The organism is Anabaena lutea FACHB-196 (assembly GCF_014698305.1).
In the GTDB taxonomy this organism is placed as follows: domain Bacteria; phylum Cyanobacteriota; class Cyanobacteriia; order Cyanobacteriales; family Nostocaceae; genus Anabaena; species Anabaena lutea.
Window position 1 is genome coordinate 115,344 of sequence record NZ_JACJST010000006.1, and the last position, 57,671, is coordinate 173,014.

Sequence of the window (57,671 nt, forward strand, 5' to 3'; positions counted from 1 at the left end):
CGAGATTTAGTCATTAAATTGTTTGTACTATCAACTTGGGAACACCCCAATACACCCAACAACACAACACTAGCTGCGGCTAAAACGTAGCGTCTACCTAGACTAACACCGTAACGTCTTTGTAAGAAATTTTCTTGTACATCTCTAAACTTCTGCCCGGTCATCTGCTACCTCATTTGTGGTTTCATCTGTCTATCAAGTTAGACGTTCATCATATGTCAGATGTTCACTATCGCATTTGTCGGCAGATAAACAGTTCCTGGTTACAGTTTTGGTAACAGCTAAAAAACGCCCAATACATCTGTCTGAAATGGCTTACGTCTCCCGTCAGGGATACAGGATTGACAGGATTTAAGGATTTGCAGGATGAAAATTCTATCAACAAAATTCATATCCCCGACTTCTTCAGTAAATCGGGGATTTTATTGTTGCTAATTTATTACAAGATAGTTCTTCCTTATCGATTTTAGCATAACACATCTAAAACTCAATGTCAACACTTCTCTTCCTCTTTAAGCGTCAAGTTAACATTCAAATCAGTTGTCTGAATCAGGATGAACAGGATTTAAGGATGAACAGGATGAAAATAATTCGTAGTAGGTGTAGGGTGGGTATAGCCCTGCGGGCATGGCTAAGTGCAAAGCACACGCTGTGCGAACGCTAAAGCGAAAGCGTAACCCACCAAAATTATCAACCACCTATTAACTAAACAAGAAATTACCACCAAACAGGTTGACATTCACGCTCGCACTATTAAAGCCAGATGTACCTGATAAAAAGGTAATAAATTTCTAATCTTCATCCTGCAAATCCTTAAATCCTGTAAATCCTGATTCAGACAATTTCCTAAATTTCTAATCTTCATCCTGTAAATCTTGTAAATCCTGATTCAGACAACAAATAATTCAGATAAAAGCTGCTGTATTAATTTGCGGGTACAGTCCACCAAGCTAAAGCATAGGGTTGACTGGCTTCATTTACTTGTTGCCGAAACTGCACCCGAATTTTATAATTCCCAGTAGCAGGAACTGGGCAAAAAATATGTTCTGTACTATCAATTTCGCTAATTGATGAACAAATAGTACCAGAGTCTGAATTTTTAGCATCAGCTTTTACTAAGTAGAGATCAAGATTATTTAATCCCCTATCTTGAAAATTTTCATCGACATCATATTGTTGATTATTATTTTTATCTTCTAATTCAACTAACCGATCCCAAGTTAAGGTAATAGCGACAAAACTATTCTGTTTTAAAGGTTTTGCTAACTCATATTCTTTAGATGAATTAGCATTAATTGTGCTATAATTCCAACCAATGGCGGGGATAGATTCTGAAGATTGCCATTGACCAGGACTAAACTGTTGATAAGCACGAAAAGCATTTAGATGACCTGCTCCCATTTGAGCATCCAACGGAATTTTGATATCTTTGTTAGCATCTGAAGCTAACCAATCTTGATTTTGTTTATCAATCAATGTCCGGGTCATTCCTAAGCGCAAACCATCACCGTTATCTTGGATTTTGTCTGCGGAATTCATTAATACAGCTTTCATGACTTGATGATGCCGGGAATCAATGCTCCAATGAGGTTGTTTTGTTCTTAACTGGCGGTCAGCAAATTCCTGTAATAAAGCAACAGTCGCTGTAACATGAGGTGCGGCAAAACTTGTACCAGTAGATTTATTCAACTTGCCATCAGGATTAAGTAAAGGAATATTACTACCAGGTGCAACCAAACCTATAGCCGTGCGTCCATCAATATTAAACTCCTTCCCTACTAGACGGCCGGCCACTCCTTGGTTTTTACCTGCCAGATTAGAAACATCGACTTTATTAAAAATTCCCCCTTTCCGGGATGAAAAAGCGACGTTGACTCCGTTAAAATTATCTGTAGGAATGGGAATCCCGCCTTTGCCTTGATTGCCTGCGATCGCATACAGCACATTATGAACACGGCTAGACCAGTCAATACATAAAGTGAGTAAAGCTTTACCATCCAAAATAGCTTCTGGTCTGGGGTCACGATTGAGAGGTTCGCCAAAACTGAAGTTAATAGCGCGAACATCCCCACCGTTTTGTAATGCTATATGTTGCGCTGATAAACACTCTTCTGGTTGACCCATATTTTTTGTAGAACCGACAGCAGAAGAATATAATCGCGCTTCTGGAGACACTCCCGGCCAGGCTTTATCTTTACTCACCATCACAGCAGCAACATTATAAGCATGGGGGTCAACACCGCTATTTGACTTAGCTGGTGCATTACGTAAAAATACAGCCACTGGAGTTAAAGCCCGGTTTTTAGATACTGCTTTATCCCAACCAAACATTCCTGGCCGCCCAATTTCAACTTGACCAATGGCAATTTTTCGACCAGCTAAATTGTAGGGAGATTGATGTAGTTTCAGCGCATCAATACCATTAATTCCCAAAGAACTACCAAACTTGATAGCAGCCAATACCGGCAAACTCAAACAGGAAACACCCAAACCCCAAATTACCCAAGTTAGTTTTTTGTTCATAGTCACCTCTTCCCCAATTACCAATTACCAAAAAGTCCATATTTTGTTACAATGCTTACAGACGAGGACGCTTAAAAACCCACCAGCCATGACCCAAAACTCATCTCAAAAGCCTATAGTTATCGCTCCATCTATCCTATCAGCCGATTTTAGTCGGTTAGGTGACGACATTCGCGCCGTAGACAAAGCCGGAGCAGATTGGATTCACGTTGATGTAATGGACGGTCGTTTTGTACCTAATATTACGATAGGTCCCCTGATTGTAGAGGCGATTCGTCCAGTCACAACCAAGCCTCTGGATGTCCACTTGATGATTGTGGAACCAGAAAAGTATGTAGAAGGTTTTGCTAAGGCTGGTGCTGATATTATTTCCGTACACGCAGAACACAACGCTTCCCCTCACCTGCACCGCACCCTCGGACAAATCAGAGAACTCGGTAAGAAAGCTGGAGTTGTACTCAATCCGGGTACACCTTTAGAGTTAATTGAATATGTCCTAGAATTGTGCGATTTAGTGCTAATTATGAGCGTTAACCCCGGTTTTGGTGGTCAAAGCTTCATTCCTAGCGTAATTCCTAAAATCCGCAAGTTGCGTCAAATGTGCGATGAACGCGGTTTAGATCCTTGGATTGAAGTTGACGGAGGACTCAAAGCTAATAATACTTGGCAAGTTTTGGAAGCAGGAGCTAATGCTATTGTAGCGGGTTCTGCTGTATTCAATGCTCCTGATTATGCTGAGGCGATTCACAATATCCGTAACAGCAAGCGTCCGACTCCAGAATTAGCTGCTGTTTAATTTAAAACTGCTAATTAAGTAAAACTTAAATCCTCGATTTCTTTGGGAAGTCGGGGATTTATTTTACAGCACTTCCTGCTGCTATGAAGTACAGATATAGAATTAATATTTGATTTTTGAAATATACGTAGAGTGGGCATTGCCCACCCTACACTACTTAACATTTTTCAAAAATCAAATATTATTCCTATACTAGGGATGCTATTAGCACAGACAAAGCGATCGCTAACCGTTCCATAGCTAATCTTAATTAAGGAAATTTTCTTTTATTTTTTAATCATTGGTGTAGCAATTGCCCAGGTGGTTAGGACATAAACTAATGATAAGACTGAGATCCAAATATGCTTTCAACCCTGTCAAGAGTCACCTGCTATATCTTTGCTATCTTCTACAGCTTGCTCCAAAATTTCCGCAGGAAATAGACCTACGCGATGAGCATCAGCAGCAATTTTATGAGGATCTAAACTACCTTTAGGTAAATAAACTAATTCTCTTAAAGGTGTCACCATTGGATCATCAGTGACTTTGTAAGGTAATCTTCCCATTGCCACATTATCAAGGTTTAATTGGTGGCGTTCATAAACAGAAAGTTCATATTCTTCAGTAAAGGAAATGCAGTTGGTTGGGCAAAATTCTACACAGTTACCACAGAAAATACAAACTCCAAAATCAATACTGTAATGATTGAGTTTTTTCTTCTTGGCTGCTTGGTCAAATTCCCAATCTACTACTGGTAAGTTGATCGGACAAACGCGAACACAAACTTCACAAGCAATACATTTATCAAATTCAAAATGAATCCGTCCTCGAAAGCGTTCCGAGGGAATGAGTTTTTCATAAGGATATTGAACAGTTATGGGACGACGGCTCATGTGGTCGAAAGTTACTGATAGTCCTTGTCCAATGTATCGACCGGCTTGGACGCTATTTTGGACGTAATCACCAATTTGTTTGAGAAAGTTAAACATGAGAAATCTAAGTTTCACCAAAAATACAATACCTGCACGGTAATAGCTGCTGTTAGTTGTAACTTCTACCAATTGGCGGAATTGATAGTTATCTAAGGTTAATTTTTTTGGCGGCAATGATTTGTAAATTAAATCTATCTTCAGAATGATGTAGTAATTAGCAAAGGTTTGGACTATGTGGACTATGGCAATATAAAGCCAACCCAAAAAGCAGACAATATTGAGTTAATTGGGCAACAAAAGTAACCGAATATAGTGAGAAAACCGTATTCATTACAGAAGCTGAAGGTGTACAACAGAAGACGTAGAAATCACGGATTCATGAGAGTTTAATATAGTTTCTGCATCAGTCCTTAAGAAAAACTACTTCTATGAATCAAAAACACGAAAATCATAAGGTGATCACTGATAAAAACCGACAATCTCCCTTAGTCCGTAATGGTTTTATCTTCATTTTTTCGGTTATTTTGTTTGTGGCTGCAATTTATTACGGAATTATTAATCCGTAGTGTTATAGGAACAGATTTTCTTTCAACTGTGTCAAAATTCACCTGTCCCCTATCACCTGCTATATCTTATGAAAAATATTTTTAATCTTTATTTATTCCCCTGGTGTGATGGAAGTATCAGTAGTTAAATTCTTAATTACTCCTATAAACCAGAATTGCATTGATATTTGAAAAGGATGTGATGACAATACATGGCAAAAAGATATCCAAAATTTAGCCAAGATCTCGCACAAGATCCAACGACAAGGCGGCTCTGGTATGCGATGGCTCAAGGTAATGATTTTGAAGTCCATGATGACATAACTGAAGAAAATCTTTACCAAAAGATTTTTGCTACTCATTTCGGTCATGTGGCAATCATTTTTCTCTGGGCTTCTAGTCTTTTGTTTCACGTTGCTTGGCAAGGGAATTTTGAACAGTGGATTAAAGATCCTCTGCATATTCGCCCTATTGCCCATGCAATTTGGGACCCTCACTTCGGGAAACCAGCTATAGAATCTTTTAGTCAAGCTGGTGCAAACAATCCAGTTAACATTGCTTATTCTGGTGTCTACCACTGGTGGTACACAATTGGGATGCGAACAAACAGTGAACTTTATATAGGTTCAGTGTTTCTATTATTGTTAGCAGCATTGTTTTTGTTTGCTGGTTGGTTACATCTGCAACCTAAATTCCGCCCTAGTTTGGCTTGGTTTAAAAGTGCTGAACCTCGACTCAACCACCATTTAGCAGGTTTATTTGGTGTCAGTGCTTTGGCTTGGACTGGCCATTTGATTCACGTTGCTATTCCCGAATCTCGTGGTATTCATGTTGGCTGGGATAACTTTCTGACTACTTTGCCTCACCCAGCTGGGTTGACTCCTTTCTGGATGGGTAACTGGGGTGTCTATGCCCAAAATCCAGATACATTAAATCATGTGTTTGGGACTTCTCAAGGTTCTGGAACGGCAATTTTGACTTTTGTGGGTGGTTTCCATCCGCAAACAGAGTCGCTGTGGTTGACGGATATGGCGCATCACCATTTAGCGATCGCTGTTATTTTCATTATTGCCGGTCATATGTACCGCACTAACTTCGGGATTGGTCATAGTATCAAGGAAATGCTCAATGCCAAAAATTTCTTTGGTATCCAAACCGAAGGTCAATTTAACCTCCCCCACCAAGGACTGTACGACACCTATAACAACTCTCTCCACTTCCAGTTGAGTCTGCACCTAGCGGCTTTGGGAACTGCTGCTTCTCTGGTGGCACAGCATATGTATTCGTTGCCGCCTTATGCTTTTATCGCCAAGGATTACACAACCCAAGCGGCGCTATATACTCACCATCAGTACATTGCTGGGTTTTTGATGATTGGCGCATTTGCCCATGCGGGGATTTTCTGGGTGCGGGATTATGACCCAGAGACAAACAAAGGTAATGTCCTGGAACGGGTTCTTCAGCATAAAGAAGCGATAATCTCTCACCTAAGTTGGGTGTCGCTCTTTTTGGGATTCCATACACTGGGGTTATACGTCCACAATGACGTTGTAGTTGCCTTTGGTACGCCTGAAAAGCAAATTTTGATTGAGCCGGTGTTTGCTCAATTTATCCAAGCTGCTCACGGTAAATTGCTCTATGGTATGGATACATTGTTATCTAATCCAGATAGTATTGCCTATACAGCTTGGCCAAACCACGGTAACGTCTGGCTACCAGGTTGGTTAGATGCGATTAACTCCGGTACTAATTCGCTGTTTTTGACCATTGGCCCTGGGGACTTTTTGGTGCATCATGCGATCGCTCTCGGCCTGCACACCACTACACTAATTTGTGTGAAAGGTGCATTAGATGCCCGTGGTACTAAGTTGATGCCCGATAAAAAAGACTTCGGCTACAACTTCCCCTGTGATGGTCCAGGTCGTGGTGGCACTTGTCAAACTTCTTCTTGGCAACAGACCTTTTACCTCGCCTTTTTCTGGATGTTAAATCTTCTCGGTTGGGTAACATTCTACTGGCACTGGAAGCATTTAGGCATTTGGCAAGGTAACGTTGCCCAATTCAACGAAAATTCCACATACCTGATGGGCTGGTTCCGTGATTATCTGTGGGCTAACTCTGCACAATTAATCAATGGTTATAACCCCTACGGTACAAGTAACCTCTCTGTTTGGGCTTGGATGTTCTTGTTTGGACACCTAGTTTGGGCAACAGGTTTCATGTTCTTAATTAGCTGGCGTGGTTACTGGCAAGAGTTGATTGAAACTCTGGTATGGGCGCACGAACGCACTCCCTTGGCAAACTTAGTTTACTGGAAGGATAAACCAGTAGCTATGTCTATCGTCCAAGGTTGGTTAGTGGGTTTAATTCACTTCACAGTTGGTTATGTCCTCACCTATGCCGCATTCCTCATAGCCGCAACCGCCGGTAAATTCGGATGAAATTTTTAAGAGTTCCTCTGACCTTTTTGTAATATTCCTCCTCTAACTGCAAAGGATTGAGGGGGAATTTTTTTGAACAAAAAATAAATTTTTCTTCTTTCTGTCTGCTTTGGTAATTTTTGAATTTCTTTAACTGAATACTGACGATAAAACTTTAAATCTTGAATAAATATAAGTAAGTACCCACGCAAAATTAATTGTACAACATATTGATTGAAAATAAAAATGTCTGTAAGAATTCAGGAGTCAGGAGTCAGAATGCTTATGAAATGAAGAATAGATAGAAGTGAGATTTTATCAAAATCATCAAAGTTGACTAAAAAAGCCTTTATTCTCATGACTTGGAGTATTCTCTATCCTGAATACTTACAAATGTCTGTATTCCTTACCTGTTCCCTATTCCCTGTTACCTCTCCTAACTAAGGAGTCAGGAGACGCTTCGCAGACCTATGGCTTACGCCACGCTGCGCTATCGGTTCAGGAGTAAAACCCTCTTGTAGTGGGAGTTTCATTATCAATTGATGTCCTAACCACCCTGTCCACGGCTATAACTATAAGATATATTTTGCACGACTACTTATTTGTAAGATGGGTAAGCTGATATAATTTAGTATAAATTGTATTTAAATATAATACCGCTTAAGGAAATGCCAACTTAATTATTTAATGCTAGTACCGCTTTCTCGGAATTAAAAATTAACAAATAAAAATTAAAAAAGTAGATTAAACAGACTTTTTCAGTATTTTTAATGGTTGCTTAACTTACGCCGTGTTGTACTAGACATTCTCGGAAATTAGTATTTGCAAACAGCGATCACTCTTAGTCCTGTAATAAAAACTGAAAATTATTGTTATGAGTTCCATTAATAAAATAGATTAAAAAGTATTCAAGCATGGCGAAGAAAAGATAAAAAGAATCGGTATCTAAGCAATTCACAAAAAATTTTACTATATCAAATTTTGAAAAAACTTATGCAGTATCTAAAGAAAGTTCGTATAAGTATTATAACGAATTTAAAGAAAATATTGAGATGTTATAAAAGTAAAATGTGAAAATAATACCAATATTAGGAGAGTGAAAAATCAAGAACCACTTTTCTGCCCTAAGTAACGATAATTTCGAGATCAGAGTTTAGGGTGAGCAATACCCACCCTACAACCCTACATTATTACTTCCGACTACCCAACCATTTAGCAGCTGCAATACCGATAATTCCTGCCACAACAGGATTACTGAAGAACTTGAGAATACCAGGTTGCTCCGCTAACACTTCACGGAAAATATCGGGGTGATTGTGATAAGCAAAGGATGCAAGTTTACTTACATCATCAGCAGTCATGCGATTAGAGTTATGAGTAGAGAGAGACAACTGTTGTTCTAAACGTTTTTCGTCGAACCCTCTGGTTTTTAATTGTTTGAAAAAGGCGCGTGCTACATCATCCCGTTCATTGGGTTTAATTTGAGAAATTGCCTTTTGTAATTCTGGCTCCATTTGGCTCGTAGGGATGCGTTCTGGATGTAAAGATTGGTCAAATAATTGCCGACGTTGATCTGTTGTTGTCCGTTGGGCAAAATCATCAAAAGTTTGATATTCGTTGGTTGTATCGGCGGAAATATTATCTAAAGATTCGACATCACCCTGAGCCAAATCTTTCATTATTTCCCGTTTATATTGTTCACTACTTGTCACTTTATTAATCTCCTATATTACAATTAACTGTACTTAACTTGATTAGTTTGCCGATCATAATCAGCAGTCAAAATCAGTTTTTTGTCAGCAGCATAAACTAAAACTTTTAAGTCTTGATTGGGGAAGTTTTTCCGAAAACCCTGAACTAAAGATGTTGCTAATGGTTTGACATCACTAGGACGAACTTGAGGAGAAATCACAACAGCTAGTTTATTATTATCCCGGACGTATGCATCCTGAACTAATCCTTGAGAAGTTTGGATAACCCAATTACCAAAACTCTGTCCCCCTGGAGTATTACCACGCTGTAATTCTGCATAAGTAACATCTCTACCAATGGCTGTTGGGGCATTTGCGCGGTCAGATGTCGTTGTTCCACCGCCGCAAGCAGTAGTTAAAGTCACTACTAAAATCAAGACAAAAGCAATCAATATTTGACGACTCTGCTGAAGCCGATTCATATTTTTATCTCCTCATAAATAAAGCACATTACATTTAACAATCCCTAAATTAAGGAATCTGTAATTTAGATAAATATCTCCGCAGCCCTTTATGGTTCGTAATTGCTTTGCGACTGCAACTACGAACTATATTATTTATCTAATCAATGTTTTTCTTAACACTATCTTTCACATCTTCAACAGCGTGTCTTACTTGACTTTCTGCCTGTTTTGCTTGACCCTCAGCTTGATCTTTTGGATCGCCAGTGACATTTCCTACGGCTTCTTGGGCTTTCCCTTCAATATTTTTAGCTGTGGCTTTTGCGCGTTCTTCTAAACTCATTGGAATGTTCCTCTGTGACTTAACTTACTCCTATAAGTTAGCTTAACCATTGGTTTAATTCTTCCGTCATAAGGTACATAAAGTAGATTTATTATCTATATAAAAAGATAGATATATAACTACTATTTAATTTTCAAATTATAATATGTAGGGTGGGCATTGCCCACCATATCTAGGATTCCTAGATATTCTATTTGATGAACTAAAAATCATTTTTTTAGAGGTTGCTTAAGCCATAAAATTATCATTACAATCCTACTAAGCGTGACGTAAATGATTTAGGAATTACGCAAAAAATCTCTCAAACTTTTATTTTCCTGTATCCTCTGTGGTTAGTTTTGACCTTACTTGTGGGTAAGTCCTGTAATTTATAATCGCCCTAGTTATGCTGCAAAATGTAAATTAACCTATCTGTATCCTTGCCACAAAGCCTCCTAACCTGATAATGAGAGTTAGGACAATTGCAGAAAGGTAGGTTACGATTCATGGCTTATTCATGGTTTAAAGCGTTTCACATTATTGGCTTTGTGGTTTGGTTTGCGGGTTTATTCTACCTAGTGAGGCTGTTTATCTACCACGTTGAAGCCAACCAGGAACCAGAACCAGCAAAAACGATACTGAAAAATCAGTATCAAATTATGGAAAAGCGTCTTTATGACATTATTACTACTCCAGGGATGTTTGTGACGATAGCAATGGCTATTGGTATCCTCTCTACCAACCCAGATTTGTTAAAAGAACCCTGGTTACATTTTAAATTAGGGTTTGTTGCCATTTTAATAGGCTATCATCATTATTGCGGTAGGTTGATGAAGCAATTAGCAACAGATGAATGTAAGTGGAGTGGTCAACATTTACGGGCTTTAAATGAAGCACCAACTCTTTTGTTAGTTGTGATTGTGATGTTGGCTATATTTAAGAATAATTTGCCTACAGACCTCACTGCTTGGTTAATTTTTGGTTTAGTGATTTTCATGGCTGCGAGTATTCAGATGTACGCCAAAATCCGCAGACGCAATAAGGAAAAGTTGATGGCTGAATTAAGTCAAGTCAATCAAGTTCCCCAAGCACAAAATTAAGATAAGTGGTGGGTAATTCCCACCCTACTTTTGAGGATAAAGGAGTTAAAAATAAAGATGATCAAGCAATTATTTAATAATCGTGTGGCTGTATTAGCAACAATGCACCATAAAGAAAAAGTAATTGCCCCTATTTTACAGCAAGCATTAGGAATTCAAGTCATTGTACCCCAAGATTTTAATACTGATGCTTTTGGTACTTTTACCAGAGATATAAAACGCCCAGGAACGCAAATTGCAGCGGCTAAATTAAAAGCTGAGAAAGCTATTGAAATTACAGGAAAAACTTTGGGGATAGCTAGTGAAGGTAGTTTTGCACCTCATCCTAGTTTTCCTTATATTTATGCTAACAGAGAAGTTATTGTTTTTTTAGATAAAGAGAATGATTTAGAAATTATTGGTGAGGTATTTTCAACAGACACTAATTTTAATTATCAGGTTGTTAAAAACTTACAAGAAGCAGAAGAATTTGCGCTAAAGGTTGGTTTTCCTGAACATGGTTTAGTAATTAGTTTTAAAAAATCAGATCATGAGACTCCTGAAATTCTTAAAGGTATTAATACTGGGGATAAATTGAGAGAGTCTGTAAATTTCGCTTTGAGTAATTCAGCTAATGGCAAGTTGCATATAGAAACAGATATGAGGGCGCTTTATAATCCTCAGCGGATGAAAAATATAGAAAAAGCTACTCAAGATTTACTAAATAAAATTAATAGCTGCTGTTCAAAATGTTCTACACCTGGATTTACTATAACTGAAACTCTCAAAGGATTGCCTTGTGCAAGTTGTCATCAACCTACTGCGTTGATTCGTGCGGTAGTTTACCAATGCAAAAAATGTAATTTCATGGAACAAAAGTTATTTCCTGATGGGATAAGTTTTGCTGATCCTGGTTTGTGTAATTATTGCAATCCTTAGATATAGCAATTTCCATTGTCATGAGGTACAAGCAGTAATAATTAAACGCAGCGCAGATAATTTTGTACTTCATTAGACTGGGAAATGCTATAAATACCTGCACTAAGATATAGCATGATGATCAAAAATAGGGAACAATAATAAATAAATCTGATCGGGGCTTTAATAAAGCCTCCTCCTGAACGGTTAATAACAAGAGGAGGTTTGAAGCTAAAGTCCGGTAGGGTAATCGGGCTACTTAATATTTAATATTTAATCTCTCCATATCCAGTCTTCCTTTAGACAGATAAATTTATTATTAATATGGCGATTTGGTATAATTTAAAAAAAATTCCCCCGTTGTCAGATATCAACAGGGGAAATGGGTTAAACTTCGTCAGGTGATCGGAATAGTTAATTATTTAGTATTTATGCTATGTATCTTCATTCCTCCATTAGATAGAGAAATTATTGATCAAGAAGAAGATGATTGTATAAAAATACTTATACAATTATGAAAATATAGCAGGTGACAGGAAGTGACAGATAAAAGTCTGAAAATTATCTTGGTGTCTAAGTTTTATCGTCAGTTTATGTCCTAACCACGAAAGTGGTTGCTATATTTGGAAAATCATAAAATTAACTCAAAAACCTCTCTCTTATCAAGAAAGAGGCTTTGAAAACCTCATGATAGTCGAGGAGTGAACATTAACTACCTTGGGTGGTGGTATTTTCGGGACCAGCAGTGACAATGATCAGGTTTTCTGGTTTGATTAATTCTGCAATTGCTTTCTGCACTTGAGTCATGGTTACTGCTTGAAGACGCTGGGGAAATTCGCGGAGTTCTGCGGTGGATAATCCCAAAATTGCATTTTCTAAAATGATGCTGGCCACTTGACTAGGACTAGCTAAATCTACAGGATAACTGTTGACAAGAGAACGTTTAGCTGTCTTAAATTCCGCTTCAGTTATACCTTGTTCCCGAAATTGTTTCAGTAAAGCTAGGGTGCTGGAAATTGCTTTTTGAGTGTCTTGGGGTGCTGTCTGCATGGAAATCACGAATGGGCCAGGATTAATACCCGCAGCAAAGCCACTGTAAATACCATAAGTCAAACCCAAGCGATCGCGCACTTCTGTTCCTAACCGACTCGATAAGGTATCACCACCCAAAATCTGATTAAGGATAAGTGCAGCATAAAAACGCGGATCTTTGCGAGAAATGCCGTTGTATCCTAGATATGTAACAGACTCTGTTTTCCCAGGAATTACTGTATTTAATTGTTGTGAATTGGATGGAAATGTTACAAATGGGAGGTTCAGCACTGGTGGTTTACCCTCAGCAATCCATTGACCAAAAGCTTTATTTAGCAAGGATTTAACTTGTGTTGGTTCAAAATCACCGACCAAAGTAATTGTTGTAGCATCAGGTCGATAGTGTTGTTGATAGAAACTCACCACATCTTCACGAGTGATATTCTGTAAACTCTCAATTGTGGGGAAACTATGGAAAGGATGATTTTTTGGGTAAATTGCTTGCTGAAATACTCTTCTTCCCATTCCTCTGGGGTCATCTAGTTGTACTTGAAGACTGGTTAATTCTCGTTGACGACTGAGTTCTAATTGGTCAGCAGGGAAGTTGGCATTTTGCAGCACATCTGCTATGGTTTGAATCAGTAGTGGTAAATTAGTCGATAATCCTTGACCGCTAATACTCACACCTTCACGACTAGAACTAAAATCTAACTCAGTTCCTTTGTCTTCTAATGTCTGCGCTAAAGTGAGAGCATCTTGAGTTTTAGTACCATTCATTAAGTTGGTAGCAGTCAAATTCGCTAAACCTGCTTTTTGATTATTATCAAACTCATTACCAGCGTTAATTTGTCCACTGATATTAATGGTGGGAAGGCTACGATCTTGTAAAAGCAGTACTTTCAAGCCATTGGCTAAGGTAAACTGTTCTGGTAAGGATTGTTGATTAGAATTGGTAGCTGATGTTGTCGGTGGCAGATATTTCGCTAATTCTGCGGGGTCTACCGGTTGACCTGGACTAAAGTTTTCCGTAGTCCGACCACCACCACTAGAAGTTCCTGGTTGACCATCTGCTTGAGTGGGTTCAAAGAAACCGATAGTTTGTTTTGCTGGGTTGAGGTAGGTTTTGGCTACTCGTTGGACATCTTGGGGAGTAACTTGAGCGATCGCACTCAAATACTTTTCTATATAATGATAATCTCCAGCAATAACTTGGTTATATGCCAATTGACTAGCTTGACTGCTAATATCCTGATTATTCAAAATAAAACTAGCTTGCAATTGGGTTTTAGCTCGGTTTAATTCTTCTGAAGTAACAGGTTGTTGTTGTAATTTTGTCAAAGATTGCTGAATCACATCCGCAATTTTCCTGATTTCTTGTTCGGGTGCAGCTGTGGCACTAATGTCATACCAACCCGGTTCTATCAGTTCCGCAGCGCTACCACTGACTGAACTAGCCAAGCCAGATTCTATCACGGCTTGATACAGACGAGAACTACGTCCACCTGTGAGAATCGCATCCATGACATCAATTGCGGGAACATCAGGATGTTTGATATCTGGTAACGGATAGACTGCTTGTAGTAATGCTGCGCTTCCCGGTTGTTTGAGAACAATTGGCGCTTTTTGAGGACTACTCACCGCAGTCACAGCAGGAGAAACTTTCACAGTCGTTTTTTTCCCTTTTGGTAGTTTGCCAAAAGTCGCTTGGATAGATTTCAGTGTCGGTTCGGTGGTAAAATCGCCTGTAACTACTAAAGTTGCATTATCAGGACTGTAGTAAGTTTGGTAATAATTGCGTACTTGTTCAACTGTGAATTTTTCAACATCTGCTTTTGTGCCTCCCACGGGTAAACCGTAAGCACGGTTAGGAAAAGCGGCTTTTCTGACTTCTCGATCTAAACGATATTCTGGTGAGTTTTCATATCCTTGTAACTCAGAAATGACTACACGCTTTTCACTGGTGAGTTCCTCTGAGCCTATTAAAGCATTTTTCATGCGATCGCTTTCCAGAGTCAACAGTGCTTCTAACTTATCTCGCTGCACCGTCCCAAAATAAGCAGTTTCATCAAAACTAGTAAAAGCATTAAACTGACTACCCAAAGCACTAAATAACCTGCCAAATTGCACCGGACGGTCAGAAGTACCTTTAAACATTAAATGTTCGAGTTGGTGAGAAATACCACTTTCTCCAGTTCCTTCATTGCGAGAACCAACTTTATACCAAACCTGCACACTTACCACAGGTGCAGTATGCACTTCTTTGGTGAGTACAGTTAAGCCATTTTCTAACACCGTTTTTTGTACCCCTTGGGTAAAAGAGAGTACTGCTGGTGTAGCAGCATTAGTGACGTTCCCGGAAAATGGCAAAATACTCAGGAAAAGGCTGAGAAACAAGCCTAAAAACATATATGAACGTAGTTTCATAAGCGGTGAATTGGAGACAACAAAACCCTGAAATATGGAGTAATACCGTTTCACATTAAAATTGATACAAATGGACAGACGCTATTAGGGAACACCAAAAAATAAATTACCCAAAAATCGTAGGGTGGGTTAGGACGGTAGTCCGTAACCCACCATCAATTTAGGGGATATGGGTTACGCTGGGCTTTACCCACCCTACTAAGCAAGTTTTCCCATTCCTCTAGTGTAGTCATGGAATTCTGATGTGAAGAGGAATAAACTAGTTACAATAAGTGATATCCATATTTGGTTGCAAGCAATGTTATGGAACGCGAAGCTTTAACAATCCGTTTTCCCTCTGAATTACTTGCCAAAGCCAGGAAACTCAAGAAAGATAAGGAATCTTTTAATGATTTAATCGTTGAGGCTGTAGAACGTGAGGTAAGACGTAGAAGAGGATGGGCTGCACATCAACGAATTATTGCCCGTAGCGAAACCATTAAAGCGAAAACCGGCATCCAACCAACTTCTACAGATATGATTCGCAGTCTCAGAGAGGGTGAAGACCGACGTGAATAGAGTTTTGTGCATAGATACCAGTGTTTGGATTCCTTACCTTGTCCCAGAAGTTTATCAAATTCAAGCCAGAACTCTAGTAACAGAAGCATTGAGCTTAAATATACGCTTAGTAACTCCCGCCTTTGCTTGGGTAGAAGTTGGCTTTGTACTACGTAAGAAAACCCGCATAGGAGTCATAACTAAGGAGGAAGCACAAGATTTTTTTGAGGACTTCTGTGAACTTCCCATTGATTACATTGAAGATGAAGTAATCAGGGTAAAAAGTTGGGAAATTGCCGAAAAATACAGTTTATCTACCCTTGATGATGCCGCATTTCTCGCGTGTGCTGAAATGAAATCTGCTGAGTTTTGGACAGCGGACGCTGCACTGGTTAGACAACTCACACCTAAACCTGATTATTTGCGAGAAATAGAGGAGATATAGCAATATTTTTACATAGATAAATGAACGGGAATATTATCTTAGAAACACCAAGGTTACTACTGCGTAATTTTGAAGATAAAGACATCAACAGCTTTATTGCTTATCGCAATGATCCTGAAGTCGCTAAATATCAAAGTTGGGATATACCTTACCCAGAAACAGCGGCCAGAGAGTTTCTAGAATATATGCAACAGGCAAAACCAGGGACTTTAGGTGAATGGTATCAATTAGGAATTGCACTCAAAAGCACAAATGAAATAATTGGAGATTGTGCTTTTTGTATCTTAGCTGAAGATGGACAACAGGCAGAAATTGGTTTTACCCTGTCACGTCAGTATCAAGGAAAAGGTTATGCAACAGAAGCCGTAACCTGTTTATTGGCATATTTATTTACAGAGTATAAATTGCATCGTGTCCGGGCAAATTGCGACTCGGCAAATATTGCATCTGTTCGACTCTTAGAACGTTTAGGAATGCGACAGGAAGGGCATTTTGTCAAGAGTTTGTGGTTTAAGGGTGAGTGGGTAGATGAGTTGTGGTTTGCTATTTTGCGTGAAGAATGGTAAAGATAATAAATCTGTTTATAAAATTACCGGAATAAGGTGCTACTCTGAGTATTTAGTACAAATACTAGTTATCGAAAGAAAGATATGTACTTAAATAAAATTCAACTTGAAAATGTTGGTCCTATAGACCGCTTAGAGATTGAGTTACCATTCAATAAAAATTCTCAGCCAAAACCTGTAATTATTGTAGGTGAAAATGGTTCAGGAAAAAGTATTTTTCTTTCCTATATTGTTAATGCCCTTCTATCTACTCAACAGGAACTTTTTGATAATTGTGAGGTTGAAAAAGGTAAAGTCTATAAAATACGTAGTCCAAGTTATATCAAAATTGGCTCAACATATTCTTTCGGAAAAATAGAATTTGAAGAAGAGTTCACTTGTTTTGAATGGCAACTTAATCGAACAAGAAAAGAACTTGAAGAGATTTATGGAATAACTCCAATTCATAAAGAATGGAATCAGATACCTGAAAACGAAAGTAGTTTTTTATATGCTAATTTTAACAGAGAAATCAAAAAATTAGAAGACCTTTATAATAGAAACTGCTTGCTTTACTTTCCAGCGAATAGATTTGAGGAGCCTGCATGGCTAAATTGGGATCATTTAAATTCTAAGGCTAGTTTTTCAGATATTATACATATACAAGGATTCTTAAATCGAAAAATCATCAATTACTCGCCACTAAACATCAATAAAAATTGGTTACTTGATATTCTTTATGATAGAAATGTATTAGAAATTAATGTTCAAAATATATTACTTCCGGTCTTACCTATTCAACAAACGTTTCCAATTTTTATGGGTTATGTTGGAGAAGGTACAAATATATACAATTCTGTTTTGCTAGTTTTAAAAAAGCTTTTTCAAAAAGAAGGTAATCTCAGATTTGGTATGGGAAAGAGAAATTTCCGAAATGTTGAATTGATATATGATGAAAAACAATTAGTACCAAACATATTCCAGCTTTCTACTGGAGAAACAGCACTTCTAAATCTCTTTCTAACAATATTGCGTGATTATGACTTATGCCCTTTAACTAAATTTGAGAGTCTTGATAAAATTCGTGGATTAGTTGTTATTGATGAAATTGACATACATCTTCATTCATTGCATCAAAGAAATATTCTTCCAGAACTTATAAGCCTATTCCCAGGTATTCAGTTCGTTATTACTTCACACTCTCCTTTATTCATACTTGGACTTGAAGAAAAATTAGGAACTGATGGCTTTAAGATTATTCAACTACCACAAGGTATTGAAATTACCTCAGAACAATTTAGTGAATTTGAAAAAGCTTATTCGTTTTTCAAAGCCACAAAAAAATATGATGAAGATATAAAGACAGAAGTTGAGAAATCAAATAAACCAGTTTTATTTGTAGAAGGTGATTACGATATTAGATATTTGAAAAAAGCGGCTGATTTATGTGGCAAAAAAGATACTTTAGAAAAATTAAATCTACAAGATTCTGGTGGATTTGGAAGTATTGACAAAGTGTGGAAACATTTTGATAGCAAGCTTGCTGAAATTACCCCACAGAAAATCCTTTTACTTTATGATTGTGACATTCAGAAAAAAACAGATAATAGAGGGAATGTATTTCGTAGAACTATGCGTAGTTTAGATGTCAATCCCATCAAAAAAGGTATTGAAAATCTTTTTAAGAGAGAATCTTTAGAAAAAGCCTTAAAAGAAAAACCAGCTTTCATTGACATAACCGAAGAATATCAAAAAACTGAAAGAGGTGAAAAAGTAACTGTTCCAGAAAAGTGGGAAGTAAATAAAGATGAGAAAAAAAATCTTTGCAATTGGTTATGCGAATATGGCACACGAGAAGATTTTGAAAATTTTATAGATGTATTTGAACTAATCGAAAAAATATTGGAATAAGTTTATTTTGATGAAGAAATTATCAGCTATAGCAATCCTAAATGATACGTGAGATTTCAATAAGCCTACAAAGCTTATAAAATAAGGATTTTTATCTACATATTTTCTCATATTTAAGGTAGGATTGCTATATAAATAGTTAATTATACACAGCAGAAGTCAGAAGTAAAATCTGTTTGATACTTGATTTTTGATTTAAATTTTCTACTTTCTACTTCATTTACCTACAATTTCCCACAAGTTTCTATTCACGCTTCTATTTTAATACTGGGGGATACTTGGATTTTTGGTAATGGTTTTAATGGGGTATTGATGGGAGAATAACGACAATAACAAATAACTACTGATTCAAAAGTACCCACAGGTAAATCGGGTACATATTCTTCTACCTTGGAAACTTCCCAATCACCAATTCTATAATGTGTACTTGCACCTGGAAATTCAGGATCTACATATTCTTCAATTTGACAAAATTCCTTGAGTCTATAACCTGGTTCGGGAATAGGCTTTTTAGAACCATCATAATGTTCAGCTAGGATATCAGTACAAGCCCCAGTATGAGATAGTAACATTTTTTCCCAGTTTTCTAACTGTCCTTTATCTGCTTTAAAAATAATATATTTACTCATTTTCTGATTCCTCATGATAATTAGGAAATTCTGTTTCACCTTCAAACACACAATCAACTTTGAGAATTTTATTATTAGTAGGTTCTACTTTCAATAATTCCCATCCGTATTTATCAGCCATTTCCTGACATTTATCTCTGTCTGTAGCTGCGTGTCTGGAAATTTTTTCGTCTTCTGTCATGGTGATTTTACTTGTTGAGACTTTTTGTTTTCGGCGATCGCTCTCTTGACAATCACCTTAGCCAATTGCGGAACACTGAGAAACTCTCTAGCAGCCCAATCTTCTAAGTATTTATATTCATCCTCTTCTATACGAATTGTCATTTGCGGTTTTTTGGAAGGCATATCTAACCATGATTCACTACTCCTAAATTATCGTTCTTATTAGTCTGATTGACTAATAATGAATTAAAGTAGTTACAGGTGAGGCACTTGTAAATATAATATTAACAGGTAATCTACTTGTCAACCATATCAAAACCTGACATTATAGCTAAAATAATATAATTAATACCTGACATTATCAAAAACATCATGACTACCAATATCCTGGATAACATTGATCTGCGGACGTTAGGTGAACTCCTGCAACAAGCCCGTAAAAAATGCGGCATGACTCAAGCAGATGCAGCCAAGATTATTGATGCTGCACGCACTACCATGATTGCAATTGAGAAAGGAGAACGTCGCCTCAAAGCCAATGAACTGATTAAACTTGCCCGTGCTTACGGACGTTCTGTAAGTGAATTTGTGCGATCGCGCCCCGTAGTGCAACCTCTTGAAGTACAGTTCCGGGCTGCTTATCAGCGCAGTCAAGAACAGCAAGCAGAAATTGAACCATTTATCTCTCAATTAGAGGAATTATGTCAAAATTACCTAGAACTTGAGAAAATCATGGATGCGCCAATACCGCGAAACTATCCTCTTGAGTATCAAGTAACTGATATGCCGATCAAATCTGCTGCGGAAAGTATAGCAGTAGCAGAACGTCAACGGCTGGGTTTAGGAGATGCCCCTATTTCCCAACTGCGGGACATCCTAGAACAAGATGTGGGTTTACGAATCTTCTATTTGCAGATGCCGCAAAAATACTCAGAAGTGTATAGCTATAACGAGCAAGTTGGCGGTTGTATGGCTATTAATGCCAATCATCCAGAGGAGCGCCGACGCTGGTCAATGGCGCATGGATATCTGCACTTTTTAGCGCATCGGCAAAAACCAGAGTTTCATTTTGATGGTCAATATCAACGATATCCTGAAAGTGAGCAACTAGCAGAAACTTTCCCCAAATATTTCTTGATGCCTACCAGTGGATTGTTGAAGCGGTTTAATGATATGTACCGTACTCATGGCAAATTCACACCGACTAATTTATTTACACTAGCGCATTACTATGGCGTTTCTGTTGAAGCCCTAGTTTATCGCTTAGAAGAAATGGAACTTTTGCCTTCAGGAACTTGGGATAAATTGCAAGATAGAGGTTTAAAAGTTAGAAAGGTACAAGAAGAACTAGGTTTAGAACAAATCCCGCAAAGGGTTGATATGATGCCTTTACATTATCAACACTTAGCAATTGAAGCACTAGATCAAGCCCTAATTACTGAAGGGCGTTTTGCTGAATTCCTCCATGTTGACCGCTTAGAAGCCCGTCGTATTGCCGAAGCATTACGGGAATATTCAAGCGGAATGATGGAAGAAGACACGGATTTTGATTTGCGTCAAATCCAAACTACTGGGAAGTAAGGTTAATTTATGCAAATTACTCACTCCCACGTTCTTCTTGATGCTTGCTGTATTTTCAACTTTTGTGCGTCGGGGCAATTTCTGGCAATTTTGAAATCTCTTCCTGCTGAAATTGTCGTGACTACAGTTGTGCAAGAACGCGAATTAAACACACTCCAAAAACTTCAGGAAGAAGAAAATGATGCTGTGTTAGAGTTTGAGGAAGCTATTCAAACAGGGTTATTAAAAGTTGTAGATTTTGAATCAGAAGCAGAGGAAGAATCATTTGTTAACTATGCTGCTGTTCTTGATGATGGTGAGTCTGCAAGCTGCGCGATCGCCTTTCATAGAGGATGGGCGATCGCAACTGATGATAAGGGAGCAATCAAATTTATACAAAGAACAGCACCACACATTCAGGTTATATCAACTCCAGAAATCATCAAACATTGGTCAGATGTAGAAAATATTGATTCTTCAACACTTCGTAATGTGCTTCAGGCAATTCGGTCAAAAGCGAACTATTCACCACCCAACGACCACCCTCTACGAAATTGGTGGACAAATGCTTCTTAATATTCCTCTCTCTGTGCCTCTGCGCCTCTGCGTGAGATAAAGAAGTCATAAAATTATTCAATAGTTCAAACCCTCACCAAAAACGCCCACCTATCAGCCGCTTCCTTAATAGTGAATAACCATAAAGAGTTTTAAATTCTTCCAAATTTTCATACAAATGTTAGTATTTTTAGCTCAGAAAAGGGAAAACTGGAAGTAGGTAACTCAGGTGTCTAAACTCTATGACCACAAACGATTATGAAGCGTCATGCTCCATACACCTGCAAGAGTGTAACAAACAGCTACACCTTGCCATTCCGTACCAAAAAATCTTGGCGAGAATTTTAGCTAAGGTTCGCGCCTTAATAAATCTAGAATCTTTGTGTTCGACTTCTTGTCAAGATATTTGTCGGCAATTGAAGACTGAAAGAGTGGCAATTTACCACTTCAATGCTGACTGGAGTGGTAGTTTCATCAATCGTTTTGGCTTTGCAGAACCTCCCTGGAATACACTAACCGCTTTTGGACAGGATTTGGTGTGGGAAGATTCGCATTTGCAAGAAACTCAGGGAGGACGATATCGCAAAAATGAGCCATTTGCTGTAGCTGATATTTATGATGCCGGACACGCTCGTTGTCATATTGAAGTGTTAGAACAGTTTCAAATTCGGGCGTATGCGATCGCACCTATTTTCGTTGGTGCAAAGCTATGGGGTTTGCTTGCAGCCTATCAACACTCTACTCCTCGACCATGGCATCATCACGAAGTCGAATTTTTAGCCCAAGCTGCCAGCCATCTTGGTATAGCCATGCAGCAAGCCGAAATCCTCGAACAAACCAAACAACGCACCGCAGAACTCCAAGATGCAATTGCCCGACAACGTGCCTTGGCGGAAGTGGTGGGTAATATTCGCTCCTCTCTCGACCCTAAATTTATTTTAGACACTGCCTGTCAGGAACTCTGCAAACTCCTGAAGCTAGAACGAGCAGCAGTGTATCGTTTTAATGAAGACTGGAGTGGTGAATTTGTCAGTCAATTCGGCATGGTTGAGGCACGGTGGGATAGAATCAACAAGTTTGGCAAAAATCTCGTTTGGGAAGATACCCACCTGCAAGAAACCAAAGGCGGGCGCTACCGCAATAATGAAAGTTTTGCTGTTACTGATATTTACCAAGTCGGTCACTCCCGTTGTCACCTAGATATTTTGGAGCAATTCAAGATTCGAGCTTATGCCTTAGCGCCCATCTTCATCGGGCCAAAACTTTGGGGAATAATTGCCGCCTATCAACACTCCGGGCCACGTCAATGGGCAAATTATGAAGTTGAGTTTCTGGCACAGGTGGGAGCGCAATTGGGTGTTGCACTTCAGCAATCTGAGAATTTAGCTCAATCGAAACAACAGGCTTCTGCCCTTCAAGATGCGATCGCTCGTCAACGCGCATTGACTGAAGTTGTCGGCAAAATTCGCTCCTCCCTAGATATAGATTTGATCCTGAAAACCACTTGTCAAGAAGTTTGTAAACTGCTGCGAGTGGAACGAGTCGGCGTTTATCGTTTTTATGAAGACTGGAGTGGCGAATTTGTTAGTCATTTCGGCATGGTAGAAGCACAGTGGGACAGTATCAATCCATTTGGCAAAAACCTCGTTTGGGAAGATACCCACCTGCAAGAGACAAAAGGTGGACGCTACCGCAACAACGAGCATTTTGCCGTCAACGATATTTACCAAGTTGGACACTCCCGTTGTCACCTAGATATTTTGGAGCAATTCAAAATTCGTGCCTATGCCTTGACTCCAATTTTTGTAGGCCGAAACCTATGGGGATTGCTGGCAGGTTATCAACATTCTGCACCGCGTCAGTGGGAAAATGTGGAAGTAGAATTTTTGGGACAAGTTGCCAGCCAACTGGGAGTAGCACTGCAAAGTTCTCAAATGGTGACCCAAATCCAAACTCGCGCTAATGAAATGCAACAATCGGCTGAACAGCGCCGAATTTTATTTGATTTAGTCGTCAAAATTCGTGAATCCTTGGATTTGGAAACGATCTTAAACACCACAGTTCAAGAAGTCAGGCGATCGCTACAAGCAGATCGAGTCGGCATCTTCTCTTTCGACCCTGATGCCGGTTTTTGCAGTGGTGAATTTATCGCCGAAGATGTATTACCCAAGTTTGATTCTGCCCTCTCCGTCAAAGTGCAAGACTATTGCTTCGGCGACCAATACGCACCGCAATATCGTCAAGTGCAAGTGATATCTGATGTCAACAGCGTTGGCTCCAAAGTACCTCATCTTGACGTGATTGAACGATTCCAAGTCAAAGCCCAGATTCTTGTACCATTGATGGAAGGTGATGATCTGTGGGGGTTATTGTGCATTCACCAATGTACTCATGCCCGTCATTGGGAAGAAGCCGAATTGGAATTTGTCACCCAAGTAGCCGCTCAAATCAGTGTAGCCCTCCGTCAAGCTAACTTGTTTCAACAATCGAGTTTACTTGGTCAAACCCGTGAAGAAGCCAATCAACTTGCCCAGGCACTGAATGAGTTGCGTACAGCCCAAATGCAAATTATCCACGCGGAAAAAATGGCCAGCTTAGGGCAACTGGTGGCAGGAGTAGCCCACGAAATTAATAACCCGATCAATTTCATCCACGGTAACTTGGTACACGCCCACCAATATACCCAAGAATTGCTTCGCTATTTAGAGCTTTATCGGCATTATCATCCCAATGCTGCACCAGAAATACAAGAGTTTTTACAAACAACCGAAATAGAGTTTTTATTCGACGACTTACCTAAACTATTCAAGTCTATGAAGGTAGGCACAGATCGCATTCGCGAAATTGTCACCTCTCTGCGGAACTTCTCCCGCTTAGATGAAGCAGACTTCAAAACAGCAAATATTCACGAAGGCATCGACAGCACATTGATGATTTTGCAAAACCGCTTGAAGCCCTCAGCCGATAGCCCCACCATTAATATCACCAAAGACTATGATACTTTACCGCCGATAGAATGCTATCCCGGTCAGTTAAATCAGGTATTTATGAATTTGCTATCCAATGCCATTGATGCCTTAGAAGAACGAAACGCAGAAATTACTCCCCAAGAGATGGCAGCCAACCCCAGCGAAATCCGCATCTCTACCTCCCTGCTGAATAAAGACTGGATTGCCATTCGGATTGCCGACAACGGACTCGGCATTGATGAAAAGGTAATCTCTCGACTGTTCGATCCCTTTTTTACCACTAAGGTTGTTGGTAAAGGTACGGGACTAGGGCTTTCTATCAGCTATCAGATTGTCACAGATAAACATAAAGGCAAAATCTACTGCCAATCTGAACTTGGTAAAGGCACAGAGTTTGTAGTTGAACTGCCGATTCGTCGGGCGACAATTAAAAAACCCGTAAATAGGACGGTGTAAATAATTCTAGAGTTGTAGTGAGGTCTTTAGACCTCTTTTCGAGACTTTGCTATGGGTAGAAAAAAGGTGGTAATATCATGTCCGCCTAATCACTTATCAAAAAAAAATCTCCGCGTAAGAGCGTCCCCGTGTCAGTCTAAATGATAAGTATATCTCTGACGAGACGCTACGCGAACAACCGGACATGATATAGTTCCCCACCGATAAATTAAACCTCAACCCCCAAAACCCTCACCAAAAACCCCCACTTATCCGCTGCTTCTTCAATAATTTTCGCCGTTGGTTTACCCGCACCATGTCCCGCTTTCGTCTCAATTCTAATCAACACCGGCACATCACCAACATGACATTCTTGCAAAGCCGCAGCAAACTTAAAACTATGGGCAGGAACTACTCTATCATCATGATCTGCGGTAGTAATTAAAGTAGCAGGGTAAGTAGTCCCCGGCTGCAAATTATGCAACGGTGAATAACCATAGAGAGTTTTAAATTCTTCCGCATTTTCCGAAGAACCATATTCAGCCACCCAAGCCCAACCAATAGTAAATTGATGGAAACGCAACATATCCATGACGCCAACTGCGGGTAAAGCAGCAGCAAATAAATCAGGGCGTTGTGTCATACAAGCACCCACCAACAAACCACCATTACTACCACCACCAATAGCTAACTTTTTAGATTGGGTGTAATTATTAGTAATTAACCATTCAGCCGCCGCAATAAAATCATCAAACACATTTTGCTTTTTCTCCTTCATTCCTGCTTGATGCCATTCTTCCCCATATTCACCACCACCGCGCAAATTAGGTACAGCATACACACCACCCATTTCCAGCCATACCAAGAGACTTACAGAAAAATTAGGTGTTAATGAAATATTAAAACCACCATATCCATAGAGATAAGTTGGGTTATTGCTATCTAATTTAATGCCTTTTTTGTGAGTGATAAACATCGGCACTTGTGTACCGTCTTTGCTTTTATAAAAAACCTGTTTAGTCTCATATTCATCAGGATTAAAATCTACCTTGGGCTGACGGAAAAGTTCACTTTTTCCCGTTTTCATATCGTAGCGGTAGATAGTTCCTGGTGTGGTAAAGCTGGTGAAACTATAAAAAGTTTCTGTATCATGACGCTTACCGCTAAATCCACCAGCAGCACCAATTCCAGGTAACTCTACTTCTCTGATAAAGTTACCATTCAGGTCAAATATTTTAATTTGACTATGAGCATCTTGGAGATAATCAGCGACAAATTGATTATTTAAAATACCTACACTTTCTAATGTTTCTGCTGTTTGGGGAATAATTTCTTGCCGATTTTCTAAATTGGTATTTTGAATATCAATAGCAATAACTCTGCCTCTAGAAGCATTTAAATCGGTGCGAAAATAGAAAACATGATCATCGTTATCAATAAAGCTATAATCTGCTTCAAATTGGTTAATTAGTTCGACAACTTCCAAATTAGGGTTAGCCAAATCTTTGTAAAAAACCAAGTTTCTAGAATCAGTTCCCAACCAAACAGAAATAATCAAATATTTGCCATCTTCTGTAACTTCACCACTAAAACCCCATTCTTTTTCGTTAGGACGATGATAAATTAAGATATCATTTGCTTGAGGCGTGCCAAGTTTATGATAATAAAGCTTTTGATAATAATTAACATCTGTCTTGGAAAATTGCTCCTCTTGTGAAGACCCTAAGACCGCATTTTCCGCTTCTAAATTGTTTTTTTCATGTGGTTCATCATAACGACTATAGAAAAACCCTTCATGATCATGAGTCCAAGATGCACCAGAAAATTTAATCCATTGTAAATGGTCTTTTAAATCTTCACCTGTTTCAATATCTCTAACTTTCCATTCTTGCCAATCTGAACCAGAAGTAGATAAACCATAAGCTAAAAGTTTACCATTTTCACTAATTGCAATTCCCGAAAGAGCAACTGTGCCATCTTCTGAAAGTTTATTAGGGTCAAGTAAAACTCTAGGTTCTGCCTCTAAGCAGGGGAGAGTATAGAGAACACTTTGGTTTTGCAGTCCATCATTTTTGAAATAAAAGTAAGTTTCACCTTCTTTAAAGGGAATACCATATTTTTCATAATCCCAAAGTTTGGTAAGACGCTGTTTAATTTTTTCCCTAGCAGGAATTTCATTCAAATAATCAAAAGTAACTTGATTTTGTGCCTCAACCCAAGCTTTTGTATCCTCAGAATCTGGATCTTCTAAAGCACGGTAAGGATCTGCAACTACAGTACCGTGATAATCATCAACTTGATTGCTTTTGTTCGTATTAGGATAGGAGAGGGGTTTTTTAGAGTCAGACATAGTTATAGAAATGATTGCCATGTATTCTCTATTCTCCCCATATCCCCATTTTTAGGCTACTACTCAGGAATAGAAATTGGAGACAGAAGAGAGTTTTCCTTCTTGCTCCCTTTCCTCTTCCCAATACCCACTTAAGCAGTAACGAGTTTTTCCCCTTTCAACATTCTTGAAGCAGCTTCTAGAAGTGCTTCTTCTAGATATGGTTTAGTGAAGTAGCCGCTGGCACCGAGTTGAACTGCCATTTGTCGGTGTTTGTCTGCACCCCGTGAGGTGAGCATGGCAATGGGCAGGTGGTTAAGAGTACTATCTTTTTGAATGCGGGATAATAATTCCAGTCCATCACAGCGGGGCATTTCGATGTCGCAGAAGACGATATCGCATGGCAGCCCGGAACGGAGTTTATCCCAAGCTTCCTGACCATCACGCGCCTGTTCAACGCGATAACCTGCCTTAGTAAAGGTAAGAGAAAGCAACTCCCGGACGGTAATGGAGTCATCGATAATCAGCACTGTTGGCTCAATCTTAGCTTCTGGAGTTTCAGGAAGAGAAGGAGTAGTTTTTCGTTGCCAAGAACCGCCACCAATTTGTTTGGACATTTTGCCTTGGAAGATGTCAATGATTTCCAAAACGTCGGCAATGGGCATAATGCGACCATCACCGAGAACTGTAGCACCAGCTACACCGCTAGGTTTGGGAGCAGGCCCTTCAAATTGCTTAATAACTATTTCTTGTTCACTTAGTACTTGGTCAATCTGTAGAGCAACCATTGTATTTCCTGAACGGACTACGACTACAGAAACCATGTCATCTTCTCTGGTGGCGCTATAGACGTTACCGCGACTAATCTGGCGATTAAAGGCTAAAATTTCCTTCAAAGGTCGGAATGGTAGGGCTGTATCCCGCCAAAAAATAAATGGTTGTCCATCAGCATCTTGCTGAATATCGGTGACGGGAATATCTAGTGTGTCTTCTACTCCGTCCATTGGGAAGGCGATTCTTGATTTATCGGAGACACAGCAGAGAGCTTTACAAATACTCAGGGTGAGTGGTAGACGAATGGTGAAGGTGGTTCCTTTACCGAGGGTGGAGTCAGTGGTAACTGTGCCGCGAATTTCGTTAATGTTGTTCTCGACTACGTTCATGCCTACACCCCGACCTTTGATATCATCAATTTCATCGGCAGTGCTAAAATCAGGCACGAACAAAAGTTCATAAACTTCTTGGCGAGACATCCTTTGAGCCTCTTCTAGTGTAATTACACCTCTTTCAATGGCCTTGTGTTTGACAATTTCGTGGTTGATACCAGCGCCATCATCAGCTACAGAAATTACAGTTTGGTTGCCCTGGTGGAAAGCACAGATGGTAATGATGCCCACGGGTGATTTACCAGCAGCTTTCCGTACTTCTGGAGTTTCAATACCGTGAGCGATCGCATTATTGAGCATATGAGTGAGCGGGTCAGTCAGATGATCTAAAATCATCTTGTCAATTAATGTGTCTGCACCTTCTGCCACCAATTCTACTTGTTTACCGCACTTGATGCCGTTATCGCGTACACCTCGGCGCAAGCGATCTACAGCTTGAGCAAAAGGTACCATTCGCGCTCTGGTTAGTCCTTCTTGTAGCTGGGTGGTGACTTGGCGGAATTGCCTGGCTACGCGCTCGGTTTCTTCGGTGACAAAGTCAATATCACTGGCTGACTCACGGACTCGGACAATGAACTCGATTGTTTCTTGGGATAATGTATGGAAAAGGGTAAAGTGATCCATTTCTAGCTCACTAAAACCCCGATCTTGAGAATTTCCTGATGAGTGGCTGTGTCCTTTGGAGCGACTGCGGCTGGTGAGGAGAGAGGCTTCTAATAGCGATCGCTCGTACAATTCCTGCATCCTTGCTCCTACATCCGAGAGATGTTGTACTTGAATCAGCAAGTTATCTAGTGACTGCCGCAGACGTTCATGATCCTGTTCTAATGTGTTGCGATTGACTACCAACTCCCCAACTAAGTTACTCATCTCATCCAGTTGCTTAACTGGAATCTTCATGCTTTCTTCTCTAGTCACACGACGAGTATTGGGACGTTGTGTTTTGGTGCTGTTGGATTTGGCCCCTCTTCCTTGGGCGTTGATTGTTTGATCTGCTTCGTCCAGCAGTCTTGCCAATTGATCAAAGTCATCATCAACTTGTTCTAAGCCTAAACCAGCATTATTAGATTTTGCTAAGACTCTTGGAGTCAATGCTGGCTGCACTTTAGGCATTTCTGTTACTTCAAAATTGTCTGTACCCAGCAATGCCGCTAAAGCGTCAAAATCTGTGTCAGGCATGGAGACAGAATTGGTAACGCATTCTAATGGATCATCTAGTAATGCGTCTAAAAAGGCAAATTCATCTGGGGAGGAGAACTCATTTTCATCGCTTTGGACTGCTGTAGTTTCTCCTTCTGGTTCTTCAGCATTTTCTACCCCAAACATCAGGTGAGTTTCATCTGTCTCACTCACTATTTGCTGTTCTGCTGATGCATCTGCTGTGATTTCGTCTTCTTCCCAACTCAACTCAGAGAAATCAAAATCTGAGGCTGTGTCGATACTTGCTGCTGACTGACTTTCTAAGTAGTCAATGCTGTGAATATTAGTAATTAACTCTTCTTGATTTGTTGCCTCTGGTAAATCAGCGATTAAGTTGAATATTTCTGTTTCCGGCACATTTATTTCTGTAAATGCCTCAGCATCTACCGAAATTTCGCTCACCTCTGTCTGGTCAATCAGACTGATATCTGCTGAGTGAGTTACTGCTATATCTTCTAAGGAAACTGAGGAATCCTGACTGCTGTCGTCCTCAAAATTCCCAAACATATCTAGTTCCAGATCAACTGATGTTTCCAGAGACTGGTTAGTAAATTGTGGTATGGAATCTACCGCTTCTGGCTCTTGCGAGAAACTCTGAATTTCAGGTAAGGACAATTCACCATCATCAATGCTGAGGGAAGAAGCAAAATCAGCAAAGAAGTCATCCTCTCCATCTGATGTGAAGATGATATTCCCTACTTGTTCTTCTTCCGAAAAGTCAAAATCTCCCAGATAAGTGTCGTCGAGGAAGGAATGCTGACTATCACCTAAAGCTTCTCCAGATGCAGATGCAAATATACTTTCTTCTAATTCCCTAGCCACATCTTGCTCAACTACAGGAATTAACTGTAGTGGTTCTGCCGTATAGTTCCAGAAGTTGTTTGCATCGTCTTCCGCAGTGAAAACTTCTGTTGTTGATGATGTAGCAAATATATCATCAACGGCGAAATTATCTGTTGGCTGGATTGTATTATTGTTTTCTAGTTCATCAAACAGAGTATCCAAAGACAAGCTTTCTGGTTGAGATTGGATTACTTCTGAGTCTATAGTGTCACTAGGGATAAGTTCTTCAAGAGGATCTATATTCGTAGTTGCTGATAAAAAGTTATCAAAACTATTGTTAGATACGGTAGATATTTCTGTGCTAGGAATAATTTCTAGTTCTGTTGCAGTGACTTCTTTTATATCTAAAAATTCATTGTCGTCGAATATTTGTCCCAATGTGTCTGCTTCTGACTGATTAATGTTGACATCTCTGGGAGCGATTTCTACAGATAACTGTGGCAATTCGTTAAAAGTTACTGTTGATTCTTCATTGGCAACATCATCTGATAAAAAGTCTAGTGGACTAACAATATTATTAGTTTCTGGGGTTTGAGGATTTGTGATTTGATTATTCGGTTCTAAAAATTCTTGTTCAAAAAACTCTTTGCCAAATATTGTATGTAGGTCTTCTGTAATGGGGGCAACATTTTGACGAAGATCATTATTTTTAGGATCATCTAATGACAGCAATTCTTTTAGATCGTCGTCATCTTCATCTTCTAAATCACCGTTATTAATTCCTAATTCATGAATATTGGTATTGAGTATTTCTTCTTGTTGCCAGCTTTTATCTAGGTCGGAAGTAATGTCAAATATACCAGCAAGAGTATTGATCTCGGCGATTCCTACTTCCAGTCCCCCCATGTCAAGAGTATTACTATTGAGTGTTTCGTCTTCATAAGTAAAGAAGGGGTGAGAAATTGTTATATCTGATAGATCAACCTGGATATCGCTGGTTTCTGCTGGTAGGGTTAGTTCTTCTGTTGGTGCAAATATAATTGTGCTGCTTTCTTCTAGCGGCAAAGATTCTGTATGTATTTCTAGAGTACTAGTAGATGCTGTTACTGCTTGTGGTTCTTCATCAACGGAATCGACGAAATTTAGTGTTAAGAAATCCAATTCTGGAATTAGTTCCAGTGCTTCTAGTTGGGGACTAGTGGTGATTTGGGCTTCTTTTCCTTGGAGAACTAATTCTTGGGCTTGTTTGATTTCGGTAATGACGATTTTGGCTAAAGTCAGATAGCTATTGTCTGGATTAGCGATCGCATTGGCTGCTGATTGAGATAAACTGCACCAATTGGGTAAATTTAATTTTTCACCCAGTTTTACTAACCGATGACAGCATTCCTGGAGCTTTTCTCGTGATGATGGTGTGGTACTTTGTTTAAACAGTTGCAACATTTCCCGCAGGGATTGCAGCACCTGGGTTTGAAATTCTGACCAATTATCATTTCTATTCTCTGCTACCAGAGGTTTCTGTGTTTGTGGTGTGGATACAGGAGCCTGATCTTGAAATTTGGTAGATGCAGAACCGATTGGTACAGGACGCATCTGGATGATGGTTGGGTATTCAGCAACTGGGGCTGCACTACTCCCTGGTTGTACAAGTAGTTCTAAATGCTGAATCAGCCATTCAAAGACTGGTTCAGTTTCTGACATCAAAGTATTCGCCGTTTCGTCTGAAAGACCAAAGGGACTACTAAGATGGTCTAATAAAGATCTCAATGTATCCGCAACACCAAGAAACAGTGACTCTAACTTTTGGTCAACTTGAACTGGATGTTCTTTGAGAACTTTGAAACAATCTTCCAAGCGGTGAGACGTGTGCTGGATACTACTCAAACCCAGCATGGCCGCCCCTCCTTTGATGGAGTGAGCAGCCCGGAAGACTTCTTTGATCATTTCTGGGTCGTTGAGAGTATCTTGGAGCTTCAGTAACCCCTGTTCAATGGTATTCAGGTGTTCTCTGGCTTCTTCGATAAAGTAACCCAAAATCTTCTGTTGTTGTTCCGGCTGCATCTGCATAAGAATAAAGGATGAGTGATATAAACCGTAAATCCCCGTACTCTACATGAGAAACCTAGGGTTAGGATTAAGTCTGAAGCATAAATTATACTTCATAACTTTATACTTCATCCTTTACCTAGATTCAATAGTTTCCACTCGGAAGCGTTCCACAGAGGCAATTAAGTCGCGGGATACACCCACTAAGTGCTGTAGTGCGCCAGAAACTCGCTGTGCTTCTTGAGAGGTTTCTTGGGCTGTTAATTCCACTGATTGCATCACCTGAGCTACAGCACGGGAGGTTTCCGTCTGTTCTACAGTGTCGCTGGTAATTGAACGTACCAAAGTGTCAATATGTTTTGCGACATCAATGATGTTTTCAAGCGATCGCTTGGCTTCTTCTGCCAATTTTGTCCCTTGAATTACCTGTTGTGTACCTTCTTCCATTGCTGTCATGACAGAACTAGTTTCGCTCTGAATTTGCATGACTATTTGTTCGATTTCTTTTAAAGATTTGGCAGATTTGTCTGCTAACTGGCGGACTTCATCTGCAACAATCGCAAATCCACGACCAGCTTCTCCTGCTCTGGCTGCCTCAATACTAGCATTGAGTGCCAACAAGTTGGTGCGAGAAGCAATTTGGGAAACCAAGGCAACAATGGAGTTAATTTCTTGGGAAGATTCGGCTAATCGCTTCACTTTACGGGTAGTTTCTGCGACTGTTTCCCGAATTTCCAAAATCCCAGCCACTGTATTTTCTACTGCTTCCCCTCCTTTGAGAGCGATCACACTGGCATCACGGGCTACAGTTTCTGCCTCTTTAGCGGCATCTGCTACCCGTTTAATAGATTCGGTCATGACTTGCACAGAATTGAGGGTGACAGCCAACTCTTCTGCTTGACGCAAAGCATCACCTGATAAAGCTCTAGCAAAGGTTTCTGAGTTGGTTGAACCTTTAGTCACTTCCCGTGCAGCCACTTTCACCTGTTGGACAATATCCCGCAGGTTTTGAATTGTCAGGTTAAAGGCATCAGCTACTGCTCCAAGGACATCGGCTGTCACCTCGGCTTGAACTGTGAGATCTCCCCTAGCCGCACCTTCCACATCGTCTAAGAGGCGAATTACTTGGCGTTGCAGGTTTTCTTTGGCTTCTTCTTGTTCAACTGCTTTCCGTTGAGCTTCATTGGTGGTCGTAAAAATTACCCGCGCCATATCGTTGAAGCTGGTAGCTAAGTACCCTAATTCATCTTCTGAGTAAACTGTAGCTTGAACATTCAGATTTCCTTCCCGCACAGCATCAAACTGAGCTTGCAGATCTTTGGTAGTCCGCCGAATTTGCTTCAGTGTCAGATTGCCCATAAAGCCTGCTGTGACTCCACCTGCCAATCCAGCAGCTAAAGCCATTGCCCAGCCTGTATTTCTGACAGATTCTCGTTGTGAGGTTGGAGAAAATGAAGTAGCTCCAAAGCTAATTAAAGCTGCAACCACTGCTGAGGTTAAGCCCACAGCACCGGCAATATACCATTGCTTTTTCTCTAAAGAGGCATTCTCAAAGAATCCAAACAAGCCTTGGTCAACACTGACGTTAGGTTCTAGCTTAGGAACGTCTGACTGGGTAAATACGGCAACTGCGTCTTGAGAACCTGTAATCGTAAACTCTTCATCCCGATCAGCAACGCTATTGCTGGAGAAACTCTCAGTAAAACTACTGGTTATATTATCTCTCTTTTCCCGTGATTCAGATCCTGAGCCAATATCACTGAATTCACCTTCTCCTGACAGATCAAAGCTGGGAATACTACCGATATCGTCAAAGTCGCCAAAGTCGCCAAAGTCATCTAAAAACCGAATATCGTTATTGTGATTGTTTTGAGAATTTGCTCCACTCAAAATACTGTTGTTATCTTCGTCATCTGAGAAGCTTTCTGAGCCAAAGGCCTTCTGAAATGCTTCTAAATCTAAACTTTCGTTATCAAAGTTATTTGGTTCCTGATAGCTTTTGACGTTAACTGGCTGGTCATGCACAGTCGAATTGCTGTTCAAAGATGAAGACACTTGATGATTTAAGTTAGGCGCTGGTGTCGGGTTTGTTTCCTCTGGGATCTGATTTAACCAATTATCTGGGCTGCTAAAAGATATATCTTCATTACTGTTGCTTAAATTATTGGTGGTCAAACCATTGTTGATTTCTGGTTCGTCCACCACGATCTTTATATCTTCCTGACTCTGATTGGAGAAGCCCAAATTCCCCATATTCATCTCTTTCAATTCTGGTGAATCTTCTTCCCTCAATAATTCAGGTGTCGGTTGCCAGGTATTGTTGAGTGGTAAATTAATTTCTCCAAAAGGTGAATTACTATCCTCTTGACTAATTGCTAAATTTTCATGAGATGAATTCACATCAAAGTCGGCGAAAGGACTATTTCCGAATGATGTTTCCACATCCACTCCGGAATTATTTTCTTGCCAGAAAGGAGGCAACTCTAAAGCTCCTGATGCTTCACCACTGTTCTCTGCTGGTTCTAGAACTTGTTGATCTAGCGCAAAGGGGTCATCGCCAAAAGCTACTGAGTTATTTGGTGTGGGATGGAATTCTGTATGTTCTACAGCGAGATTAAAAGGATTACTCACAGATAGATCTTCAAGATCATCAACCGATGATTGATAATCATCAAAGGAGTTCAGATCAAAGCTGGTATTACCCAACTCTCCATCAATTCCCAAGTCTAGCAATTCTAACTCATCAGTGATGAGACCAGAGGATACTTCTACAGAATTTTTTAGCTCACTAGGCTCTTGTGTCAGTTCATCAGAGTCTAATGCTCGGAGGTATTCATTGATATTTTCCAGCCCGTTAGTGGCAAAACCAATGATTTCTTGATCATCTGTAAAATCCAACACCTTTTGATATTCTGCTTTTGCTATGTCGTACTGCTGCAAAACGTAGTATGTATGCCCCCTCAACAAATGAGAGTTGGGGTCATCTGGAAAATTTTTCACCACCTGATCTACTAAAGTAGCGGCAACTTCATAGTTCCCTTGGACATAGGCTGTCATTGCCTGTTGATATGTTGAATTATCATCATTAATATTTATTGCCATTTCCTCCCTCCCGACTTCATCCTGCCCACCGCGCACTTCGCAAAATTGCTGTTTGATCAATTAGTCGCAGATACTTATTTTTTTTAGTATCTAACCATTCGCCACGCAAAAAAGGAGCCATAGTATCTGGTACGTTATTTGGTGGCATCAGATACTGTACATCAAGCCAGTCCATACCACAGATTTCTTCTACTCCTAAACCTACTATGATATCTTGATCTTCAATAGCAATTACTTGTATCTCAGACCTATCCGTGTTTAATGCCGTTGCTTCCCCCAGAAATTGACCCAAATCTGCCACCCAAATTAATCGCCCTCGTAAATTGAGAGTCCCTAAAAGTAATGGAGAAACATTAGGAATTGGGGTGATGCGATCTGGACTTAGTTCAATCACCTCCCGAATCCCAGTTGCTTGTAATGCAAACTCCTGATCAGAAGAAATGTAAAACCGCAAGTGTAACTCACCTTCGGGACTTTCTAGTTGTAATTCCGGGCGAAATTGGTCTTGACCACTGCCAGTTAAAAAGTCTGGTTTGCTGACCATGTTGTTGTCATCCTTATCCCCGCAGTAGTTGCTTGACTGTTCCTACCAATTCGGTTGGTTGAAACGGTTTGGCGATGTAAGCATCAGCCCCTTGTTTCATGCCCCAGTAACGATCAAATTCTTCACCTTTGGAAGAACACATCACTACAGGGACATTTTGGGTTTTCGGATCGGATTTTAATCGCCGACAAAGTTCGTAACCGTTCATCCGGGGCATGACAATATCCAAGACTACTAAATCTGGAGGTGTGCTTTGAATTGCTTCCAAAGCTTCTAATCCGTCACAAGCATGGGTGACTGTTAAGCCACTGGCTTTGAGGAGGTCTGTAATCATCTCCCTTTGGGCGATACTGTCTTCCACAATCAAAACTGTACTCATAAATGCCTATCTACCTCCTGATTTAAACTTTCCTTTCTGGAATATTTCTTGATTCCCTAACAAAATATTAATTGTATAAATTAATTCTACTATTGTACTAATTTACTGAAACTGGATGTTTCCCCTGGGTTCGCTGATTCTGTGATAACATTTTTTACCCTATCTTTGAGCAAATTCACAAGTCTTGTATTCCGTTTATATTCCCACAACAGAATCTATGTTGATATATTTTTCTACCAGCATAAGTAATTCGGTGTCTACAAATGGCTTTGTTAAATAATCTGTAGCTCCAATCATCCTAGCTCTGACGCGATCAATAAATCCTTCTTTTCCCGTCAGCATGATAATTGGTACCAGCCGAAATGCTCTGGAATGTCGTAGCATGGCACAAATCTCATATCCGTCTAATTCCGGCATGGCAATGTCGCATAAAATTAAATCTGGTTTGAGTTGAAACACTAGGCTGAGGGCTTCTAAGGGTTTGGTGATAGATATCGTTTCATACCCTTGTGGTTTTAAGATTGACTCTACAGTTTCGCAGATTGCGATCGCATCTTCAATACAAACTATCCGCCTTTTGCGTTTGTCTACTTGCTCCCAGCTGCCAATCTTGATATTAGGGTTTGATGTAACTGAATATACTAGTTGCAACCAACCTTGTTGTACGTAAGGATAGATGGCTTTGGCAACGGTTAAAATATCACGGTTGAGATAGCGAGCCAATTGACGTAGGGATGTTTTCCCATCTGCCCAATGTTGTAATTTATTCACTGTTGATGCTGGTAGTGAGTCGCTCAATCTAGCTATGTCAGCTAGGACTGGTAACTGTTCTGGTGATTGAATATGTGGATATAGCTGCTTCCACTCTTGCACCTGCTTCGTAATTTTGGTGACTAAAGTACCAATTTCCAAGCTGGTTAATTGTGGAACAAGTGCTGTACCTAAATCGAAAATGAAACTACCTTGGTGTAAACTCAGTAGATCAAACAGTGTCTCATGGACTAAGCCATGAATAATATTCCGCGCTACTTGTGGGGTGATAATATTATGCTCCAAGAGCGCCCAGAGGTAAGCATATTCTGGGGAATTGGTTGATTCTAGGGTAGCAAGTTGCATTTTATTAAGTCGCTTCTCGATTCGGTAATAACGTAAGTAATCATCAATTCGAGATAAACTACTTTCCCCAGCTTGACAATAAACTATTTGACCGTTTAAGAAAAATACAAACCAAGACTGCGGTTTGCTCTCCCAGGCAGGATGTTGATTGGAGACCTCTTCATCACTCAGTTTGTGACTTTGGTAAGAACTGTGAGCTTCTACCCACAACTGTCCGGTTCGTTGTCCTAACTCGATCAGTTGTAAGATACTGCAAATATCAATCTCGTTTAAATTTCCTTGCATTTAGCTAAAAAGCACTCCTTGGCATTCTAGTTAAGAATACTTGATTAATTGTGAACCAGCGTTTATCTATCAGCTATCAGCATTCTGCAATCATCTGATATCTGACATTTGTTGAGGGGGCGACTCAACACGCTGGAATGGCTCTACAGCCATAAGGCATAATATCCTTTCACTTTCACGTTGATACAAATGGACAGACGCACAGACGCGGAGGTTCATTTGTAGCTTTAATTAAGTGAATAGACATAAGCTCACTGTTTAACGCTGACAATTGTGAACTTCAGCTTTTTCCTGTTTCCACTGGGCGAATGAGGTAGTATACTGGCAAGACTATTATCTATACAAGCATTTGAGCAAGCAGAGATAAAGTTTTTGTGAGCGATATTTGACAAAGTTGGTGATCATACGGTAGTCACAATCACTATCATGAGTACAGGATATAAAAGATGCGACTTAACCGCGTCTACCAAATATCAAGATATACCAAGATGTGAGATATCTCTTCCATAAGTAGTTTTGTCTATACTTGTGCTGCTAAACTGAGGTTAAACAAAACAAGTTAACAGAATAATCTAAGGTATATCCCAAAACACGGACGTAAAGTGCATCAAAAGGATTAACGGTGTGCTGTATTTAGCAGAAGTACAAAAGCAGAAAGGCGGTTTACTCGGTGGTGGTTCCAAAACGGAACTAAAACTACTGGCTTGTCAACGAAGCGACCAGAATTGGAGTACTGTATCGGAAGAAACTATTGCTTATGAGGATGGAAATAAATTAAATGATGGCGCACTGGTACTAGTGGAATTGAGTCCTAATCGTCAGGTACAGCGGATTCAAGAAGCTGGCCGTCCACTAGTAAACATTTTGCAGAATTTTTCCCGTCAAATGGAAAAATTTAAGCTCAAAGAAGACGAAATTGACCAGTGGAAGCAGTCACTCATGTTTCAAGTCCAAGAGCTAAATCGCCGGGAAATGGAGATGGAGTCGCGCTTGGAACAAGTTCAACAACTGGAAAATGATGTTCAACGCTTAGAACAACAAAAACAGGAGGTTGATACCAACCGTGAGCAACTTGAACGGTTGCAGGCGGAAATTGAACGGAATCGGCAGGAACTGGAAGGCGCTTGGGACCATCTTCGGGGAGAGCAACGTCGTCTGGATGAAAGCAAAGTAGATACCCCACAGGGAACATTTTTGGATGAAGGGCAAAGTCAGGTAATTACTGATTTACTTGAGCGCTTGTCTAATGGTGTTGGTTCTACTGGAACACTACAAGAAAATCTCAATTGTGCCTTTGAACTCATAGAACAGCAACAAGCAGTTCTGAACCCACACTGGCAACAACTGGAATTGCAACGCACTTTAGCTCAACAACAACAAGGGAAAGTTGAACAATTGTTACGCACCTTGCGCGATCATCAAACCGAACTTCAACAAGTAGAAAATTCTTTGGAGCAAGAAGTAAGTCAGTTACAACTGTCTACTGCAACAGTTCACAACAAACAAGAATTTGCTGCCATACTCAAAGAACATTTGAAAAATCAAGAAGATTTATACCAACAAACCCATGCCTTGGTAGCAACTGTTGGTAATGTAGTTTTCGGCCAGCAAGTTGATGTGGAAACTTTGCAGAAAATGCCCCTAGAAGAACTGCAAAAAATTGTCCAGGACTTGCAGGATAAATTGGAAATCGATTCTAGTTTCGTTCAAGATCAAGAACAAGAACTAAATTACAAACAAGAAGCTATAGAAGAACTGCAAACAAAGATCCAGCAGGCATCTGGGGAAGATTTAAAAAATTTAGAACTAGAATTAGGAGATGAAACAGTCCTCTACCAAATGCTGAATGAGAGTTTGGTAGGACAACGCCGCAATTTACTAGAGCGGCAGCAAACTCTCTCACAACACCAAACTATACTGCTGCAACGACAAGGACAGACTATTGTCAATTCTCCTGGGGATAACACAATTAATTTAGGGTCAATTCTTTTGCAAATTGATACCCAACGACAACAACAGTCCCAAGAGGTGCAAAAGCTGGAAAATGAGATTTCGCAGCTGCTTGTAGATATGGAAATGACAAAAAGAGCAATTGGTAATCAAACCGATGATCTAGAGGAAAAGCGCCAAGAACTCAAAACGATAGAAGAACAATTACTCAACTTGCAAACAGCAACTGCTGAATGCTGGGGTAAGGTAAATCTCTATCAAGAAGCGCTACAACCAATTCAAGATATCTTGGATGGGTTACGGGATCAGCTGCAAGCAATTTCTGATTCTTTGACTCACGTTCAAGAAAGTGGTGATTCTCATCTTCAGGCTATTACCGAAATGCGTCAGGCTATCCAGAGCTTAATTAATCTACCGGAAGTAGTCCCATCTTAGTGGCTCGTATTCAGTCGGGGTTTCCATCCCTGTCTGAATGCTGTTCCTGTGTCCCCTTGTCTTTCATCTTTGCTGCTGGATACAAATATAGTCACCTTGTACGATCGCTATCACACCTCCAGGAAAAGGATCAGTTTGGGAACGGTTGGGGGCTGTAATTAAAGCCGTTATTTTCTCTATATGTTCAAAGTTGGGAGCATCAGGGAGTATTTCTTGCAGTACCTGACGCATGACACGGCGTTGTATTGCTAAGGGTGCAGTTTTTAATATTCGCCGATTTAGCCTGATATTTAATCGCTCCTCTTCTCCATTATTCAAAGACTTCACGCCCAAATCCTCTCCGTAAGCAGAGAGGGGAGCCGGAGAAGGGGTGAGAATTGCTTTTTGTCGGATTTCGTGGGCTGCTTGTTCTAAATATTCCACTTCTGCTTGTAGCAGTTCGGCTGTTTGAGCTAAATTTAATTCTACTTTAGGGTTGAAATTTGTTTGTAAATATGGTAATAGTTCTTGGCGAATCCGATTTCGCGCATATTTAAAATCTTGATTTGTAGAATCTTCCCAAATTGGTAAATTAAAGTCTTGGCAAAATTGCTCTGTTTGGGAACGAGTAATTTCTAACAATGGACGCACTAACCTAATGTTATCAGTGAGTGGACGTTGCCAAGTCAGGGCTTGTAAACCGTCAGCACCAGTACCACGAATTAAGTTGTAAAGAAGAGTTTCCGCGCGATCGCTTGCAGTGTGTCCGGTAATAACATATTGATAATTATGAAGTTGGGCAATTTTAGTTAAAGCTTGATAGCGCCAATTTCTGGCTGTAGCTTCAGTATTTATCGGTTCATTAGCCGTTTCTAAATAAAAAGGTGTTTCCCAATATTTAGCTAGATTTTCGACATGGTGAGCATTCGCTTGGGAGTCTTCACGCCAACAATGATCACAGTGAGCAATTCCTAAATTCCATTGCCATTTCGGTTGTAAATCCAATAATAATTTAATTAAACATAGAGAATCTTGTCCACCAGATACAGCCACTAATAGCCGTTGGTTATGCTCAAATAGACGACGTGCGCGGATGGTGCGGTGTATTTGGGCGTGTATAGGAGTCCATGTCATAAAGCAGGGAATAGGGAATAAGAAATAGTAGGGTGGGTAAAGCCCTTGCGGGCATGGCTAAGTGCAAAGCACACGCTGTGCGAACGCTAGAGCGACAGCGTAACCCACCATTTGAACTGGCTGCTATAAAGGGATTTTTAACCGCTTTATTCGTCATTTAATTCATCAAACAAAGCATCTAAATCACGATCACCACTAACAAGTCTTAAAATTTCAATTCCTCCCACAATTGGACGATAAGACTTGCTGCAACCAAACACGAGTTTGATTTTTCTGCAAGACTAAGGATAAAAATTATCCTTTAGCAAAAATTAAATTTTTATAAATTGTCATTCCAACATTATTCATTTAAGTAACATTTAAAACTTCTTTATAACGCTTTCTAATATATTTTTCAATCAAGGGATTTAGACTATAAAAAATTCTAATATCTTGTATGGATTCTTGCTCGATAAGCCTTATTTGCCATAACTTATCTACAGCTTGAATAATGTCTGATTGGAAATGAGAAGTAAAATATTCGTAAATTTGAAGGAGTAATTTCGGTTCTTTTTCCGTAGCCAAATATTGCATAATATCTATTTCTAACTTCGACAAGTAAGAAAATTGTTTATCTAGTAAACCAAGCAAGACATCATCGATAAAAACTGTTCCCTCAAGGAATTGAGCAATTTGATTATTGTGATGACGTTGGATGATTCCGGAAGCTATATTTAAAGCTAATGGATGTCCTTTATACTGTGTAATCAGTGCTTCAATTCCTGGATTAGAAAGTCCCCACTTTGTTAATAGTATTTCAGCATCTTCATTTTTTAAACCGGATAATGAAAATTCACGAATTGCATTTTTGTTTAGCATTAAATCCATTGTTTTAGGTCTTCTTAGACTTGTAAAAACTAAGCAGCTTTTATCTTGTTCTATTTCAATTTTTTTTAAAAATTTATGATAATTGTTTTGCTGATTTTCCGATATTTCACTACCTTTCATCACTCCTTCCCATTGATCAAATATCAACAAACAATGATATTTATTTAAGTACTTAACCAGATTAGAAATTCTCCGATTTATATTTGTTTCTGAATGAGTGTTTGAGAAGTACTCTTCCATATCAGTTAAAATATCTTCTAAAGAAGGGGAATCTTCAAGATTTTTGAAAAGGACATATTCAAAATGTTCTTGCATTCTTTGCTCTAACTGTCTTACTAATGCGGTTTTACCGATTCCGGTCATCCCAAAAATCCCTACCAAACGACAGCGGTCTCGGATTATCCATGTTTCTAAATTACACAATTCTTGCTCACGTCCATAAAAATCGCTAATATCTGGTGCTACATTCAAATTTATATGTGATAGCAGGTTAGTTGTTGACTCATTGATTTCTTCACCATTTTGTTCTAAAAATCTTATGAGAACTAACCTGCAACTAATTTTTCTAACTTCTGTTCCTGTAATTTTTTCAAGTTTTTTAAATAATCCAGGACCTTTGATATGCATGATGCCGATAGGAGAATAATTCGGAATCTTCATCTCTTTATATGATTTACCTTCTAAAGAATATTCTAGAATTGCTTCTTCAAGAGCATCCAAATTCCAATCCTTAGCATCGAAATTTGAATCCTTTTGTTTTTCTTCCTGTATCTTTACCCGTAAACAATCCTTAAACTTTGTGATTATCTCTCTCGCCTTCATAGTCTGTGTATCTTTTGATAGCATTTTCTGAATTGTATCTTAATTTTATTAACTTTATTAAGTTTATTAGGCTTAACTACTGATTAACAATTGGTATTTACAATCATATGTACCTCAGCCATACTTGCTGTTGTAAGGACAACAAAGAGGTTTATATGGCTCATCAAAATTCATTCACAATCAATATTGATCGTCAAAAAAATTCACACACTGCTCTGGATAGTAATCAGCAATATCATAATTTCTTACTAGCAGTGCAAAAACTAACAGTACATAGTATTTCCTTCATAGGGGATGAAGATGAAGATGACGATGACGATGACGATGACGATGACGATGGCGATCCAACTGTTCCACCGAGTTAGACATCGTTTTTCTATCACTCTGGAAAGAGACTATGGATAATGTATGTGGTAGGGTGCATCAGATCGATAAAATTTGTTCATAAAAACCAATTTATCAAGTTTGATATACCCTCCTAAACATACCCATTAGATACTGGAGATTGCAGGTAAATGAAGTACAAATTAGCTTGACAAAGCCATGTACAAAGAGGGTTTGATTGTTGTATAGATTTAGCAATGCTGTAGAGGTTTAGCATTCCTAAAACCCTACAGAATGCTGCTATAAATCACATGGTTGAAGATTTCAGAGTTCTTATGGCATAAAGCTTCCAAGCTTCTAGCTCTGGTAATTTCCCAGGTATTTTTGTAACTTGCTGATCATGGGAGTAATATTGCAGAAATTTCCTCCATGATGCTAGAGAGCTTTGCTGATCTCCCTCCGCTTCCTGAACTTGTGCTAATAGACAATAAGCCGGAGCGTAATCACTTTCTAATTCTAGACATATGAGTAAATGTTGCTTTGCTTGCTCGTAAGCATCTTGCTGAAAATATGCCCAACCAAGATTTTTATGCAATGCAATTTTGACTGTGTTGTCTTTCACCCTTGACAAAATTGGTTCAATAATTTCCACAGCATCAGCACTATTTCCTTGGAGAATTTCCAACCGAGCTAAGTTATTCACAGCAGCATCAGCAGCGCGATTATTATATCTAATTGCAATCTGATAGTGATGAAAAGCACCGCTCAAATTGTCTAATCTTTCATAAGCTGCTCCTAAATTATAGTGAGCATGACCATAGTTGGGGTTAAATGCAACAGCTAATTCTAGATAAGCTACAGCATTGGGAAAATCATAATTGAGGTAGTTTTTATGTCCTATTTCATTTAGAGATTTAGCAATTTGTTTCCTTTCTTGTTCATTGAATTTAATGCGACTTAGTACCTTCTTTAAATCCTCTAGGATATGCTTGCTAACAGATAACAAGCGCAAGATAGATTCACTAATATTTACGTCTTCTTCATCTACCGATTCTCCTCCTGTTTCTTCTTTTCTAAATTTAGGTTCACGATCTGTTACTAACTCAGGTTTGTGTTGAGCAAACAGCGCAACTAGTTCTGAGCGTTTGTAGCGACGACTATCAGAAGGTTCATTATTCAGTCCAAATTCGTAACATATTCTTTCTACATATTTTCTGACAGATGCTTCTCCAATGTTCATAGCTTCAGCTATGTCAGCATCCGTCTCACCAGCTAGTATTTTTTGCAACACTTCTTTACGTCGATCTGTCAGCTTGTTGAAAATATGTTCAAATTCTGGTTGATTCATCCTTAGTTTTAATTGCATCAGTATTTATTGAGTTCACGGATGTGACTATTTTACAGCAAGTCAACACCAATTATTCTCTATCACTATTAGCAGTTAGACAAATGTGATACTTGTATAAGTTTTATTAAAAGATAAATACGTGTTTTGGGGTTGACACCTGTAAGCAAATATGTCACACATATTACTATAAATGTGTCACAATTTTTTACCCAAGCTGCTGTGACATAAATACTGTGAAGTAATGGTTCTAAAACCAAAGCTAGTTAGTCCAAAGAGAAGTGTTACTAGTATCGCAGAAACTAGAATCAAAAATACAAAAAGGACAACTATTGCAAATAAATACCGATGAAATCCAGTGTTACTAAAAAAGTGAGAAATAAAGGATATGAACTTTAAGCAAACCACTTCGCTTTTAATTTTATTCAAATCTACGTTACGAATTACGAATTACCTTCTGTTTTTTTGCTCTGACTAATAAACCATGCTTGGGTGCAAATATCATTGCTATGACAAATAATAGGGTTTGTAAGACCACAATACAACCTCCAGTTGCACCATCAATGTAATAGCTAATGTAAGTCCCCATGACACTCGAAAATACTCCAGAAGCCATAGCAATTAGCATCATGTGGTCAAAGCTGTCAGTTAATAAATAAGCAGTTGCACCGGGTGTTACTAGCATGGACACAACCAGAATAATCCCTACAGTTTGTAGTCCGGCGACAGCAGTTAAAGACAGTAATGATAACAAAATATAGTAAAGCGCTCCTGTATTTAAGCCAATGGAACGGGCATGGGTAGGGTCAAAACAAAATAATAAAAGGTCTTTGCGTAGAATAGCAATCGTCACCAAAGTAATGACGCTAATAATTACAGTTTGAATAATATCTGATTGAGAAATACCCAGAACATTACCAAACAGGATATGTGTCAAATCTATGCTGCTTGGTGTTTTAGAAACTAGCACTAACCCCAAGGCAAAAAAACCCGTAAATACCAATCCAATTACCGTATCTTCCTTAATTCTTGTCTTTGCTTTGATAAAACCAATGGCAATAACTGAACCCACGCCAAACACAAACGCACCAACAGCAAAGGGTATTTTCAATATATAAGCAATCACCACTCCAGGCATAACCGCGTGGGAAACTGCATCCCCCATCAATGCCCAACTTTTTAGGGTCATATAACATGATAGTACTGAACAAACTACCCCAACTAAGGCACTAACAAGAATTGCCTTGACCATAAATTCGTTTTGCAAAGGTACAGTAAACCACTGTAGTAATTCCATTACATTTGCTCCTGATTTTCACGAGTTAAACGACTTTTACTCAGCGTCAAGTCACCCAGGGAACCACCAAAGGTGCGAGACAAATTTTCTTCTGTAAAAACTTCAGCAGTATTGCCATAAGCCAAGATAGTACGATTGATCAAGATGACTTGGTTACAGAATGTGGTGATTGATGCCAAGTCATGGGTAGAAACCAAAATTGTATGACCTTGTTCTCGTAATTCCAGTAATAGGTCAATCATGGCTTTTTCGGTTTTGATATCTACCCCTGTGAATGGTTCATCTAGCAAAAGGATGGTTCCCTGTTGTGCTAAAGCACGGGCAAAAAAGGCACGTTTCTTCTGTCCACCGGAGAGTTCTCCAATTTGGCGATCGCGCATTTCCCACATTTGCACTCTCTCCAAACTTTCTCTCACCACCCGTTTATCCAAAGCTGTGGGAATTCTCAATATATTCATATACCCATAACGCCCCATCATCACCACATCATGAACACTCACCGGGAAATTCCAGTCCACCTCTTCTGACTGCGGTACATAGGCAACTAAGTTGTTTTTTTGTACCATTTTGATAGGTAAGCCATTAATTAACACTCTTCCTGTTGTCGGCTTGACAAACCCCATAATGGCTTTGAACAGCGTTGATTTCCCGCTACCATTCATCCCCACCAACCCACAAATTGAACTGGCTTTGAGTTGCACAGAAGCACCATGCAAAGCCACCTTGCCGTGGTAGGCGACTGTCACATTTTCAACATCAATACTGATTGAGTTCATAGTCACTTGTTATTTGTTATTGTGCAGAGACGGGAAATTTATATTCTCTACTAAAAACCTTAACTCACTTCCCTATTTCTAATTCTCCTGTAAACCTTTAATTAGCGTGTTGACGTTATATTCAAGTAACTTGAGATAAGTCGATGCTGGCCCATCTGATAAAGAAAGGGAATCTACATAGAAGACTCCACCAAACTTTGAGCCTGTAGCATTAGCAACTTCTCTTTGGGCTTTATCATTTACCGTACTTTCACAGAAGATGGTAGGTATTTTATTTGCCTTGACAGTGTTAATCACCTTTTCCACCTGTTTGGGAGTGGCTTGTTGTTCTGAATTTACCGCCCAAAGATAAACTTCTTTCAAACCGTAGTCGCGGGCAATGTAAGGAAAAGCACCCTCACAACTGACTATGTAGCGTTGATCGGGAGGGATAACTGACAGATCTTTTCGCAAATTTTTATCAATTGCCTGAATCTTCTGGCTGTATGCTTGAGCATTAGTATTGTAAGTGTCTGCGTTGGCTGGGTCTAAATCTACCAGTGCTTTGCGAATATTTTCTACATAAATCACAGCATTTTGTGGTGACATCCAAGCATGAGGATTTGGTTTGCCTTTGTAAGCATTCTCCGCAATTTCCACAGGTTGAATTCCATCACTCAGGGTAATGTGGGGAACCTTGGGAATACTGTTGTAAAATTTCTCTGCCCACCTTTCTAAACCTAGACCGTTATCCAAGATGAGGTCAACGTTTTTCGCCCTAACTAAATCGCTAGGTGTCGGTTCATAACCGTGAATTTCCGCTCCCGGTTTAACAATTGATTCCACAATCGCCTTGTCACCCGCTACGTTTTGTACCATGTCTGCAATAACGGTGAAAGTCGTGAGAATGACCTTTTTGTCTTTTTTCGCAGGATTCACAGCATTGGTAGCCGTTGGTGTAGCAGTTACCAACTGGTCATCAGCAGGGGTAGGACTGCATCCACTCAGCCAAAAACCTAATAGTAACCCAGATGCAGCAACCGATAGCCCTGTTTGGAAACTGTTAAAAGTTATTTTCATTTATTTATTTTCATAATTTTCTCATTTTTCAATAAATTTATTATAGGATGGGTAGCAACAGATGTCTTTTTGTTAGCTCAATCCCAATGAAGCACCCAACGGGAGTCCATATAGCAATTCCGGCGTTGCTGAATTGAAGTATGAAATTGAAAAATCAACGATTTCAAACTCTTACTCTCTGCGCGACGAACACTTTGCACAAGTCGGGAAACCCTTCCTGGGCAAGTGTCCTCCTCTGCGTGTTCGCACAGCGTGCCGTAGGCAAAACAAAATCATACTCTTAATCAGCAACGCCGCAATTCCCACTTGAGGTACAGCCAGGGAAACTACCACAGATAGACGCAAATGAATTTGTCCCTCAGCAGACTAGGAAAGGCTATGTCTGCGGTATTTGTCCTGAAAATCTTATTTTATGCAGCTTCATTTTCGCCACCCAGTTCTAGACTACCAAATAGAATTGAAACTGGCATTTTGAAAGTTTCAATGCGCTCAAAATTAGTTATAAGTATTTAATAATTGCTATTGATTATATTATAGATAATATGATTGACTGTAATTTAGGAAAGAAAAAAATCAATTAAAAGCAAAAAATGAGATAAATAAAATTTATAGAGAAGTAGTCGGCGTAAATAATTATCGTTATAATAAGGCGGAAATCAGCTAGGCTGGAAGTATAATATTAGATGTTTTTACGTTGTTTGTACAAATCAAAATTGATAAATATACCCGTCGAGGTGTAGTATTGAATGAAGCTAAAATGCAAATATTTATAGCAATCCTGGGGGGAGTTTTAAACAGTTTATAGGTTAGTTCAGATGCAGTAATTAACTGATAACTCTCATAGAGAAATCACCAAATTGTGCCGACTTACTGACCATATCCACTAGAAAATAGTTGTTCACCATTTTTGACGAGTCACTATAGTTAGGAATTAGCTTGATAATTCAATGCATAAAATTATACTAGACTAACATAGAAATGCGTAGCTTACCGTAAATATTACCCTTTTACCCAAATTTTCCCCAAGAGATAAGGAAGCGCTCAGAAGCGATACCTATTGCTAGTGAAGCGATCGCACTTTAGTTAAATTAAACGAGGTATCCTTTACCGCTCAACTTGCTCCACAGGTAGTCAGGTAAATTAGAATTTATAATTGCTCAGAACCCCCAGTCATCAAAGACAAAAGGTATCGCACTGTGACAGTTGCTGTATGTTTTTCAAACTTTAGTCGCCAATTATGCGTTAGATAAGTTAAAGATTGAAATATCTGACAATTCACACTCGACCATTTCCGCCCCAGTTTCCTGGGAAGGACTAAACCTGAAGTTGAGCAGATTTTTCCCCTAGCGGGCAGTTGTGAGGATTAAATCACCACCTAAGCGTGACGTTTCATCTTGACATTTCGCCAAAATTATCTCAACTTGACTGTTTAGCTTCACAGCTATTCTTTTTTTAAAATTTCCATGTCAACTCTCGTCATCGTCGAATCTCCGACCAAAGCTCGTACCATTCGCAACTACCTGCCCAAAGACTATCGGGTAGAAGCTTCAATGGGTCATGTGCGTGACCTCCCGCAGTCGGCTAGTGAAATTCCCGCCGCCGTCAAAGGTGAAAAATGGGCGCAGCTTGGGGTGAATATAGACGCGGACTTTGAACCAGTCTATGTCGTCCCCAAGGATAAAAAGAAAGTTGTCACCCAGCTTAAAGAAGCCCTCAAAGGTGTTGATGAATTAATTCTGGCAACTGACGAAGACCGGGAAGGTGAAAGCATCAGTTGGCATTTATACCAGTTGCTGAAGCCAAAAGTGCCGACTAAGCGAATGGTGTTCCACGAAATTACCCAAGATGCCATCAAAAAGGCTTTGAAAAATTGCCGTACCATTGATGAGCAGTTGGTTCGCGCCCAAGAAACCCGGCGAATTTTAGATCGATTGGTAGGATATACCCTATCTCCCCTGCTATGGAAAAAAATCGCCTGGGGTTTATCCGCAGGAAGAGTACAGTCTGTAGCCGTGTGTCTATTGGTAACAAAGGAACGCCAACGCCGTGCTTTCCATGAGGGGACATATTGGGATTTAAAAGCCAGCTTGCTACAGGAAAAAACCCCCTTTAGCTCCCAATTGGTGACCCTAGGAGGTACAAAAGTTGCCACAGGTAGCGATTTTGATCCCACAACGGGAAACATCACCGCAGGGCGCAATGTAGTATTGCTGAGTGAGGAACAAGCAGAAGCTCTAAAAGAACGACTGACGGGTAAAACTTGGAATGTCAACGACATTGAAGAACGCCCAGTTACCCGCAAACCAGCGCCACCGTTTACCACTTCGACGCTGCAACAAGAATCTAACCGCAAATTGCGCCTTTCGGCACGAGACACCATGCGGGTTGCCCAAAATTTGTACGAGCAAGGGTATATTACCTATATGCGTACAGATTCGGTGCATTTGTCAGATCAAGCGATCGCAGCTGCCCGGAGTTGTGTAGAAGAAAAGTATGGCAAACAGTACCTCAGCCCCCAACCTCGGCAATACACCACCAAATCCAAAGGCGCACAAGAGGCACACGAAGCCATTCGTCCCGCAGGTAGCAGTTTCCGCACCCCCCAAGAAACCGGGTTAGGCGGCAGAGAATTTGCGGTATATGACTTAATTTGGAAGCGCACCGTTGCTTGTCAAATGGCTGACTCTCGCCAAACCCAAATTACTGTTCAGTTACAAGTTGAAGATGCTGGTTTTCGTTCCTCTGGGAAGCGCATTGATTTTCCTGGATACCTCCGCGCCTATGTCGAAGGTTCCGATGATCCCGAAGCCGCATTAGAAGACCAAGAAGTAATTTTACCACCCTTAAAAGTTGGGGATCATCCAACTTGTACTGAACTGGAAGCGGTGGGACATGAAACCCAACCTCCAGCTAGGTACACCGAAGCCAGTCTAGTCAAAACCTTAGAAAGTGAAGGTATTGGTCGTCCTAGTACCTACGCCAGCATCATTGGCACTATCATCGACAAAGGTTATGCCCAGTTGGTGAGTAATGCTTTGATTCCTACCTTTACCGCTTTTGCAGTCACTGACTTACTAGAGAAACATTTCCCCGATATTGTTGATCCCAGCTTTACCTCCAAAATGGAGCAAACCCTAGATGACATCTCCACAGGAGAAGCTAAATGGCTACCCTACTTGCAGAAATTTTATCTGGGTGAGAAAGGGTTAGAAACTCTGGTGAGGGAACAAGAAAGTCAAATTGATGCCACTATTGCTAGAACCGTAATATTAGAAAATTTAGATGCTAAAGTCCGCATTGGTAAATATGGGCCTTACATCGAAGTAGAAAATGGTGATGGTGTCGTCACCGCATCTATTCCTAAAGACCTCACACCCGCAGACCTCGACCCCAAACAGGTAGAAGTCCTACTGCGGCAAAAAACTACCGGGCCTGACCAAGTGGGAAGGCATCCCGAAACAGGTGAACCAATTTATGTGAAAATTGGCACTTATGGACCTTATGTACAGTTAGGGGACAAAACCGACGAAAACCCCAAACCAAAACAAGCTTCCTTACCCAAAGGTGTGACACATGAAAATGTCACCCTCGATATGGCTGTGGGTCTTTTGGCGCTACCCCGAACCTTGGGAGTCCACCCGGTCACTGGTGGGAAAATTCAAGCTAGTTTGGGACGCTTTGGCCCTTACGTTGTTCATGATCAGGGGAAAGAGGGAAAAGATTACCGCTCCCTCAAAGCTGCTGACAATGTATTGACAATTTCCCTAGAACGTGCAATTGAGTTATTGTCTGAACCGAAAAAGGGACGCGCTTCTAGCAGTAGCAAATCCAAAGCAGCTTTAAGAGAACTTGGTACACATCCAGAGGACGATACACCCATAAATATCTACGATGGACCCTATGGCCCTTACATTAAGCATGGCAAAACTAATGTGAGTATTCCTGAAGGTCAAACAGTAGAAACGGTGACGCTGTCAACAGCCCTGGATTTGCTGCAAGCTAAAGCATCTACCAAATCTACCCGCAAGACCAGTAAATCAACGAATTCTAAGACTAAGTCAACTACCAAGTCATCAACAACGGGTGCTAAAAAGAAAGACACCTCAAGTTAGGAAATCTTGACTGGGGACGCGGGGACTGGGGGAAGCTCTAACGAAGAGGACGCACAGAGTCGCCTGTGTCCGACGTTCGACGCAAATGGTTTCAAGTGGTTTCATATCATGTCCGCATAATCACTTGCGATATATAGCCGTGTGTCTTCTTCAACCCACCTTCCGCTTTTCCCGATTTTGGTAATTTCTCTATTGTTTTCTTGTTAACAGTCTCCACCAATGAATTTAATTTTGTCCAACTACTTACCAAATGTCCTGTTACCCAATCACCAAAATGATGTGGTACTCTAAGAAGTAAGGTTTGTAAACAGTAACAATAAACTTACTCAAATCTCTCTCAATCTTTCCAAAACATCTATTATGGTAGACACCATACTTAACTAAGTGTTATGATCACAAGACCAAAAGAACCAAGTTAATTAACCCAGAGCTACTCCCCGATTTGCTCCTGTGGACAAGAAAGAGCCGAATACTTGGGGAAAACTGGCAGCAAACTTTTTGGAGTCTCATGAGTAGATTAGAGTAAATTTTATATAGCGGAAAACACAAAACCCAACTTTAGAATTGGCTAATGCCCTAAATGCGCGAGTGTATCAGCCACGTTAGAAACCACAGGTGGGACAAAACACCAGTTTCGGCGAAGAAGAAAGTTAATTAAAATTGAGGTAGTATCTCAGGAGCGGTCAGTTCAATGGACTATATAGAAAAGGTACTGGAAAAGCTGAAGGAATTAGCGCGGAAGCTAATTGAAGCATTGGTAGGGCCAGAGGCACAAGCGGAACCGGAACTGATTCCGATTCCTGTGAATGAACGGTCACGCCGTCGCTAATAACCTCAAGGTTTTGGAGTTGACGTTGACACCTTTAAGTATTTTAGTACTGCACGGGCCAAACCTGAATTTACTAGGACAGCGAGAACCGGGAATTTACGGTTCTCTAACCCTAGACAATATTAATCGCCTGTTAGAAGCAGAAGGACTGAAGTTACAGGCGAAAGTTACTACTTTTCAGTCAAATCATGAAGGAGTTTTGCTAGATACGATTCACGGGGCGTTAGGGCAATATCAGGGCATTGTGATTAATGCTGGAGCATATACTCATACAAGTGTAGCTTTGCGAGATGCGATCGCTGCTGTGAACTTACCTACAGTAGAAGTACACCTGAGTAATATTTACCGTCGAGAAGATTTTCGCCATCATTCTTATATCGCCCCAGTGGTGATTGGTCAAATTAGTGGTTTTGGTGTCCAAAGTTATTTGTTGGGTTTACAAGCACTGGTACATCATCTGAGTAAAGATGAAGTTTAACAGCGTGTTGTAGATTTTAGTTTTTGGACTAAATGCTGAAATATAAAATCCAAAATCTAAATTCCCAAATCCCAAATTGTATGCGTTATTCTCTCGTAAATCGGGTTAGAGGTATTTTCCTGGGAGCATTGCTAGGAGAAAATTTAGCCAGACAGAATCCTAGTGATTTAGGTAAAAGGGCAATTCTGGGGAGCGAAAGTTTAATTGCACTAGGTAGATTAGATGTAGATGATTGGTTAAAGCGTTACCAACAAGCCTCTGTAGAGTTAGAAACAACTGAGACTGGTTGGGTAAAAATAATTTTAGCTACCTTACCGGTGGCAATTTTTTATCACGAAGATAATATTAAACTTAAACACAACTTGCAGCAAGTATTACAAATTTGCAAAACTGAGCCGATAGTAGAAGATGCTGCTCTAGTTATAGGATATGCGATCGCACAATCCCTAACAGAAAAACTTCACCCCCTGACTCTCATTCCCCAAACAATTTCTTTTCTAGACAAAACACCAACTTCATTACCACAAGATTTATTAAAAGTCAATAGCTTATTGCAACAAGGGGCAGGATTAGAACAAGCGCGAGCCGAATTGAGTAAGCAAGAACAACTGAGTAACAATATTGCATTAGCCTTTTACTGCTTTTTGAGTACATTAGAAGACTTCCGGCTAACAGTTTTACGCGCTACTCACAAGGACAATGATCGAAAGCAAGATCCTTTGTCCTTAAGGTCACAAACGAGAGGGGCAATTACTGGGGCATTATCAGGTGCATATAACAGCACAGCCAGCATTCCTGTAAATTGGCAGGTTTCATCAGTCACAAAGCCAGCATGGGGAAAGAGTAGTTTTGCCCAGATATTAGAATTAGCCGATGCACTGGTAGCAGTTTGGTCAGGGATTTATGACCTGGAGCCAGAGAAGAGTGTATTATCAGACTTGGGTCTGCTGCCAACATTTGCAGCGCCGAGCGTCATTCGCCCGCGATAGAAAATTATTGTCTGGCAACAGTATTTGATATGCAACGGGAAATCAACTGGTACAATTCACACAAGCTAAAGCTTAAAAAGCAAAGGAGTGTGATGTGTAGTCGAAAGTTAGGCTATGGTAGTGGTCTGTATTGCCAGTAGTCATAATTGTCTTGTTTTGGGTTATCAAAGTAAGCAACTACACCCAGAGATAATGAAAACGCAGCAATTTTTGCAATCTTTGACCCAGCAATTGAGGCAATGGCGCAGACAGTGCAAAGTGTTATGCCGTAAAGTCAAGTGGCTGGCTGTAGTCAGCAGTCCCAGGGTTCAAAGCCATAAAAAGGAAATGTACAGGCTTATTCTCAAAAATATACTCCTGTATTTATTACCAAATCATGATCAGAGCGGACATCTAAAAAGGAGACAAGCACCTAAATCAACGGGTAAATCTCTCAAAAATAATGTTTTCAGTTGGGTACATGAAAAGCGTTCTTCCGTAATTTTGGTCGTTGCCATCGTATCACTCACAGGTATTATGGGGCATGAATTATACAACCAGCCCCAGATGAAAGTCGGGACTATTGCGCCACAGACATTTATTGCTCCCCATCCTGCCAGTATCGAAGACAAAAAACAAACAGAAGCCGAGCGCAAAGCAGTTAAAAGAAATTCTGCCCCGGTATTGATGGTCGATGCCCAAAAAAATGAACAAATCTATCAACATTTGCAGCAAGTTCTCAATCATGGGAATGAAATTCGTGCTGTTGCTGGGTCTTTTCCCTTTTTCGATATTTCAGTTTTGCCTATACCTACCCAGCGTTACCTCCGCTCTTGTTTGGAATCAGAATGGCAACAGCTATTAGTACATTTAGAAAATACACAAAAACCATATTTTCAATTGTCCATACCCAAGCCGAGTCCAGCAGCTAAACCAACACCTACTACACCATCTACTCCTCCACTCCAGCAGGAAATTAATATTGATTTTAATCAAGCGCTGGCGGAACTATTAGCTTACCGTCTCACAACATCAGATAAAGACCCGTCTTCACTGATTGCCAAAATATCCCAAAGTAGAAAAAGATATATCCAAGCTACTGCCAAACTTGTGCCAACGGAGGATGAAGTTTCAGAAAGAGTCTATGGGGATACATTTCTATTAGAATTGTCAGACGAAGACTGGGCAAAAACCCAAAGGGGAATCTATCAAAGTGCAGAGCGAATGCTCACCCAAGGGCTACCCTACGGACTACCACGTCGTATTTTAGAGGATGCAATCAGCCTACAAATACAAATTTCTGTACCTAGGGAAGCGGAATCCTTAGCTACTAAAGTTTTGCTAACTGTACTCAAGCCAAATCTGAAGCAAGATGAAGAACAAACAAAACAACAGGCTCAACAAGCAGTTGAGAAAGTTTCATCTGTGATGGTAGACGTGCGGCGGGGGGAGGTGATTGTCAAAAAAGGAGAACGGATTACAGAATGGAAATTTGATGTGTTGGAGCATTATCACCTGATTCGCCGACAGGTGAATTGGCTGGGTTTGATAGGATTAGCCGGCTTGGTTAGCACCGCTATTGGCAGTTTTATTTGGGTAGAACATCGGATTGGCAGCCACTTGCGAGAACGCGATCGCTTGTTGATATTGCTGCTGGCTGTCAGTGTCCCTAGTGTGATAGCAATGGGTGTTCCATATACTACTTGGAGCGCCATTGGTTTATTGTTGGGTAGTTTCTACGGATCGACTTTGGCTGTGACCGTTGTGGGGCTGCTATCGCTAATATTACCAGTGAGTATAGAAATCAGTAAAATGGGACTGCTGGCGGGGACTGCGGGGGGAATCTTGAGCAGTTGTGTGGCACAAAGATTGCGATCGCGTGAGGAACTAGCATTATTAGGTATTTTTATTGCTTTAACCCAAGGGGGTATTTATTTATTTCTCAATATACTTGTTGGTGCAGTATTCCGTTCTGGCTGGTATCTCGTCCTCCAAGAGGCAGCTTTTTTCGCTTTATCTGGCTTGCTGTGGAGTATTATCGCTTTGGGGTTAAGTCCTTATTTGGAAAAACTGTTTGATCTAATTACCCCTATCCGTTTGGCAGAATTGGCTAACCCTAACCGCCCTTTGTTAAAGCGACTGGCTACGGAAACACCGGGAACTTTTCAACATACTTTGTTAGTTGCGACTCTGGCTGAAGCTGCGGCGAAAAAACTCCGCTGCAATGTTGAGTTAGTCAGGGCTGGCACGCTGTACCATGATATCGGGAAAATGCACGACCCTCTGGGATTTATTGAAAATCAAATGGGTGGTGCAAATAAACATGATACAGAAATTAAAAATCCTTGGAAAAGTGCAGCCATAATTAAAAAGCACGTTACCGAAGGCTTGGTGATGGCAAAAAAACATAGTTTACCCACAGCAATTCAGGCTTTTATTCCCGAACATCAGGGAACAATGGCGATCGCTTATTTTTATCACCAAGCCCAGCAAATGGCGAAGGAAGATCCTACTATAACGGTAGACAAAGCTGATTTTTGTTATGATGGACCAATTCCCCAATCACGGGAAACAGGAATTGTCATGTTAGCAGATTCTTGTGAAGCGGCGTTGCGAAGTCTCAAAGATGCCACCCCAGAACAAGCATTAAATATGCTCAATAATATTTTGCGTGCTAAATGGCAAGAGCAGCAATTAATAGATTCGGGATTGACAAGGGAAGAAATTTCAAAAATTGCCCAAATCTTTGTGGATGTTTGGCAGCAATTTCATCATAAACGTATTGCTTATCCTAAGTTAAAATAATTCGTAATTCGTAATTCGTAATTCGTAATAATGCCTCCGGCAGGCTACCGCCAACGTAATTCGTAATTCGTAATTCGTAATTCAGTAGGGAATTGATATAAAATATTTTCAAGCTATAATTGACTAAAAATACAAGAGGTCAGCTATGACCACTACCACTACTCCACAAATCACCTTAGAAGAGTTTCTCAAACTTCCTGAGAGTAAGCCAGCTAGTGAATATATTCAAGGTGAGATTATCCAAAAACCTATGCCAAAGGGAAGACATAGCCGCTTACAGACTAAACTTAGTACTACTATTAACCAAATAACTGAAGAAAAAAAGATTGCTTACGCTTTTTCAGAACTGCGTTGTACTTTTGGTAGTAGGTCAATCGTACCTGATATAGCCGTATTTAAGTGGCAAAATATTTCTTTTACACCAACAGGGGAAGTTGTTGACAACTTTAATATTCATCCAGATTGGACAATAGAAATTCTTTCACCTGAACAAAAACCCAATAAGGTAATTGGTAATATTCTCCATTGTCTAAATTATGGTTGTCAATTAGGTTGGTTTATTGATCCAGATGACACCACTATATTAATATTTTTACCAGAAAAACAACCAGAATTGTTACAAGAGAATGATATTTTACCAGTACTGCCCGGAGTTGAATTACAAATTACAG

42 protein-coding genes (2 of these 42 cut by a window edge) are annotated in these 57,671 nt (G+C 39.9%); 20 read left to right on the forward strand and 22 right to left on the reverse strand.

Features of this window, described 5'->3' with window-relative positions:
• Together H6G59_RS08755 and H6G59_RS08760 are read right to left on the reverse strand one after the other, a co-directional pair.
• On the reverse strand, nucleotides 1-164 hold the 5' portion of the coding sequence (locus H6G59_RS08755; protein WP_190713468.1) for a proteinase inhibitor I4 serpin. The gene continues 49 nt to the left of window position 1, outside the view; 164 of the gene's 213 nt are visible here — the first part of the coding sequence; it begins with the start codon at nucleotides 162-164; the stop codon falls past the left edge of the window.
• Between the two features lie 760 nt (nucleotides 165-924).
• Nucleotides 925-2,523: a S8 family serine peptidase gene (locus H6G59_RS08760; RefSeq protein WP_190713470.1), complete on the reverse strand. Its 1,599-nt coding sequence runs from the start codon at nucleotides 2,521-2,523 to the stop codon at nucleotides 925-927.
• 88 nt (nucleotides 2,524-2,611) lie between these two features.
• Between H6G59_RS08760 and rpe the strand changes: the two genes are divergently transcribed.
• Nucleotides 2,612-3,319, forward strand: coding sequence for a ribulose-phosphate 3-epimerase (gene rpe / locus H6G59_RS08765; RefSeq protein ID WP_190713472.1), 708 nt, complete (start codon nucleotides 2,612-2,614; stop codon nucleotides 3,317-3,319).
• Nucleotides 3,320-3,675: 356 nt separating this feature from the next.
• Here rpe and ndhI read toward each other — a convergent pair whose 3' ends face one another.
• The gene (gene ndhI, locus H6G59_RS08770; protein ID WP_190713673.1) at nucleotides 3,676-4,287 is read right to left on the reverse strand and encodes an NAD(P)H-quinone oxidoreductase subunit I; all 612 of its coding nucleotides are present in this window, start codon (nucleotides 4,285-4,287) and stop codon (nucleotides 3,676-3,678) included.
• A gap of 371 nt (nucleotides 4,288-4,658) precedes the next feature.
• Between ndhI and H6G59_RS08775 the strand changes: the two genes are divergently transcribed.
• Entirely contained in the window at nucleotides 4,659-4,796 is a 138-nt protein-coding gene (locus tag H6G59_RS08775) for a hypothetical protein (RefSeq protein ID WP_190713473.1), read from the forward strand.
• A gap of 191 nt (nucleotides 4,797-4,987) precedes the next feature.
• Nucleotides 4,988-7,216 (forward strand): photosystem I core protein PsaB, encoded by a 2,229-nt coding sequence (gene psaB / locus H6G59_RS08780; RefSeq protein WP_190713475.1) that lies wholly within the window; start codon nucleotides 4,988-4,990, stop codon nucleotides 7,214-7,216.
• Nucleotides 7,217-8,385: 1,169 nt separating this feature from the next.
• Here the strand turns inward: psaB and H6G59_RS08785 are convergent.
• From H6G59_RS08785 to H6G59_RS08795, 3 genes are all read right to left on the reverse strand, one after another.
• Nucleotides 8,386-8,907, reverse strand: a complete 522-nt coding sequence (locus tag H6G59_RS08785) for a hypothetical protein (protein WP_190713477.1) — start codon at nucleotides 8,905-8,907, stop codon at nucleotides 8,386-8,388.
• Between the two features lie 23 nt (nucleotides 8,908-8,930).
• On the reverse strand, nucleotides 8,931-9,368 hold the full coding sequence (locus H6G59_RS08790) for a hypothetical protein (RefSeq protein ID WP_190713479.1): 438 nt from the start codon (nucleotides 9,366-9,368) through the stop codon (nucleotides 8,931-8,933).
• Nucleotides 9,369-9,507: 139 nt separating this feature from the next.
• Nucleotides 9,508-9,690, reverse strand: a complete 183-nt coding sequence (locus H6G59_RS08795) for a CsbD family protein (protein ID WP_190713481.1) — start codon at nucleotides 9,688-9,690, stop codon at nucleotides 9,508-9,510.
• 485 nt (nucleotides 9,691-10,175) lie between these two features.
• Here H6G59_RS08795 and hemJ point away from each other — a divergent pair, with 485 nt between their 5' ends.
• Both hemJ and H6G59_RS08805 read left to right on the forward strand, forming a co-directional pair.
• A complete protein-coding gene (hemJ, locus tag H6G59_RS08800; RefSeq protein WP_190713483.1) occupies nucleotides 10,176-10,769 on the forward strand; it encodes a protoporphyrinogen oxidase HemJ in 594 nt (197 codons plus the stop codon).
• A gap of 57 nt (nucleotides 10,770-10,826) precedes the next feature.
• Nucleotides 10,827-11,687, forward strand: coding sequence for a DUF6671 family protein (locus H6G59_RS08805; RefSeq protein WP_190713485.1), 861 nt, complete (start codon nucleotides 10,827-10,829; stop codon nucleotides 11,685-11,687).
• Nucleotides 11,688-12,374: 687 nt separating this feature from the next.
• On the opposite strand, the gene H6G59_RS08810 is transcribed toward H6G59_RS08805, so the two are convergent.
• On the reverse strand, nucleotides 12,375-15,122 hold the full coding sequence (locus H6G59_RS08810) for a M16 family metallopeptidase (RefSeq protein ID WP_242038829.1): 2,748 nt from the start codon (nucleotides 15,120-15,122) through the stop codon (nucleotides 12,375-12,377).
• A 303-nt stretch (nucleotides 15,123-15,425) separates the two neighbouring features.
• On the opposite strand from H6G59_RS08810, the gene H6G59_RS08815 reads away from it, so the two are divergent.
• From H6G59_RS08815 to H6G59_RS08830, 4 genes are all read left to right on the forward strand, one after another.
• Nucleotides 15,426-15,680: a YlcI/YnfO family protein gene (locus tag H6G59_RS08815; RefSeq protein ID WP_190713486.1), complete on the forward strand. Its 255-nt coding sequence runs from the start codon at nucleotides 15,426-15,428 to the stop codon at nucleotides 15,678-15,680.
• A complete protein-coding gene (locus tag H6G59_RS08820) occupies nucleotides 15,673-16,104 on the forward strand; it encodes a PIN domain-containing protein (RefSeq protein WP_190713488.1) in 432 nt (143 codons plus the stop codon). Before H6G59_RS08815 ends, H6G59_RS08820 begins: the two co-directional genes overlap by 8 nt.
• A 20-nt stretch (nucleotides 16,105-16,124) precedes the next feature.
• Nucleotides 16,125-16,670 carry a GNAT family N-acetyltransferase gene (locus tag H6G59_RS08825; protein WP_190713490.1) on the forward strand — a complete coding sequence of 182 codons (546 nt, stop codon included), beginning with the start codon at nucleotides 16,125-16,127 and terminating at the stop codon, nucleotides 16,668-16,670.
• Nucleotides 16,671-16,754: 84 nt separating this feature from the next.
• On the forward strand, nucleotides 16,755-18,560 hold the full coding sequence (locus H6G59_RS08830; protein WP_190713492.1) for an AAA family ATPase: 1,806 nt from the start codon (nucleotides 16,755-16,757) through the stop codon (nucleotides 18,558-18,560).
• 248 nt (nucleotides 18,561-18,808) lie between these two features.
• Here H6G59_RS08830 and H6G59_RS08835 read toward each other — a convergent pair whose 3' ends face one another.
• Genes H6G59_RS08835 through H6G59_RS08845 form a run of 3 tightly spaced genes read right to left on the reverse strand, consistent with a single transcriptional unit; the run spans nucleotide 18,809 to nucleotide 19,534 of the window.
• Nucleotides 18,809-19,189, reverse strand: coding sequence for a hypothetical protein (locus H6G59_RS08835; protein ID WP_168646018.1), 381 nt, complete (start codon nucleotides 19,187-19,189; stop codon nucleotides 18,809-18,811).
• Complete coding sequence (locus H6G59_RS08840) at nucleotides 19,182-19,370, reverse strand: hypothetical protein (protein WP_190713494.1); 189 nt, start codon at nucleotides 19,368-19,370, stop codon at nucleotides 19,182-19,184. The genes H6G59_RS08835 and H6G59_RS08840 overlap by 8 nt, the downstream gene beginning before the upstream one ends.
• A complete protein-coding gene (locus tag H6G59_RS08845; protein WP_168646016.1) occupies nucleotides 19,367-19,534 on the reverse strand; it encodes a hypothetical protein in 168 nt (55 codons plus the stop codon). Before H6G59_RS08845 ends, H6G59_RS08840 begins: the two co-directional genes overlap by 4 nt.
• Nucleotides 19,535-19,723: 189 nt before the next feature.
• Here H6G59_RS08845 and H6G59_RS08850 point away from each other — a divergent pair, with 189 nt between their 5' ends.
• The 3 genes from H6G59_RS08850 to H6G59_RS08860 all read left to right on the forward strand — a co-directional run bounded on the left by H6G59_RS08850 (nucleotide 19,724) and on the right by H6G59_RS08860 (nucleotide 24,891).
• Nucleotides 19,724-20,932 (forward strand): XRE family transcriptional regulator, encoded by a 1,209-nt coding sequence (locus H6G59_RS08850; RefSeq protein WP_190713497.1) that lies wholly within the window; start codon nucleotides 19,724-19,726, stop codon nucleotides 20,930-20,932.
• Nucleotides 20,933-20,941: 9 nt separating this feature from the next.
• Nucleotides 20,942-21,487 carry a hypothetical protein gene (locus tag H6G59_RS08855; protein ID WP_190713499.1) on the forward strand — a complete coding sequence of 182 codons (546 nt, stop codon included), beginning with the start codon at nucleotides 20,942-20,944 and terminating at the stop codon, nucleotides 21,485-21,487.
• A 221-nt stretch (nucleotides 21,488-21,708) separates the two neighbouring features.
• On the forward strand, nucleotides 21,709-24,891 hold the full coding sequence (locus H6G59_RS08860; protein ID WP_190713501.1) for a GAF domain-containing sensor histidine kinase: 3,183 nt from the start codon (nucleotides 21,709-21,711) through the stop codon (nucleotides 24,889-24,891).
• A 208-nt stretch (nucleotides 24,892-25,099) separates the two neighbouring features.
• On the opposite strand, the gene H6G59_RS08865 is transcribed toward H6G59_RS08860, so the two are convergent.
• The 6 genes from H6G59_RS08865 to H6G59_RS08890 all read right to left on the reverse strand — a co-directional run bounded on the left by H6G59_RS08865 (nucleotide 25,100) and on the right by H6G59_RS08890 (nucleotide 37,820).
• Complete coding sequence (locus tag H6G59_RS08865; RefSeq protein ID WP_190713503.1) at nucleotides 25,100-27,220, reverse strand: prolyl oligopeptidase family serine peptidase; 2,121 nt, start codon at nucleotides 27,218-27,220, stop codon at nucleotides 25,100-25,102.
• A 131-nt stretch (nucleotides 27,221-27,351) separates the two neighbouring features.
• Entirely contained in the window at nucleotides 27,352-32,409 is a 5,058-nt protein-coding gene (locus tag H6G59_RS08870; protein ID WP_190713677.1) for a hybrid sensor histidine kinase/response regulator, read from the reverse strand.
• Nucleotides 32,410-32,529: 120 nt separating this feature from the next.
• Complete coding sequence (locus H6G59_RS08875) at nucleotides 32,530-35,496, reverse strand: methyl-accepting chemotaxis protein (RefSeq protein ID WP_190713505.1); 2,967 nt, start codon at nucleotides 35,494-35,496, stop codon at nucleotides 32,530-32,532.
• 16 nt (nucleotides 35,497-35,512) lie between these two features.
• Nucleotides 35,513-36,040 carry a chemotaxis protein CheW gene (locus H6G59_RS08880; protein ID WP_127054782.1) on the reverse strand — a complete coding sequence of 176 codons (528 nt, stop codon included), beginning with the start codon at nucleotides 36,038-36,040 and terminating at the stop codon, nucleotides 35,513-35,515.
• 13 nt (nucleotides 36,041-36,053) lie between these two features.
• Nucleotides 36,054-36,419, reverse strand: coding sequence for a response regulator transcription factor (locus H6G59_RS08885; RefSeq protein ID WP_071187941.1), 366 nt, complete (start codon nucleotides 36,417-36,419; stop codon nucleotides 36,054-36,056).
• 195 nt (nucleotides 36,420-36,614) lie between these two features.
• A complete protein-coding gene (locus H6G59_RS08890) occupies nucleotides 36,615-37,820 on the reverse strand; it encodes a response regulator (RefSeq protein WP_190713507.1) in 1,206 nt (401 codons plus the stop codon).
• Nucleotides 37,821-38,444: 624 nt separating this feature from the next.
• Here H6G59_RS08890 and hmpF point away from each other — a divergent pair.
• Nucleotides 38,445-40,205 carry a pilus motility taxis protein HmpF gene (hmpF, locus tag H6G59_RS08895; protein ID WP_190713509.1) on the forward strand — a complete coding sequence of 587 codons (1,761 nt, stop codon included), beginning with the start codon at nucleotides 38,445-38,447 and terminating at the stop codon, nucleotides 40,203-40,205.
• Between the two features lie 63 nt (nucleotides 40,206-40,268).
• Here hmpF and tilS read toward each other — a convergent pair whose 3' ends face one another.
• Nucleotides 40,269-41,318, reverse strand: coding sequence for a tRNA lysidine(34) synthetase TilS (tilS, locus tag H6G59_RS08900; protein WP_190713511.1), 1,050 nt, complete (start codon nucleotides 41,316-41,318; stop codon nucleotides 40,269-40,271).
• Nucleotides 41,319-41,666: 348 nt separating this feature from the next.
• Complete coding sequence (locus H6G59_RS08905; protein WP_190713513.1) at nucleotides 41,667-43,031, reverse strand: NB-ARC domain-containing protein; 1,365 nt, start codon at nucleotides 43,029-43,031, stop codon at nucleotides 41,667-41,669.
• 131 nt (nucleotides 43,032-43,162) lie between these two features.
• On the opposite strand from H6G59_RS08905, the gene H6G59_RS08910 reads away from it, so the two are divergent.
• Entirely contained in the window at nucleotides 43,163-43,372 is a 210-nt protein-coding gene (locus tag H6G59_RS08910) for a hypothetical protein (protein ID WP_190713515.1), read from the forward strand.
• Nucleotides 43,373-43,638: 266 nt separating this feature from the next.
• On the opposite strand, the gene H6G59_RS08915 is transcribed toward H6G59_RS08910, so the two are convergent.
• The 4 genes from H6G59_RS08915 to H6G59_RS08930 form a co-directional block, all read right to left on the reverse strand.
• Nucleotides 43,639-44,697, reverse strand: a complete 1,059-nt coding sequence (locus tag H6G59_RS08915) for a LuxR C-terminal-related transcriptional regulator (RefSeq protein ID WP_242038830.1) — start codon at nucleotides 44,695-44,697, stop codon at nucleotides 43,639-43,641.
• Nucleotides 44,698-45,112: 415 nt separating this feature from the next.
• Entirely contained in the window at nucleotides 45,113-45,973 is an 861-nt protein-coding gene (locus H6G59_RS08920; protein WP_190713517.1) for a metal ABC transporter permease, read from the reverse strand.
• Nucleotides 45,973-46,749 carry a metal ABC transporter ATP-binding protein gene (locus H6G59_RS08925; RefSeq protein ID WP_190713519.1) on the reverse strand — a complete coding sequence of 259 codons (777 nt, stop codon included), beginning with the start codon at nucleotides 46,747-46,749 and terminating at the stop codon, nucleotides 45,973-45,975. Before H6G59_RS08925 ends, H6G59_RS08920 begins: the two co-directional genes overlap by 1 nt.
• A gap of 78 nt (nucleotides 46,750-46,827) precedes the next feature.
• Nucleotides 46,828-47,808, reverse strand: a complete 981-nt coding sequence (locus H6G59_RS08930; protein WP_190713521.1) for a metal ABC transporter substrate-binding protein — start codon at nucleotides 47,806-47,808, stop codon at nucleotides 46,828-46,830.
• A gap of 1,463 nt (nucleotides 47,809-49,271) precedes the next feature.
• On the opposite strand from H6G59_RS08930, the gene topA reads away from it, so the two are divergent.
• The 6 genes from topA to H6G59_RS08960 form a co-directional block, all read left to right on the forward strand.
• Nucleotides 49,272-51,920 carry a type I DNA topoisomerase gene (gene topA / locus H6G59_RS08935; RefSeq protein WP_190713523.1) on the forward strand — a complete coding sequence of 883 codons (2,649 nt, stop codon included), beginning with the start codon at nucleotides 49,272-49,274 and terminating at the stop codon, nucleotides 51,918-51,920.
• A 691-nt stretch (nucleotides 51,921-52,611) separates the two neighbouring features.
• Nucleotides 52,612-52,749 carry a hypothetical protein gene (locus H6G59_RS08940; RefSeq protein ID WP_177176081.1) on the forward strand — a complete coding sequence of 46 codons (138 nt, stop codon included), beginning with the start codon at nucleotides 52,612-52,614 and terminating at the stop codon, nucleotides 52,747-52,749.
• Nucleotides 52,727-53,227, forward strand: a complete 501-nt coding sequence (gene aroQ, locus H6G59_RS08945) for a type II 3-dehydroquinate dehydratase (RefSeq protein ID WP_190713525.1) — start codon at nucleotides 52,727-52,729, stop codon at nucleotides 53,225-53,227. Before H6G59_RS08940 ends, aroQ begins: the two co-directional genes overlap by 23 nt.
• An 80-nt stretch (nucleotides 53,228-53,307) precedes the next feature.
• Nucleotides 53,308-54,216 (forward strand): ADP-ribosylglycohydrolase family protein, encoded by a 909-nt coding sequence (locus H6G59_RS08950; RefSeq protein ID WP_190713527.1) that lies wholly within the window; start codon nucleotides 53,308-53,310, stop codon nucleotides 54,214-54,216.
• 192 nt (nucleotides 54,217-54,408) lie between these two features.
• Nucleotides 54,409-57,000, forward strand: a complete 2,592-nt coding sequence (locus tag H6G59_RS08955) for an HD family phosphohydrolase (protein WP_190713529.1) — start codon at nucleotides 54,409-54,411, stop codon at nucleotides 56,998-57,000.
• A 145-nt stretch (nucleotides 57,001-57,145) separates the two neighbouring features.
• Nucleotides 57,146-57,671: the 5' portion of a Uma2 family endonuclease gene (locus tag H6G59_RS08960; protein ID WP_190713531.1), read on the forward strand. It continues 38 nt past the right edge of the window; 526 of the gene's 564 nt are visible here — the first part of the coding sequence; the start codon lies at nucleotides 57,146-57,148; the stop codon falls past the right edge of the window.

Coding starts and splice junctions, on each gene's coding strand:
- H6G59_RS08760 (WP_190713470.1), bottom strand. CDS start 2,523: ATGAACAAAAAACTAACTTGGGTAATTTGGGGTTTGGGTGTTTCCTGT.
- rpe (WP_190713472.1), top strand. CDS start 2,612: ATGACCCAAAACTCATCTCAAAAGCCTATAGTTATCGCTCCATCTATC.
- ndhI (WP_190713673.1), bottom strand. CDS start 4,287: ATGTTTAACTTTCTCAAACAAATTGGTGATTACGTCCAAAATAGCGTC.
- H6G59_RS08775 (WP_190713473.1), top strand. CDS start 4,659: ATGAATCAAAAACACGAAAATCATAAGGTGATCACTGATAAAAACCGA.
- psaB (WP_190713475.1), top strand. CDS start 4,988: ATGGCAAAAAGATATCCAAAATTTAGCCAAGATCTCGCACAAGATCCA.
- H6G59_RS08790 (WP_190713479.1), bottom strand. CDS start 9,368: ATGAATCGGCTTCAGCAGAGTCGTCAAATATTGATTGCTTTTGTCTTG.
- H6G59_RS08795 (WP_190713481.1), bottom strand. CDS start 9,690: ATGAGTTTAGAAGAACGCGCAAAAGCCACAGCTAAAAATATTGAAGGG.
- hemJ (WP_190713483.1), top strand. CDS start 10,176: ATGGCTTATTCATGGTTTAAAGCGTTTCACATTATTGGCTTTGTGGTT.
- H6G59_RS08805 (WP_190713485.1), top strand. CDS start 10,827: ATGATCAAGCAATTATTTAATAATCGTGTGGCTGTATTAGCAACAATG.
- H6G59_RS08810 (WP_242038829.1), bottom strand. CDS start 15,122: ATGAAACTACGTTCATATATGTTTTTAGGCTTGTTTCTCAGCCTTTTC.
- H6G59_RS08815 (WP_190713486.1), top strand. CDS start 15,426: ATGGAACGCGAAGCTTTAACAATCCGTTTTCCCTCTGAATTACTTGCC.
- H6G59_RS08825 (WP_190713490.1), top strand. CDS start 16,125: ATGAACGGGAATATTATCTTAGAAACACCAAGGTTACTACTGCGTAAT.
- H6G59_RS08830 (WP_190713492.1), top strand. CDS start 16,755: ATGTACTTAAATAAAATTCAACTTGAAAATGTTGGTCCTATAGACCGC.
- H6G59_RS08835 (WP_168646018.1), bottom strand. CDS start 19,189: ATGAGTAAATATATTATTTTTAAAGCAGATAAAGGACAGTTAGAAAAC.
- H6G59_RS08840 (WP_190713494.1), bottom strand. CDS start 19,370: ATGACAGAAGACGAAAAAATTTCCAGACACGCAGCTACAGACAGAGAT.
- H6G59_RS08845 (WP_168646016.1), bottom strand. CDS start 19,534: ATGCCTTCCAAAAAACCGCAAATGACAATTCGTATAGAAGAGGATGAA.
- H6G59_RS08850 (WP_190713497.1), top strand. CDS start 19,724: ATGACTACCAATATCCTGGATAACATTGATCTGCGGACGTTAGGTGAA.
- H6G59_RS08855 (WP_190713499.1), top strand. CDS start 20,942: ATGCAAATTACTCACTCCCACGTTCTTCTTGATGCTTGCTGTATTTTC.
- H6G59_RS08860 (WP_190713501.1), top strand. CDS start 21,709: ATGACCACAAACGATTATGAAGCGTCATGCTCCATACACCTGCAAGAG.
- H6G59_RS08865 (WP_190713503.1), bottom strand. CDS start 27,220: ATGTCTGACTCTAAAAAACCCCTCTCCTATCCTAATACGAACAAAAGC.
- H6G59_RS08870 (WP_190713677.1), bottom strand. CDS start 32,409: ATGCAGCCGGAACAACAACAGAAGATTTTGGGTTACTTTATCGAAGAA.
- H6G59_RS08875 (WP_190713505.1), bottom strand. CDS start 35,496: ATGGCAATAAATATTAATGATGATAATTCAACATATCAACAGGCAATG.
- H6G59_RS08880 (WP_127054782.1), bottom strand. CDS start 36,040: ATGGTCAGCAAACCAGACTTTTTAACTGGCAGTGGTCAAGACCAATTT.
- H6G59_RS08885 (WP_071187941.1), bottom strand. CDS start 36,419: ATGAGTACAGTTTTGATTGTGGAAGACAGTATCGCCCAAAGGGAGATG.
- H6G59_RS08890 (WP_190713507.1), bottom strand. CDS start 37,820: ATGCAAGGAAATTTAAACGAGATTGATATTTGCAGTATCTTACAACTG.
- tilS (WP_190713511.1), bottom strand. CDS start 41,318: ATGACATGGACTCCTATACACGCCCAAATACACCGCACCATCCGCGCA.
- H6G59_RS08905 (WP_190713513.1), bottom strand. CDS start 43,031: ATGCTATCAAAAGATACACAGACTATGAAGGCGAGAGAGATAATCACA.
- H6G59_RS08910 (WP_190713515.1), top strand. CDS start 43,163: ATGGCTCATCAAAATTCATTCACAATCAATATTGATCGTCAAAAAAAT.
- H6G59_RS08915 (WP_242038830.1), bottom strand. CDS start 44,697: ATGCAATTAAAACTAAGGATGAATCAACCAGAATTTGAACATATTTTC.
- H6G59_RS08920 (WP_190713517.1), bottom strand. CDS start 45,973: ATGGAATTACTACAGTGGTTTACTGTACCTTTGCAAAACGAATTTATG.
- H6G59_RS08925 (WP_190713519.1), bottom strand. CDS start 46,749: ATGAACTCAATCAGTATTGATGTTGAAAATGTGACAGTCGCCTACCAC.
- H6G59_RS08930 (WP_190713521.1), bottom strand. CDS start 47,808: ATGAAAATAACTTTTAACAGTTTCCAAACAGGGCTATCGGTTGCTGCA.
- topA (WP_190713523.1), top strand. CDS start 49,272: ATGTCAACTCTCGTCATCGTCGAATCTCCGACCAAAGCTCGTACCATT.
- H6G59_RS08940 (WP_177176081.1), top strand. CDS start 52,612: ATGGACTATATAGAAAAGGTACTGGAAAAGCTGAAGGAATTAGCGCGG.
- aroQ (WP_190713525.1), top strand. CDS start 52,727: ATGAACGGTCACGCCGTCGCTAATAACCTCAAGGTTTTGGAGTTGACG.
- H6G59_RS08950 (WP_190713527.1), top strand. CDS start 53,308: ATGCGTTATTCTCTCGTAAATCGGGTTAGAGGTATTTTCCTGGGAGCA.
- H6G59_RS08955 (WP_190713529.1), top strand. CDS start 54,409: ATGAAAACGCAGCAATTTTTGCAATCTTTGACCCAGCAATTGAGGCAA.